The sequence below is a fragment of the Mycobacterium sp. TY814 genome, assembly GCF_030755175.1.
Taxonomy (GTDB): Bacteria; Actinomycetota; Actinomycetes; order Mycobacteriales; family Mycobacteriaceae; genus Mycobacterium.
In genome coordinates, this window is record NZ_JAUFRY010000002.1 from 1665598 (window position 1) to 1722236 (window position 56639).

The following is a 56639-nucleotide window of genomic DNA, read 5'->3' on the forward strand; positions in this document are numbered from 1 at the left end:
GGAGGCGTTGCGAAGTCCGCGCATCGTGGCGTCCAGGTCGGCGTCGTCGAGGATGATCGCCGCAGACTTGCCGCCCAGTTCGAGGGTCACCGGCCGCATCAGGCGCCCGCAGGTCTCGGCGACCAAGCGACCGGTGGCCGTCGAACCGGTGAACGCGACCTTGTCGACACCGGGGTGTGACACCAGCGCCGCGCCGACGGCCGGACCGCCCGACACGACATTGAGCACGCCGGGCGGCAGTCCGGCCTCCACCGCGGCTTCCGCGAATACCAATGCGTCCAAGGCGGTTTCGGGTGAGGCTTTGAGGACCACGGTGCAGCCCGCGGCGAGCGCGGGCGCCACCTTCATCGCGGCCAGGGCCTGCGGGTAGTTCCACGGCACGATCGCGCCCACCACCCCGACGGCCTCCCGCCGCACGATCGTGTGTCCGGTCATGCTCGGCCGCACTTCTTCGACGGGAACCTCGGTGACCAGCTGCGCGTAGTACCGCAGCAGTAGCCCCGGGAATGCACCGTTGGCGCCGCGCGACAGCCGGATGGGCATGCCGTTCTCGCGCGTCACCAGTTCACTGGTTGCCTTGGCCCGTGCTTTGAGCGCATCGGCCATCGCGTTAAGCAGGCCGGCGCGAAACTCGGGTGAGCTGGCTCGCCAATCCAGTAGCGCCCGGCGCGCGGCGGCGACGGCGGCGTCGATGTCGGATTCCCTGACGACGGCCCCGTCGCCGAGCGGTTCGCCGGTCGCGGCTTCCACCACGGTTTCGCTGTTGTCGGCGGTCTGGAACCGGCCATCCACAAAAAACTGCGCGAGCGAAGATGTCACGGGCGTGCCTCCTGTGGCTACGACGGCTCCGTTGCCTCCGGTGCGAACAGTACGCCTTCGCCGATCAAGGCCTCGACTTCATCGGGACTCATGCCGAGCAGCTGTTCGCAGATCGCCCGGGTGTCCTGGCCCGGCTGTGGCGCCGGACGTTGCAGTGCGGGCGGGATATGGCGAAACGGAGCCGGGCCGGTTTCGGCAGGCAGCACCCGTGCGATGAGCGGATGTGTCATGTCGCTGAACAGGTTTCGCTGCAGCAGCTGCGGATCCTCGAGGATGTCGGGTGGCCGGTTCATCGGCCCGGCGGCCACCCCCGCTTCCTGGAGTGACTGGGCCGCCTGCAGGGGTGTGCGGGTGCTGGTCCACCGCCTGAGCGCGGCGACCAACCCGGCCTGGTCGTCGGCCGCCTCACCCAAAAGCGATGCCAGACAATCCCATTCGTGGTCCTTGCCGATTGAGACGACGCACCATTCGTCGTCACCGAAGCACGGGCAGACCGCGTGCACGCTGGTGTCGGTGCGGATGTCGGGTAGGCCCGCGGCCAGCGCGCCTTCTGTGACGAACAAGGTGTCGAGTTGGTTCACCACGACCTCGGCCTGGGAAATATGGACGTGGGCACCTTCGCCGTCGCGGTCGCGGCGGATGAGCGCGGCCAGAGCCAGGACGGCGGCGATTCGGCCCACCACGTGGTCGGGGAAGATCGTCGTCGCGTCGTAGAACGAGTGCCGGGCACCCTCGGACCGGGCGTCATCGGAGGTCCACACCCGGGTGGCGCCCGTCGTCGCGCGCACCAGTGGGCCGTAGCCCAGCCGGGTGCTCCACGGGCCGGTGCTGCCGAACGCGCTGCTGCCGGCAAGCACGATCCGCGGATTGAGCGCGGACAGTGTGTCGTAGTCAAAGCCAAGGGAGGCAAGGGTTCCCGGCTTGAAATTGGCGAACACCGCGTCGGCCTCGTTGACCAGGCGCGCGAAGATCTCCCTGCCTTTCTCACTGCGCAGATCGATGCCCAGGGCGCGGTGATTGCGGTGGGCCCAGGCGAATGATTCGCTCATCGCGTCGCCGGCCCGCGCCTGGCGCAGGCCGTCTGGATACTGCGCCGACTCCACCTTGATGACATCGGCGCCGAGGTCGCCGAACAACCGTCCCAGTTCGCCGCCGGCGACGATGATGCCGAGATCGAGGATCCGCAGACCCGCGAGCGGATAGCCGCCGGTGGAGCCGGACGGTGGCGGCACCGGTGCGGGATCTGCCGGCCACCGCGGCGGGTCGTGCCCGACCGCTGGCGCCGGTGTCCGAAAGCCGCAGTGCTCGCCGTCGACCACGAAGTAGCCGGTCGGCACCCGGGCGTGGACGCCGGGCACGAGTTCGGCATCGGTGATGGCCCCCACCTGCTGGAAGTGTTCGGACGCCAGGATCCGCGCCGGGGTGAGCACCGCGGCGATGGGCACCCCGTGCGCCTGCCCGGCGGACACCAACTCCTTCATCGTCTTGCCGGCGAACAAGGTCTCCACCAGCAGACTGATCTGCGGCCACGCCGCGAACCGCGCGCCGATGGCTTCGTACTTGGGATCCTGGAAATCCTCCGGCTCCCCCAGCCAACGTCGCAGCCCGCGCCATTGGCGCGGCGCCATCACGCAGAGCCGGACGTAGCCGTCCTGGCACGGATAGATCGGATAGGCGTCCTGGTTCTTCGGGCGGCCGCGCCACCGGCTGCCGCTGCGCACGCCGGCGGCGGCCTGTCCGTGCGCTCCGAACGCCGGGTCCAGCGCCATGACCACCGCGTCGAAGCGCGAGAAGTCGATGAAATCACCTGTCCCACAACGCAATCGATTGTAGTAGGCGGCAAGTGCGGCCCAGGCGGCCTGCGCCGCCGCGGTCGCCGAGGCGATACCGGTCGGTGGCAGCACGGGCGTACCGACGGTGGGACCGGTGCGGGACAGCGACCCTGACATGGCGTAGAGCACCGCGTCGGTGGCCCGCCAGGACGAACGCGGTCCCGTCGCGCCGAAATCGCTGATCGCCAGCACCACGAGCTGTGGATACCTGTCGGCCAGATCGGCGCCGGATGTCCCGTAGCCGGCGGCCTGGCCGGTGTCGACGAGGATGTCCGCCGCGGCGGCCAGGTCGTGTAGTTGCCGGCGATCGCCGTCGTCGTCGGGGTCCAGAACGGTGCTGCGTTTGTTCGCGTTGTGCACGGCGAAGGGGATGCTCGCCCCGGCCAGGGTCGGCAGCGTTGTGCGCGCCGGGCTGCCGCCTGGCGGCTCCACCTTGAGTACGTCTGCCCCTAGATCGGCCAGCAGGCGGGTGACCGTGTCGGCATCACCGGCCGACAAGTCCACGACACGGACCGCGTCGAGGAGCTTGGGCATGGCATCACCGTAGCCAAACCAGTGTGCGGCGATACCGCACCTCCTCCGCCGGCTGTCCGCCGTACACCCTGCTGCGCTCTGTCCCGTCGGGTTGCCAGCCGTCGCGTTCGTAGAACCGGCGTGCCCGGTCGTTGCCGCGCAGCACCCACAGGGCCGCGGCGGTAAACCCGCGGGCCGTCAACCGTGCCCGGGCAGCGTCGATGAGCAAACGGCCGATGCCGGTGTGGAGGTGGGCCGGATCGACGTAGAGCGCCATCAGTTCACCGAGATCCGCAAGTTCGTCGTCCCGGCACAGGCCGACACTGGCAAAGCCGCATATGGTGTCCTCGCGCACGGCCACCAGCGTGGACGGTATTCGCAGGCCCACCCGCCCGAAGTCGTACCGCGACGTCCATGCTTCGGGTGTCAGGCCGTCCAGATAGTCCTGGTCGATCAGGCCCCGGTATGCCGACCGCCAGGATCGCACGTGCACCCCCGCCACCTCGGGGGCATCGGTGGGGACGGCGTCGCGTACCTCGGTCACCGTTGCAGTATCCGGCGGCCTAACGTGTCTGGCATGACAGATTCGGGATCGGTCGGGTTGAAGGTGCGCGACAAAGTGGTGGTGGTCACCGGCGGAGCGCGGGGCATCGGGCTGGCGACGGCGACGGCGCTGCACAAGCTGGGTGCCAAAGTGGCAATCGGTGACATCGACGAAGCGACGGTCAAGGAATCCGGTGCTGACCTCGGCCTCGAGGTGTACGGCAAACTCGATGTGACAGACGCGAATTCGTTCGCAGATTTCCTGGATCAGGTTGAACGTCAGCTGGGGCCGATCGACGTGCTGGTCAACAATGCCGGCATCATGCCGGTGGGCCGGATTATCGACGAGCCCGACGCCGTCACCCGCCGCATCCTCGACATCAACGTCTACGGCGTGATCCTGGGCAGCAAGCTGGCCGCCCAGCGGATGGTCCCGCGCGGGCAGGGCCATGTCATCAACATCGCCTCACTCGCCGGCGAGATGCACATCGTGGGGCTGGCCACCTATGTCGCGAGCAAGCACGCGGTGCTCGGCTTCACCGATTCCGCCAGGCTGGAGTACCGCTCGGCGGGCGTGCATTTCTCCTCCGTGCTGCCCACATTCGTCAACACCGAACTCGTTGCGGGTACCTCCGGGATGAAAGGCTTCCGCAACGCCGAGCCGGCCGAGATCGCCGCCGCCGTCGTCGGGCTGATTGCGCAGCCCAAGCCGCGGGTGCGGATCACCAAGATCGCCGGGGCCATGGTCACGTCGCAGAAATTCTGGCCGCGCCGTGCCGCCGAGGCGTTGAACCGTCTGATCGGCGGTGACCACGTCTTCACCGACCAGATCGACGTCGAAAAGCGCCGGGCCTATGAGGCACGTGCGCGCGGCGAGGAGTGAACTCGTAAGACGGAGTTCATTTGAGGACTCGACAATCGGGTAGATGAGCTCCATGAGTCCTGAGACCATGCCCGCGACCCTGCCCGATGAAGAACTGGAACTGATCCACGCCTACTGGCGGGCCGCGAACTACCTCTCGGTCGGTCAGATCTATCTGCTGGACAACCCCCTGCTTGCCGAACCGCTGGCCGCCGAGCACGTCAAACCGCGGCTGCTCGGACACTGGGGCACCACGCCCGGGCTCAACCTCGTCTATGCACACCTGAACCGGATCATCCGCAACCGCGACGCGAACGTCATCTACATCACCGGACCGGGCCACGGTGGGCCCGGACTGGTTGCCAACGCCTATCTCGAAGGCACCTACAGCGAGGTGTACACCGGCATCGAAGAAGACACGGACGGGCTGCGCAAGCTGTTCCGGCAGTTCTCCTTCCCCGGCGGCATCCCCAGCCACGTGGCTGCGCAGACTCCGGGGTCGATCCACGAGGGGGGTGAACTCGGATACGCCCTGGTGCACGCGTATGGCGCGGCGTTCGACAATCCAGATCTGGTGGTCGCATGCGTGGTGGGCGACGGCGAGGCGGAGACGGGGCCGCTGGCCGCCAGCTGGCATTCCAACAAGTTCCTCAACCCGGCCGTCGACGGCGCGGTGCTGCCGATCCTGCACCTCAACGGATACAAGATCGCCAATCCCACTGTGCTGGCCCGCATCCCGGAGGCCGAGCTCGAATCATTGATGCGCGGTTACGGCTACAGGCCGATCACAGTGTCCGGGGACGACCCGAAGAGTGTGCACCGGCAGTTGGCCGCCGCACTCGACGACGCCTTTGACGATATTGCGGCGATTCAGCGTTCCGCGCGCTCCGGCTCCGCGACCGAGCGTCCGGTGTGGCCGATGATCGTGCTGCGTACGCCCAAGGGCTGGACCGGTCCCAAGGTGGTCGACGGCCACCAGGTGGAGGGCACCTGGCGTTCCCACCAGGTCCCGCTGGCCGCCACGCACGAGAATCCCGAGCATCGGGCTCAGCTGGAAGAATGGCTGCGCAGCTACCGCCCCGAAGAGTTGTTCGACACCGACGGACGATTGCGATCTGAGCTGAAAGCCGTTGCACCGCGGGGTAATCGACGTATGAGTGCCAACCCGCACGCCAACGGCGGCGTGTTGCTGCACGACCTCGACCTGCCCGACTTTCGCGACTACGCCGTGCCTGTCGAGCACCCTGCGGCGGCGACGCACGAGGCCACCCGAGTGCTGGGCACGTTCCTGCGGGATGTGATCACCCGCAACCCCGATCGATTCCGGCTGATGGGGCCCGACGAGACCGCGTCCAACCGCTTGGACGCGGTATTCGGCGCCACCAACCGGGTGTGGGTCTCTGAGACGGAGCCCCAAGACGATCACCTCGCTCCCGACGGCCGGGTGATGGAGGTGCTGTCGGAGCATCTGTGCCAGGGCTGGCTGGAGGGCTATCTGCTAACCGGCAGGCACGGGCTGTTCAATTGCTACGAGGCGTTCGTGCACATCGTCGACTCGATGCTCAATCAACATGCGAAGTGGTTGGCTACCACGTTGGATCTGCCGTGGCGACGGCCGATCGCGTCGCTGAACTACCTGCTCAGTTCCCATGTGTGGCGCCAGGACCACAACGGCGCGTCGCACCAGGACCCCGGTTTCATCGACCTGGTCGCCAACAAGCGCGCCGAGCTGACCCGCGTGTACCTGCCGCCGGACGGCAACACCTTGCTGTCGGTGGCCGATCACTGCCTGCGGAGTCGCAACTACATCAACGTCATCGTCGCGGGCAAGCAGCCGGCGCTGTCCTACCTATCGATGGAGGATGCGGTGCTGCATTGCACCCGGGGGCTGGGGATCTGGCCGTGGGCCAGCACCGCGACCGCCGAGCCGGACGTGGTGCTGGGGTGTGCCGGCGACATTCCGACACTGGAAATCCTTGCGGCGGCGGATATTCTGCGGCGTGAATTGCCGGACCTGGCCGTGCGGGTGATCAACGTGGTCGACCTGATGCGGCTGCAACCGGATTCAGAACACCCACATGGGTTGCCCGACAACGAATATGACGCACTGTTCACCCGAGACAAGCCGGTGATCTTCGCCTATCACGGTTATCCCTGGTTGATCCACCGCCTGACCTACCGTCGCGCCGGGCACCACCACATGCACGTGCGCGGCTTCAAGGAACGCGGAACCACCACAACGCCTTTCGACATGGTGATGCTCAACGACCTGGACCGCTTCCACCTGGTGATGGACGTGATCGATCGCGTCGACGGATTGGCCAGCCGCGCTGCCGGCTTGCGCCAGCGGATGGCGGACGCGCGGCTGTCCGCGCGCAGCTACACGCGTGAGCACGGCGAGGACGACCCGCAGATCTCGGGATGGACCTGGCAGGCCATGTGAGGCGCGCGGGCTACGCGCCGCGTGATCACCCCTCGCACATGAAGGGGAACCCGCACGATGGCCGCTGAAGCGCCTCCGGCGGCGGTGCATCGGGGCCCTCGCAGACGGAGGGCGACAGCCGTGACCGTTTTGTGGACTCAGGCCGCCCGCATCGTCTTGCGGGCAGCACTGATACTCCCCATCGCCTCAGCGTGAGGTGTTGACCGGTCACTCAAAAGGGTGGCGGGTCGTCGTTGGGGTGTGGTGGTGGGTGGTTGTCGGCGTAGGCGAAGTGGTCGGCGGTGGTGGAGTCGGTGGCGGTGCGGGCGTTGTGGTTGGCGCGGCGTTCGGCGGCGACGCGGGCGGCGCGGTCTTGGGTGCGGGTGCGGCGGCGGGTGGGCATCATCGCGGTGCGTTCGGCGCAGTAGTCGGCCGGTGGGGTGGTGTGGGCTTCGGGGGCGGGCATGCCGCCCACGGCGTGGCACAGGCTGGGAAACAGCAGCGCGGAGCCGGGGGTGGTGACGTGGGTGTCTCCGCCCGGGGAGGTCAGGATCAGGGTGCCGTCGGCGAGTTGCTGCTCGGTCCAGCCCCAGAACGTTTTCATCAGATGGTGTCATCGACTGGCCGAAATACTCTTCGCTTCACGGGGTCTGTCGGACCTGTCGCCTATTGTCGGGGCCACGAGAAGGGAGAGCAATGGACGAGTACGAGTGGGGCCACGCTTCGGTGAGCTACCCCGACTGGATCGGCACAGCGCAACTAGACGAGAAGCTGACTGGGACCGTCGATGTCTACACGCTCACGGGGGTAGATCGCGATGAGTTCGCCATCATCGGGCTGGATTTCGGTGGTGGCGAGTCCGGCATGCACCAACCCCATGTCATCGCGGTTCGAAGGTCTGAGTTGGGCGACCGTCACATTTCGGAACAGTCCGAGATCCGAGCCGTCGACATTCAAATCCACAACGGTCTGGACCCGTTTGAGTTGCTTCGGCAGATAACGCACCTGCTGGACATGCGGTTTCGCGTCCGTTCCGTCAAGGACGCAACGATCACCATCACCGAGCGTCTTGACGAGCCGCCCCAGGAATAGCGGGCTTACAGATCTGTGTACATCGGCTGATCAGCGGCGTATTTTCATCACATGACCACGCCCTCCGCACCACCTCCTCCGCCTGGTCCCGGTTGGTATCCCCCGCCCGGTCCTCCGCCCTGGCCTGGGCCCAAGCGCAAGAGTGGCCTGTCGGTTCTACTCATCCCCCTGGTTCTCCTGGGCGGTGGGGCGTTGATCGTGTTCGTGTTCTTCGTTGCCGTGGTGATGGTGTTCAGCTCGGGTTCCGATCACCACTCGGCTCCACCATCTGCCGCTGCTCCATCCACCATCGCGTCACTGCCATCGCAGGCCCCACCCGGCGAGACCATCCAGCAGTGGGCGACTCGATCTCATCCGGCCATGGACAACCTGTCGGCCACCTTGATGAGCGTCGGTCAGGCCTTCACCGAGGGCCGGATGGCTGACGGTCGTGTCGGGTGTCGGCAGCTCGCCACCGATGTCAACAACCTGGCGGCAGTGCTGCCGACTCCGGACGCTGCACTGACCCGGGAACTGCAGGGCGTGGTGACCAACTACCGCCAGGCCGCTGCGATGTGCCAGAGCTTTGACGAGTTCACACCGGCGTCCTACATCCAGCAGGCCCGGCAGTACCTGAACTCCGGGAACGCCAACATGGAGGCTGCCACCACGATCCTGGCCAACCTGAATGCGCGGGCTGGCTGAAAGTCCTTGACCACTGGGCTGTTGCGCATGTAGGTCATCAGCAGGGCTGCTTGCTCCTCATTGAGGATGGCGTAGGTGCGTTCCTGTACTCCACCTGCAGTTTCAAAGGGTCGCGTTTCAAACGCGACCCCTCCAAACTCCTCGAAGTCCTCCTGGTTGTTGCGGATCAGCTCCAATACGTTCTTGTGCTGAACCTCGCAACCCTGAGCAACGATCTCTGAGGTGGTGAAGAGTCCATCCTCGGCAACGAGAACGATCTGGACCTGCGGTTTATTTTCCGCGTTTCAAACGTGGAATTGCCCGGAGCAAACTCCCCGAAGGCCGCTCACTTTAGCTCGCGGCGGTTCGGCGCTTGAGCCTGGTGCTGCACTCCTCGCACTCGAATGTGGCTGCGCTCTGCGGGACCGTCTGCACGTGCTGGCAGTTGTGGCACTTCACCTTTACGGACTCCTCAGACGCAGTGACCGCCACGGCCCTGCTGGCACGGGCGTAGCGGTATCCGCAGTGTTTGCAGACCTTGGCTTCGGCCAGGATCGTCTCGGCGCAGTCCGGGCACTTCTTGGTTCGGGCTTGGGCTGACTGAGCGCTGGTATTCATAGGGCGTTGGGGAACGTCGTCCCAGGCCTGGCCACTCCAATAGCGCTGACTGCCACTGCCCTCTGGGTCGGGATACCACCCCGGTAGGGGTTGCCTGGGGGGCAGAGTGCGCATGAACAGCTCGATGATGACGCCCAGGCCGCCGAGCAGGAGGCCCAGGAGGAAGCCCTCAGACCAGTGACGGTTCTTGGAGTTCGCGATTGCCACCCCGAGGGCTGGGCACACCAGCCACAGAAGTATCCAGACTTCGGTGCTCACCTTCTCGAAGTTAGACCTTGACGACGGGACTCCGGAAGACTCAGGCGTCCGTTGCGGCCTCATCCGGCTGGGCTGGCGGCTGCTGCTGGCCATCCCGAGAGAAGCGCCGCTGGGCGTCCATCAGCATGCGCCTGGCCTCTGCTTTTGTTAACTCACCTGCCGCAACGAGGCGGGCCACGGCGAAGAGGTCGCGGGTATCGACCAGGACGCCGTTGACTGTCTGAGCAAACACTTCGACGTCTTCTGCCTGGCCTCCCATGAGGAGCGGACGCTGGTCGGGCGGTCTATCCAAGAACTGATTGACCACGTACCAGACCGCATCGGGCGGTGACCCGTTCTGCACCTGGTAGATGCCTACAAAACGATTGATCTTCTGGAAGTCGCTGGTTTTGCCTCCGCCGACATAGCCTTTGACCTCGGCAAGCGCTCGCCAGGAAGTCTCCGGGTCTGTCACCCGGAGGTCCTCTAGTTTCGGGCGCGTACTGCCGGATTTGAGATCTTCGGCCGCACGTTCCTTGTCGACGTCAACAACATCGAAATCCAGGCGATGAAGCATGTCATGGACGGCATCCACGAGTTCCTCACCCTGGCCCGTGAGCAAGATTCTCTCCTCGCGATTGTGGCGGTCCCGCGCTTCGGTTAGTGCCAGTTCTCGGGCCTCTACCTCAGTGGTCAATTCGGCCACTCGCTGCTCCAACTCTGTCCGCGCAATCTCCACCTGCTTCTGAAGTTCAAGCTCCTCGTGAGTCATCCAGTCCTTCGATCTGGTCCAATCTGGTGGCCCAGGGAAGCGGGTGGCATCCTGCTCATGCCAGTGCAGCATCGCGGCTTCGATCCAGGCTGCGAAGTCGAAGTCGACGTCCTGAGCTAAGACGGGCAGATACCAAACTTCTTGGATGTTGGGATGGCTGTATATGGCAGCGAGCGTATTTCCGTTCGATGTCATCACCAGCGGCTCAAATCTGGTGTTCATAGAGTCGTTGCCCCACGTGCTCCGCAGCACCGTTCGTTCGCTGCTTCGCGACGCGAGGAGCGGAATGAGTGTCCGCTTGACGAGGGAACGCAGAGGGGGTGGACACGTCTCCGGGATCATCAGCTCCCCAGCGACCGCCCGAGACAGAACCGGACCGGGGCTTCCGTGGATACCCATCGAAAACGTGCTGGCCGGATCGCCGCCAAACTGCAGAACGCGAAGATGCCGCTGCCCATCACCTCCTACATTGAGGCGTGTGTTGCCGCTAGACACGACCTTCTGCCACACGATGACCACATCGCGTTCATGGGGAGGATGCCGGTTCATTGCTTCGCAGCTAAGAAATCCAACGGCTGCAGCAGCTGCCTGGGCGACCGGATGCTCTTCCGTGCAGCCCGCGACAACGGCCCGGGGACGCGCTTGCTCGTTGTATACAACCGTCACGTCCGCATATTAGAGCTGGCTCTCTCGGCTTCTTTGCGAAACGCCGAAAGGCCCCCGATGATCTCGGAGTCACGCTGGTACTGCGACCACCGGTCAGGGATCTGGCGGTAGGCGTCAAGGTGATAGGCCACCACCGGGACACCGTGCGCCTTGATGTGGTCGATGGCCTCGGAGATGCCGGGTGTGAACCACCCATGGGTATGAACCCAGACGAACAAGTCGGACTGCTCGGCCTCGGCCCTGATCGTTGATGCGGCAGTCTTGGGCTCTTGCAGCCTGATGACCTCATGGCGCAGGGCTTCCAGTGACTTCGCGTGGTGTGACTCCGAGGAGTAGGACACCCCAAAGTTCCCGAGAAAAGCTACCCGCATGGGTGTGGTTCTCCTGTGGTCAAGGAGGTTGCCGCGATCTCAGAGTCTTTACAGCGGCCTGATTTTGGGTAGGGAGTACCACCCAGATATGCGGCAAGTGTCGCAGTAGATCAGTCGCGAGTCACGTCAATTGACATGACAACTTTTCGGAGATTTCCGCCGTGAGGCAGCAGCACCGGTTGATGCGGTCTGCGGCTTCTCATCACGCAGCTGCCGAACATCAGAGAGCTGATACATCGGCTTGTCTGCCGGGCCGGTCCAGGTGAGGCTGTCAGTCCCGTCGGGTCGTCGGTACTTCACTGGGATGAGCTTGCGTCCGTGGCACCAGCTGCGAAATGTCCGTGCTGGCACCGGCTGTGAGAATGCCGGAAGCACCACGTGTAGCAGCTCATGCTGAGTGAAGGACCAGTCCCCGATGTCAGTGAGCGCCTGCGCAGTCACCTCTTGGACGTTGTGGGTTGTCTTGCAGGCCGGGCATTTCACCTCGTTGGCTTCACGATCAGCCATCAGGGCCACACCACAGGCATGAGGGTGGACCTTGCGGCAGTCCTTCTTGTGCTCCTGGTCTAACTGTGCCGGGCATGGCCCACAGAACCGGCGTGGCCGGGGCCGGTCAATGAGGTGCTCGATGTCGTCCACCAGCTCCTTGATCTCCCGGTAGGCAACCCCCGCACCCTCATCGGAGGCAATGGCGGAAACATGGACTGAGAGCCATTCTGCGGCGTCGACGGGCGTTGCCCTGTAATCCACTGGCAGCCGTCGCCATTCAGGAAGCAGAGGGCCAATGAACGCCATTTCCACCGACTTCAGGGGCACCCAGATGATTCCCCGCTGTTCGCAGAGATCCCTGACCCACTCCGACAGCACCGATTCGGCGTAGGCGAGTAGGTCGCTGGCCTTCTCGTTGAACTTCAGGGGGGCTTCGTCGGTGCGGCTGTAGCGCAGCAATTGCCCGAACTTCGCCTGGCCCGTAGCTGCCTCGTAGAGGTGTTCCAGCCAACCCGGTGAGCGCTCCCCATGGGCAAGCGTCGCCCCGGCCAGGGCGGTGAACATATCCCGCAGTTCTCGGGTGCAGATTGGGCACAAGAACATCTGCGCCCTGCGTGAGCACTTCTGGCACTCGGTCAACTGGCCCTCCTGTGGTGTCGCTTGCTCCGCCATCGCTTCTGGGCATCTCGCTGGCACTGCTTGCACTCGTTGCTTGGCGTGGTCCCCACGATGAGAAGGTCATGGCCCTGGCGGCATAGCAAGCGTCGGTCCCCGATGGGCTGACCGGCTTTGAGTCCCCTGCGCTCCTTCTCGCCGAAACCACCCCAGATGCCGAAACCTTCATCGTGGGTTAGGGCGTGGTCCAGGCATGCCTGCTGCACCGTGCAGGTGAAGCAGACCCTCTTGGCCGCACGGCAGCTGCCACCCTGCTCCGGGAACCACCACTCGGGGTTGGCGGTGCCACGGCAAGCTGCGTCCTCTGGCCATGAGCCGTCAGCGATCAATAGCCCACCCCCTGAGCCCAGGCCTTACCGTTGGGATCGAGGTAGACCTTGACGGCCTCGGTAATCGGCTCCCCGGTCTCAGCGTTGACGAAGGTGCCCCAGCGATAGGGGTCGTAGGTGACACGCACGTCGGGATGGAAGTCCTCTTCAAACAAGACTCCCCCTATGACTCCGGCGTGAACGTTCTTGCGGTGCTCCCTCAGAACACGCTGGCGACCTGATTCCCGGACTACGAACCGAGCACCGCCGATGATGACCTCACCGGCATGGGCTACGACCAGCCCTGCGTGTTCGCCGTCGGTTGCCCTTAGTGACCACCCGGCCCGATGCAGGTTGCGGTAGGCGAACACCTGCTGGCCTGACCTCACTGGTGGCCGGTGCCGATACCTGGTGAGGGTCATGCAGCCGCCTTGAGTTCAGCACGCCTGCGGCGCTGGTGGTCGCGGTCGCAGGTGCGGCAATGACGGGAAGTACGGTGCAGCCGGGTGTTCTCAGCGGTGTACTCGTGTCCCGCTGGGCAGTGGGTCTTGCGGGCGTGCAGAGCGGTCAGACCTTGTCCCCGCAGGATGTTCACACGCTGCGTCACCGCTTCCAGGTGGTCTGGCCTCACGCACAGGGTGTTGCGGCACAGGTGGTCAACAGTCAGTCCAGCCGGGATCGGACCGTGGGCGGCTTCGTAGCCGAAGCGGTGGGCCAGCATCTTCCACCGGCCCAGGGAGGATTTCATCTGCAGCAACCCGTAACCCGCTGGCCCGTTGGTCGTTCCCTCCCAGACCCAGCATCGGGACTCAAGGAGATCAGACCAGGGGCCGTTGACGTTCACGCGACTCCAAAAGAGGGCGAGTGCGGGGCTGGCTGAGCGGGTCATTGGACACCCCCGACCCCTTGTGAGCCGGGATGTTGACCCGTTGGAGGTCCCCCCTCACCCAAATCCCTTGAGTGATAAGGGTTCTTTTCTATACATACCTCTCCCAGGAGAGGAGTTATATGTGTACCACTGGGGCCTTGATGGTTAGAAAGATGCTGGTCAGAGGGGGTTTCCTGGTGTAGGGTGAGTGTTCCCAGGAGAGAAGCACATTCAGCAGGGTCGGCAAGAGAGTAGATAGCTGCCCTGCCTTTGTTGCCCAGACCCACCCACGTTCCCCGCGAGTGTTGAACCAGAATCCCCTTGGCGGTCAGGGATCGAAGAGCATCGACGGCACCCTTGTGGGAGAGGCCGGTGAGTTCGGCGACAAGGCGACCAGGGAGGGTGACCTTCCGGAACTTGCGGCGGGTGACTTCGGAGCAGGCGACGCCCAAGACATCGGCCTCCGAATTACTGAGGTCGAAGCAGGGATTGGCGATTGCGTGGGACCACAGCTCAGCCGTGAGCAGAATGTCCCTCTCCCGCTGGGGGTTAAATCCCTTGGCGATGTTCTCCACCGCTGCATTCCACGCACTCGACAAGAGGCGGTCCACGGTGGCCCACTTCTGTTTGCGGCCCCGGCGGTGGGTGAGCACCCGCCACAGTCGGTTGGCTGTCTTGCCTTCTGCGGTCTTGATGCCGTCCTGGACGAAGTTTCGGAACTCGGTCTCGGTCCAGTGGTTGGCCACTGCACTGGTGGCCGCCTGATGGAACTGCCGCCAGGCTGGCCTCATATCGTCACCGGCATCCGGAATGCCGGGTGCGTTGGCGATGATTTCCAGGGCCTCCATTGACAGCGGGCTGCGGGTTGTTATTGCTACCATGGGAATTGACTCTCCTTTGACGTGGTGGTTATAGGGATGTCGCCGAGGCCTCTGCCGCAAGCGGGGGCCTCGGTCTTTGTGTGGACTGGGAACATAGAGGGCGACAACGGGTCTCAGATGATGCCGTCGAGGAGCTGGGAGACCGTCATGCCGCCGAAGGCTTGGCCATAGCGGTGCAAGGTCGGCAGCGTCGGCATGTTCTTGCCCCGCTCCCAGCCACAGACTCGGCCTGCGTTGGCCGTTGTCTTGGCTAGTCCCAGAAGCCCGGCCATCTCAGTCTGGCTAATTCCCAGATCTTTTCGGAGTTGGCGTAGTCGCTGACCGAGTCTGGTTGTCGGTGGTCTCTCGACTCCGGAGCCGATGACTTCAAACGGCACGATGGTGAAATCGGCGGGCAAGGTCATCGGGACCACCCCCAGATCTGCAGGGCAGCAAGGAATCCGCCGACAGTGCCGCAGAGGATGAAGACGAGCCAAGGCGATACGCGCACCGTGGGCCACAGACGAATTAGCCGGTTTGTCATGCTTCCATGTCTTTCAGGTAGATGATCGCGCTCATCGAAAGTCCTCAGGTGTGCTCGCCGAAATTCCTCACCTGTGAGCAGCGGTCAGTGTAGTTGTTGACGGGTACCGGTGGTGGTTCGGCGCAGGGTTTCCGCGGCGGCGTGGTGGTCGCGTAGGCGGTAGGACTCGCCGTCGAGGTTGATGACGACCGAGCGGTGTAGCAGACGGTCGAGCATGGCGGCCGCGACGGTGGTGTCGCCGAGGATCTCTCCCCAGGCGCCCACGCCGCGGTTGGTGGTGATGACGATGCTGGTCTTCAAATACCGTTGGGAGACAACCTGAAACAACGCCGACGCGGCTTCAGCGGGCAGCGGTAAGTACCCCAGCTCATCGATCACCAGCAGCGTCGGGCCTGCGTAGAACCGCATGGTGGTGGCCCAGCGTCCTTCGATGGCCGCGCGGTGGCAGCGGGCGGCCAGATCGGCGGCGGTGGTGAAGTAGGTCCGGTAGCCGGTATGGGCTGCAGCCCTTGCCAATCCGACGGACAGGTGGGTCTTGCCGGTGCCTGGTGGCCCGATGAGCAAGATGTTGGTCGCCGATTCCAGGTAGCGGCAGGTGCCCAGCTCGTCGATGAGTTTGCGGTCGATGCCAGCGGCGGCATCCACGTTGAAGTCGGCCAGGGTGGCCGGGGTCGGCAGGCAGGCGAACCGCAATCGGCCGGCCAGGCGGCGGGCGGTGCTGGCCTCGACCTCGACGGCCAGTAGCCGCTCCAACGCGACGGTCAGCGAGAGCCCCTCGGCGGTGGCCTGATCAAGCACCGCGGGTAGGGCTTCGGCGGCCGCGGCGAGTTTGAGTTCGGCCAGATGTGAGCGCAGCTGTTGATACCGGGAGGCGGCGGCCGACGGCGACTCCTCAGTGGTGGCCGTGGTGGTCTTCGGAGTGCGTGGCGTGGAGGTCATTGAATGGTCCTGTTCTGGGCGGCCCGCTCGTAGGCGGATAGATCGATGACAGTGGAATCTGTTGATGGAGTTGATGTTTCAACGGCGGTGGTGGATGGCTGCTTGAGTGCACGCAGTTGTGCGGCAGCAGCTTTGGCGACCGGGCCGGGTGGGATGCGTTCCTTGCGGCGGTGCGGGCGTCCGGTCGCGGCGGTGGCCATGGCTGCGGTGTCCAGGGCGATGACATGTCCGCTGTCACGCACCATCACCCCAAGTCCGTCAGCGGCCATGCGGTGGCGGGCGATGACGATCCCGCTCATGGTGGCGATATCGCAGAACTCGCCGCCGACCGGATGGCTGACCACCACCTGGGCAGCGGCGAGTTCCGGGGGTACCGAGTAGCGGTTGCCGCGGTAGGACACCATCGCCTGCCGCGACGCCGTGCGGGCCTCGGCGACGATCACCGGATACGCCTGCGCCGGCACCGCGGATAGCGGTTCGGTTTTGGCCACTACCGCGACCGAGGACCGGCCATCGGCGGTGGCCCGCAGCCGGGTGTCACCACGCACCCGGGCGAAGCGATCCAGGTCGGCCTGGGCCTGTTCGGCGGTAGCCTCGTCGGCCAGGGTGCGCCACCAGCGCTGGGCGGCGGTGTGATTAACCTTCTCCACCACGCCCTTGCGGTTGCCGCGCCGGGCCGGGCAGATCGCCACCGCAACCCCGTAGTGCTTGGCCACCCCGGCGAACGACGCGGTCACCCGTCCCGAGCCCGGGTCGCAGACCGTGGCCATCCGATCGAATCGCCACACCCGCGAGACGCCGCCCAGGCCGCGGGTCACGCGGTCCAAGCCAGCGACCAGGTGCGGTTGATCCTCGCTCGACGCCAAATACCCGCGCCATTTCCCGGAATGGGCCAGCGAGCCGACCAGCAAATGCGCGGTCTTGCCCCAGCCCCACGCAGCTGGTGGATCGGGCAATTCCAGCCAGTCCCATTGGGTTTCATCCCCGGGTGCGTGCGGGATCACCGCGTTCGGCCGCTGGGTTGCCGTCCGGCAGGCTTCACAGACCGGACGCAGGTTCCGGGTGCGAATGTTGCGAGTCAGGCTCTGATACGACAGGCCGAACCCCAGGTCCTCGAGCTCGTCGTGAAGGGTGCGGGCCCACAGATGCGGGTCCTCGATCAGCCTGGCGGTGACGTAGTCGACGAACGGGTCGAACGGATCCGGGCCGGGCCGCGCCCGGACCCCGGGTTCGCCGTCGCCGGCCAAATACTTGCGGACCGTCTTACGGTCGAAGCCGGTGTGGCGGGCGATCGCCGAAATCGTCCAACCACGCTTGCGCAGGGCATGTACTTCCACATCGTCCTCCCATGTGAGCATGAGAAAGCGGGCCTCCTTCGGTGAAGCAACTGGCGTCAGACACCAGCAGCTTCGAAGGAGGCCCGCCCTTCTCGGCGGAGCCACACGGGTGGGGAATTTCGATGAGCGTCAGTGGGGAATTTCAGCGAGCGCGGTCATAGACAGGGATTGCATCCAAATCCAGTTCGGTGCCACTGATTTCGGCCTCGAAGATCGCAATGGCGGCGATGTCGTGGAAGGGGTCCAGGCACCGCCCACCAAAGCCGAAATAGGGGTCGAAGCTCCGGCACGTCGGACAGGAACGGTCGGGGTCGGGAACCATCCGCTTCGGGGCGCTCATGATGCGGCCTTGATGCGGACTGGTCGAAGCAACTCGGCCAGCTTGGTCCGCTGTTCGGGGGTCAGCGGTGGTGCGGTGGCCAACACTTTGGCCACGAACGCCTTATGAGAAGAGGGGGAATCGGGCATGACGCAGCTCCAAGACGGAAGTCAACAGGGAGTTCGCGACTTGCCAGGAGATCGTGCCTACCAGGAGGCCGGTTCGTCCTTCGGGGGTTCTCGCCCCTCGATGGCGATATCTGCATCTCGCGGAGAACGCTGCGGGCGCTGTGCTGGCCGATGCGGAAGGATTCGAGTCGGGTTAGTTGGCCGAGCGCACTTCTAATTTTACGGTCCGGTAAGGGGTTTCGTGGGCTACGGCCAAAATTTCTCTAACATTCCTCATCGTTCCAGCTCAGGAGCTATCTCCTTGGGCCTAACGCCACTCCACCGACAGCCGGTCTGGGTTGAAGACGTGCCCACCTTTGCCCACCGGGGCCACGGTGATGGTCACCAACAGGTTCACCACCGCCCGGAACCGATCCGGGCTGAGCTGCTTGACGGCTTCGACAGCTTCAGGCTCACCCAGAGGAATGTCGGCAAGGACTCGCAGCCTTTCGGCATCCTGCTGCTTGCGCTCGATAACAGCCAGCTTCTCTGCCACACGCTCCTTGCGGGCTGCCAGACGACGGCCATCAATGACGCCGTCGTCGTACTCGGCTTCGGCTTCCTCGATCTGGCCGTAGAGCGCCTGGGCCTCGGTGCGTAGGGCTTCGGCTTCGGCCTCGTCGTGGATCTCAGCCTTGAGCAGATCAGCAGCGTCAGGCTTTGCCAGCCTTCCGCCGACGATGTCATAGACCAACGGGACGACGTGCTCGGCGCGGATGGACACACCACGGCAGCGCCTGCATGTGTAGGTGATCGCGTGAGCCCGTGGGCCACCAGCCTGTTTCTGCATCACCCAGTTGCCTGCGAGGTAACCACCGCAGTCGGGCTTCCCGCACTGCAGGACACCGGTCAGCGGGTGCTGGCGCACCGTTTTCTTGCCCGGTGCTCGTCCCGGTGCATTCAACAGAGACTGCGTGGCCTTCCACGTTCCCTCGTCCACGAGACCCGGCCAGGTGCCCTTGCCCACGATCTGGCCCTGATGAGACCGCAGCCCGCAGTTCCTCGGTGAGCGCAGGAACAAGGAGACGGTGGACGCCGACCACGGCTTGCCGGTGAGCCCGTGCTTGCCTGCTGCGTTCCATGTGCGGGCCACATCAGAGATAGAGCCACCGGCCAGCACACTGGCGTAGGCCTCCCTGACCATCGGGGCAGTGACTGGGTGGGGCTGGCGTTGGTCGTCGTAGCCGAAGGCCCTGACCCACTGAGGTCGGCCAGCCTCAGCCTTCTGCTGGGCGGCACGGACCTGGCGGGCACGCTTGTGCTCGATCTCGTGCGCCGCCACCGACCCCTTGAGCCGGGCCACCAGTCGCCCTTGGGCGGTGCTCAGATCGACATCCCCGGAAGCCGTCGCCAGAGCGAGGTGACGTTCATCGGCCAGGGCCATGAAGCCTTCTAGCTCGATAGGTCGGCGGTGGAGGCGGTCGAGATCCCAGCACACCACCGCGACGATGCGGCCTTCTCTGATGTCGGTGAGCATCCGCTCATAGGCGGGACGCTTCTTGCCCGACGACGCCGAGATGTCGTTGTCGATGTACTCCACCGGCTCCCAGCCCTTGGCTTCGCAGAGGGCTAGGCAGTCCTCGCGCTGGCGGCTGACACCTAGCTCCTGCCCTGTGTGGTCGCTGGATATGCGCAGGTAGATGGCGGCTTTTGGGGTGCTCATGTCTTAAATGTACTTGAGATAATCGTTGCTGTGTGCGGCAGTAGCACTTGAGGTTGCCGGCATGGGTGGGCCCGCCCTGGGCGTAGGGGATGGTATCCAGATCGCAGCCGGTGGCCGGTACCTCGCAGCCGGGCCAGCGGCACGTCAGATCCCGGGCCCGCACGAAATCGGCCAACCCCGCAGACGGGGTGTAGTGGGGTTCGGGGGCGGCGTAGCCGGGATGGATCAACGGCACCTGTTTGGCGGACAGCGCCAACTCGGCCAGCAGTTCAGGGGTGATGAGGTCCTGCCCGCCCAGTAGGTAGGCGGGGCTGTCGGCGTGCCCGTTGAGGGTGGCTTGTTCGGCGATCACCTGAATCACCACCGGGCCGGACGGCTTGCTGGCGGCGGCGGTGCAATCGGGACGGCCGCATTCACAGCCCAGCCGGGTCGCCGCAGCGGCCAGCGCCCCCAACGCATCAGCGCGGCGCTGGGCGGTGGTGCGCGGATCATGCGGGCACACCGTGGCCGCCAACACCGTCAGCCGCGCCTCCACGGCCCGGGCGTCGGTGCTGCGCAACCGGCCCTCGATCGGGCAGATCCCGTCGGCCGGCGGACCGATCCACACCTCCCGATCAGCCTGCGCTTCTTTGCGGCGGCGCAGCGCATCCACATCGGCGCGGGCCACGATCGCATCGACCTTCTTAGCCAGCCGCCCCCGGCTCAACGACGGCCAGCGCGTCACCCGCGCGGCGATCGCGGCGTCCACCGCCGCCAGCACCTGCGGGTCCTCGATCAGATCGGTACGGAACACAATCGTCGAGAACGCCTCCAGATCGATATCCCCGGCACACAACACCGCGCCCACCTGCGGTAGCCGCTCACGCATCGCCCGGGCATAGCGCACCTTTGTCTCCGCACGGCCCTGACTGATCTTCAACCCCGCGGCCACCTCCCCAGCCACCGCCTTCATCGTGTCGATCGCCCAGTCCTCCCGCTCCCCACCCCGGGCCAACCGGTAGGCGAACAACTCCCCAATCGCCACCAACTCCGCGGCCGTGGCCTGATTGACCAGTCGCGCCGCCGCGCACACCCGCGTCACCCACCCACGCGATTCCGCGGTCTTGCCCAGCAGGCCCTCGCGGTGTTCGAACATCTGGCCCATCAGCGCATCGAAACGCGCCATCCGCTCGGCCGCGGTCAGCTCGCTGAACGGTTTCCCCTCCCACGACGAAGCGGGCATCGGTTCGAACATGTGTGCGATACTACTCGGGCCCGCCGACAACTCCCCGTACCGGACTCACGCCAGGTCAGAGCCGGTCTTTCACCGCCGCCGACAACCTCGAGCCGTCCGCGGGGCTCGCATATCGACGGATTACTGCGGCCGGGACTGGACGGTTGGTGGCATGGTTCGGTCGCGACGGACAAACCAGGCCGGGCAAGTGACCGCGACGTACCCGACGAAGCCGGTCATCGCACCCGCATGCTCGACGAAGCCGGTCATCCCACCCGCCTGCTCGACGAAGCCGGTCATCGCACCCACGTGCTCAACTAACTGGACCGTTTCCATCTGTGCAGGCAGATGCAAGACTTTGCCGCGTGACGTCCGAGAAGTCTCCCCTGGTCCTGCTGCACGGCATTCTCATGTCGGGCAACGGTTGGCAGGACGTCGTGCCACTGCTGTCCGATCAGCACCGCGTGCACTCGTTCACCACGGCCGGGCATCGCGGCGGGTCACCGGCTCCGCCGCGTCCGGCTACCGTCAGCGATTTGGTTGACGACGCGGAGCGCTACCTCGACGCGCACGGCCTCGAGCGTCCGCATGTTGTGGGTCTCTCGCTGGGCGGCTGGATGGCCATCGAGTTGGCCCGGCGCGGCCGCGCGGCAACCGTGTGTGCGTTCGCCCCGGCCGGATTTTGGTTCTCCGGGGACAGCGCTCAGGCCCACGTGCTCAAGCAGATTCACAAGTTCGTGGCGATTGGGCGGGTCGCGCGTCCACTACGTCCGATGGTCGCTGTCGCAATGAAGTCGGCGACCGTGCGCCGACTCGGCTTGCGGGACGCCGCCTGCCACGCAGACCGGATCACCACGGCCCAAAGCGTCTCGGCCATCGATGACATGATCGGCTGCACAGTCGACGTCGACGACTTTCTGGGTTCCGGTGAACAGATCGCACCGTTGGATCCGCTGCCATGCCCGGTGACCATCGCATGGTCGGGGAACGACGCGATCGTTCCGGTACCGCTGTGCGACCCGATCGCCCGTCGGCGGGTGCCACAGGCTTCATTCACGACCCTGCCGGGCGTCGGGCACGTTCCCATGGTGGATGACCCCGCCTTGGTGGCCCGGACCATCTTGACGGTGACCGGCGCGAGATGAGGCGGGCGTGCTGTGTCCTCCTGCTGCTATCGACTGACTAGCGTGACCTGACGCCCGGTTACTCTGGCCAGATGCCGAAAGTCTTGTCCGTCAACGTGGCTCAGGCTCGCCCGAACCCCGATCCGCGCGCACGATCGAAGGTGACCGGCATCTACAAGGTCCCCACCGACGAGACCGTCCTGGTGCAGGCGCCGGGCAAAACGGGCAGCGGCCTGGCCGGCGACGCCATCGGCAACCCGAAGTTCCACGGCGGCGACGACCAGGCCGTCTACGCCTACGCGCGCGAGGACCTCGATAACTGGGAAGGCCAGCTGAAGCGCACCCTCACCAACGGAATGTTCGGTGAGAACCTGACTACCGCCGGCATCGATGTCACCGAGGCCCTCATCGGGGAACGCTGGCGCGTCGGCAACGACGGTCCGGTCCTGGAAGTCTCCGCGCCTCGCACGCCATGCCGGACCTTCGCGGCGATGCTCGAGCAGCGCGGCTGGATCAAGACCTTCACCCAGGCCGCCATTCCTGGCGCCTATCTGCGGGTGATCACACCCGGTACCGTTCGCGCCGGCGATGACATCACCGTCGCGCACCGCCCTGATCATGACGTCACTATCGGGCTGGTCTTCCGGGCACGCCTATTGCAACCCGAGTTGCTGATCAGGCTCGCAGTCGCCGATGCGCTCTCAGCGGAAATCAAAGCCGAGGTCGCGCAGCGGACCCGCAGGTAGACTCGCGGCAATGTCCGATCACAGCCCAGCACTCCCGCAAAGCGAGCGGTTCCGCCTTTACGCCGACATCGCTGTGGTCGTCGCCGTCCTGGTGCTGACAAACGTGGTCGCGCACTTCACCACGGCGTGGGCGAGCATCGCGACGGTCCCCCTGGCCGCCATCGGCCTGGTGCTCCTGGTCCGGTGGCGCGGTCTGGACTGGGCCGAACTCGGCCTCGGCCGCGAGCATTGGAGATCCGGGGTGGGCTACGCCGTGGCCGCCGTGGCGCTGGTGGTGTCCGTCATCGCGGTGGGTGTGGCGCTGCCGATCACCCGGCCGATGTTCCTCAACAACCACTACGCGACCATCTCCGGCGCACTCGTCGCCTCGATGGTCATCATTCCGCTGCAGACGGTCATCCCGGAGGAGCTGGTTTTCCGTGGGGTGCTGCACGGCGCGCTGCACCGGGCATGGGGTTTCCGCGGGGTCGCCCTGGCCGGATCGCTGCTGTTCGGAATGTGGCACATCGCGACGTCTCTGGGCCTGACCAGCAACAACGTCGGCTTCACCCGCCTATTCGGCGGTGGCGTCTTCGGCATGCTTGCCGGAGTGACGATGGCTGTGCTGGCCACCGGTGCCGCCGGATTCGTCTTCAGCTGGCTACGGCGTCGCAGCGGCAGCCTGATTGCTCCCATTGCGCTGCACTGGTCGCTGAACGGCGTCGGCGCCCTGGCCGCCGCCTTGGTCTGGCACCTGTCGACCTAGACCGCCAAACCGTCGACCTAGACCAACAACACTGCGGCGCCGGCGATCTCGCCCGTGCTCAGGTCGGTCAGCGCACGATCAGCGTCGGCCAGCGAGTACTCCGGTGTGGTGACCTCGATGTGGTGGCGGCCGGCGAAGTCCAGGAAAGCGCGTGCGTCGGCCCTGGTGTTCGAGGTGACCGATCTGATCTGCCGCTCCTGGAACAGATGCCGCTGGTAATTGAGCGTCGGAATATCACTGAGATGAATGCCCGCCACCGAGAGCGTGCCGCCCCGGTCGAGGGCCTCCATTGCCGGCAGCACCAGATCGCCGACCGGAGCGAACAGGATGGCCGCGTCCAGCGGCACCGGCGGCGGATCGGCCGCGCCCTGGGCGGATGCCGCTCCCAACTCCAGTGCCAGGTCGCGCGCCCGGGCTCCGCGGGTCATCACATGCACTTCCGCCCCTTGGGCCAACGCGACCTGGGCGGTGATGTGGGCGCTGCCGCCGAAGCCATACAGCCCCAACCGGCCCCCGGCCGGCAGCTCGGCCCGCAACAGCGACCGGTACCCGATGATCCCTGCGCACAACAGCGGCGCCAGTTCGGAGTCGCTGTAACCACTCGGCAGAGGGTGCGCGAAAGCGGCGGGGACCGTCGCGAATTCGGCGTATCCCCCGTCGGCGTCCCAACCGGTGTAGCGGGACTCCGGGCACAGGTTTTCGTCGCCCCGGCGGCAGTACTTGCACACTCCGCAGGTGTGCCGCAGCCAGGCGATTCCCACCCGGTCCCCGACGTGGAACTCGTCACCGGCATCGGAGCCGACCTCGACGACCTCCCCCACCACCTCGTGGCCGGGAGTGACCCTGTTCCGGTGCACGGGAAGATCGCCTTCGGTGACGTGCAGATCGGTGCGGCAGACCCCGCATGCGGATACGGCAACCAATAACTCCGACGGAGCGGGACGCGGGACCTCGGTAGTGACGCGTTCCAGCGGCTTGCTCTGCATCGGTCCAGGTTGACGCACCCGCCACGCGGTCATGCTGGTGCTGGTCGGGCTGGCGGCCATTACGTCATCATGCCGCGCCGGCCCGGTCTCCTACAGGGTGCGGGTGCGCGACGTGACGAATTTGTAGATCAGCAGCAGGAGCACTGCGCCGACCAGCGCTCCGAGGAACGAGTGGTTGATAGGCGGAGTGATGGTGAATTTGTGTGGCGGGAAGACCACGCTGCCCAGCGTGCCGCCGACATAGGCACCGACGATGCCGAGCAGTGCCGTGGCGATCCAGCCCATCGGCTGCCTGCCCGGCACGACGAGTCGCGCAATCAGTCCGACGATCAGTCCGAGAACGATCATTCCGATGATGTGCAGGACCATGACCAGCTCCTTCGGGTATTAACTTGTCGAGGGGACCCCGTCGTAGTACCCGGTGTGTATGCCGTCAATCGTGCAGAATCGGCGAATCTCCCCGCACAGCGCGGTAATTCAGCGCCGCTGCACCATGCCTACGAGCCACAGCAAAATCACCGAACCCAGGATGGCGGTGAAGAAGGTGAACCACCAGCCACCTGACGCGGTGTCGAAGGCGAAGCTCAGCAGGAACCCGCCGATCAGCGCGCCGACAATGCCGATCACGATGTTCATCAGGATGCCCGACCCGGCGCCCTTGACGATCTTGCCGGCAATCCAGCCCGCCAGCGCGCCGATGATGATGTAGCCGATCCATCCGACGCTGGTCAGCGTGGTGGAGCGGGCGAGAAATTCGGTCGCTGCCATGACGTTCATCAAGGTTCCTCTCCGATGGCAGGTCCAGCTCAGTCACTGGACCGTGCTATCGGTATACGCCTTCTGCGTAACGAATGGAGGAACGTTTCGGCCTAAGTTTCAGGCCGGTTGGGTGCTCCGCGGTTGCGTCGACGCCGGGCTCTGCGCGGCCGGTGCCTGAGCGGGCGCCGGTGCCGGAGCGGGCGCGGGGGCCGGGGCGCCGGGCTCGGCGGGTGCCGGTGCCGGGGCGCCCGGAACCGCTTCCGGAGGGGGAGCCGCGGGAGGAGTCCAGGGCCGGATCGACTCAGCCAGCGCCTTGGCCGCGTTCTTGTCCACGGGGTTGTTCGAGGTGCCCAGCCACACCACGAACCAGCGCTGCGGAGGGCCTGCGGTAGGCGTCGCGCCGGCCGGGGTGCCGACCACGCCGGTCCAGATCTGGCCGTTCGGCTTGGTGGTGTCGCTGAATTTCACTTCGTAGTACGACGCGCTGCCGGACACACCGTTGGCGTTGAGCGGAACGGTCTCCTGGTTGACCCGGGTACCGGGATACGGCATGAAGAACTCACCCATGTCCGATCCCAGCCGGACCGCGGCTTTCGGGTTGGTGGCCTCGGCGCTGGCGTAGAGCTTCTGGTCGAGCCGGCCCAGCACGATGCGGGTGTCATTGGCCACCGGCTGCGGCTGTCCGGGCATGGGCGCCTCGCCGGCCGCCTTACTCAGCAGGGCCGATCCGTAGTCCAGGTGGGAGGCGTCGGATTCCACCCACCCTGGCGGGACGATGAAGCTGAATCCGCCGACGGCGTTGGTCACCCGTCCGGCTTCCACAGCATTCGGGTCAGGCGGCGGCGGGGCGTTGGGGTCGGCCGGCGGCGGCACCGCGTTGGGATCGGCAGGCTGGGCGGTTGGGGTGGGGCTGGCTCCGGGCGCGGGCGAGGCACCCGGTGCGGGCGTGGCCGACGGGCTGGGGGTGGCCGCCGGAGCCCCGGCGGCCGGTGCCGGGGATGCGGGAGCGGGCGACGCAGGCGGCGCGACGGTGGGAGTCGGTGTAGGCGCCGGCTCTGGGTCGGCGCTGGAAGTTGCCGGCATCGCAATGGTGACGGCGGTCGCCGCGGCGATGGCCAGCGACGCCAGTAATCCCTTGCGGCGTGACGGGTTCGGGTCCACCTGGTGCATGGCGACGAACCTACCCTCTCGCCGGCCCGAAGCAAGGAAGGCCCAGCCGGTGTCTCGCATCTGAGGTCACGGCGCTATCTGTCGTCCAGCGCCGGGTACAGCGAAACCTCGGCCGCTTTGACGCTAAACCACGCGCGCCGGCCGGGCGTGAGCTGCAGTTCCGCCGCCGCGTCCGCGGTGATACTGGCGGCCAGCCCCGGCGCTCCGTCGGCCTGATCAGCCGCGCGCACCAGCACCGTCGGGCCGCGCGTGTCCAGCTCGCCCACTGTCACCTCCACGGTGTTGCGCGGGCTGCCGTGCGGCGGGTCCGAGTAGACGGCCACGCTCGCCGGGGCGAACACCGCGACCGCGTGCCGGCCCGGGGCCAGGGGCACATCGCCGGTACCGTGCCAGCGCAACCCGGACTGGGTGTGCAGCGTGCCGTCGGCTGCGATGGTGCCGCCGACCAGGTTGACGCCGGCGATCCGGGCACCGAAATGGCTCCTCGGCGCCGCCAGCACCTGGGCCACCGGCCCGGCCTCGGCGACTTTGCCGGACTCGAGCACCAGCACCCGGTCGGCCAGCGCGAACACATCGAGCAGGTCGTGAGTGATCAGGATGACCGCGCAGCCGGTGCGGCGGACCACGTCGCGCAGCACCGCCCGAATTGCCGTCGCCGCTGCCACATCCAGTCCGGTCAGCGGCTCGTCGAGTAGCAACAACTCCGGTTCGGCGGCCAGCGCCCGCGCGATCGCCACGCGCTGGGCCTGGCCCCCGGACAGCTGGCGCGGTCGGCGGTCGGCAAGATCTGCGGCATCGACCTCCCGCAGCCAGCGCAGCGCCGTCTCCCGGGCCCGGCGGGACGGAAGCATGCCGCCGCGACTGCGCGGTCCGAAGGCCACGTTGGCGACCACGCGCAGGTGCGGGAACAGCAACGGATCCTGCAGCAGCAGCCCCACCCGCCGGTCGTGGGTGGGCACCTGTACCCCGTGCGCGGTATCGGTCAACACCCGATCCCCCAGCCGCACCACACCGGAGTCCGGCCGCATCAGCCCGGCGATGACGTGCAGCGCCGTCGACTTACCCGCGCCGTTGGGGCCCAGCATGGCCAACACCTCGCCGGCGGCCACCGAGAATTCCACGTCCAGGCCCCGATCGGACACCACCGCACGCAGTCGCAGATCGCTCATCGCCGGCTACTACCTCGCGTCGGTCCCGGTCAGCCGGCGCGCGCCCAGGCCGAGCACCACCACAGCCGCGACCGCCACCAGCAGGAGCGACAGTGCCACAGCCGCGTCCGGGTCGGCCACGCGCTGCAGGTAGATCTCCAGCGGCAGCGTGCGCGTAACGCCCTGCAGGGAGCCGGCAAAAGTCAGTGTCGCGCCGAACTCCCCCAGCGACCGCGCGAACGCCAGCACCGCTCCGGAGGCCAGACCGGGCGCCAGCAGCGGCAGGGTGACCCGCCACCAGATCGCGGTGGGCCGCGCTCCGAGCGTCGCCGCCACGACTTCGTAGTCGGCTCCGGCGCTGCGGGCCGCGCCTTCCAGCGAGATCACCAGAAACGGCAGCGAGACGAACGTCTGCGCCAACACGACGGCCGTGGTCGTGAACGCAATGCTGATGCCTGCCGCTTCGAGGTAGCGCCCCACCAGGCCGAGCCGGCCGAAGGCGTACAGCAGGGCGATGCCACCCACGACCGGAGGCAGCACCAGCGGCAGCAGGATCACCGGTCGCAGCGCACGCACCGGACGCAACGGGCTGCGCGCCAGCACCAGCGCCATCGGAACACCTACTAGCACGCACAGCAGGGTGCTGGCCGCGGCGGTCTTCAGGCTCAGCAGCAGCGCCGTCGTCGAGGAATCACTACTGATCAATGCCCAGAAGTGGGTCCAGTCGACGTTGACCGCAACCGCCAGCAGCGGGAGGCCGACAAAGAGCGTGCCGGCCGCGGCCGGCAGGTAGACCCAGCGCGGCAGGTGGGATGGCGTGGACATCGCTACTCAGGGCTTGGCGAAGCCGGCCCGGTCCAGCACCCCTCTCCCGGCCGGGCCCGTCACCGCAGCCTGGAACTTCTCGGCCAGCGTCGTTTGCGGTGCCTTCTTGAGCACCGCGATCGGATAGACATTCACCGCCCGCGCGGCCTCGGGAAACGCGACCGTTGTGACTTTACTTCCGGCGTTCTTCGCGTCGGTGACGTAAACCAGAGCCGCATCGGCCTGACCGGTGATCACTTTGTCCAGTGCATCGGTGACACTGGGTTCCTCGCTGACGGGGTGCAGCTGCACGCCCGTGGTGTCCTCGATGCGGTGGGTAGCCGAGCCGCAGGGCACCGGTCGCTGACACACCACCACGCTCAGCCCGGGACGGGTGAGGTCGGCAAAGGAGCCGATGTTCTTCGGGTTGCCCGGCGCCGTGACGACGACCAGGGTGTTGGCTGCGAAGTTCGTCGCTGCAGCGGCCAGCATGCCCGCCTGCGCCACTCTGTCCATCTGCGCGGTGTCCGCGGAGGCGAACACGTCGGCGCCGGCGCCCTGGATCAACTGGGTCGCCAGCTCCGAGGAACCCGCAAAGTTGAAGGTCACGGTCACACCCGGGTTGTCCGACTGGAACTGCTCGCCGATCGAGGTGAAGACCTGTTTAAGCGAAGCGGCGGCGAACACCACGACCGACCGGGACTGCTGAGACTGCCGAGACCCGGAATCGCACGCCGTCAGGCTGCAGACCAGCAGCATCGTCACAAATCCGGCCAGCACCTGAATGCGACGCATCGGTCAAACCTAGCGCCGCGATGAAGCGGTCGAATAGTTATGCAATTGATCAGCGCGTCGCCTCGGCGCGTGGTTTCGTCGAATAGCTACTGTCCAGTAACATGGACCGCGCTGACGCCATAGCACGAGGAGGTCGTGGCAGTGGAGGTTGTGGTCACCGGTGGAGACACCGATCTGGGACGGGCAGTAGCCGAAAGTTTCCGTGACGACGGACACAAGGTCACTCTGGTGGGTGCCCGCGGTGGCGACCTGGAGGTCGTGGCCAAGGAACTGGACGTCGACGCGATCGTCTGCGACACGACCGACCCGGCCAGCCTCCAGGAGGCCCGGTCGCTGTTCCCCCACCACCTCGACACCATCGTCAACATCCCGGCTCCTACCTGGGACGCCGGTGACCCGCGCACCTACTCGCTGTCCGACACGGCCACCGCGTGGCGGCGGACGCTGGACGCAACCCTGCTCTCGGCGGTGCTGACGGTGCAGTGCGTGGGCGACCACCTGCGTTCCGGGGGGCACATCATCACCGTGCTGACCGAGAACCCGCCCGCGGGAAGTGTCGACGCCTCGATCAAGGCTGCCGTGTCCAGCTGGGTGAGCGGGCAGGCTGAGGTCTACGGCACCCGCGGGATCACGGTGAACGCCGTCGCCACTGGCCGTAGCGTCCAGGCCGGCTACGACGGTCTTTCGCGTACGCCCGCACCGGTCGCGGCGGAGATTGCCCGACTTTCGCTGTTTTTGACCACTCCGGCGGCCCGCCACATCACGGGGCAGACGCTGCACGTCAGTCACGGCGCACTCGCCCACTTCGCCTGAACCGGGTCTGCGGCCGGAAGCTACGGTAGTCACCGTGGCTATACGGCTTGGATTCCAGATTCCCAATTTCTCTTACGGAACCGGTGTCGAAAACCTGTTCCCCACCGTCATCGCGCAAGCCCGGGAAGCCGAATCGGCCGGCTACGACTCGCTTTTCGTGATGGACCACTTCTACCAACTGCCGATGCTTGGCACCCCGGATCAACCGATGCTCGAGGCGTATACGGCGCTGGGGGCGCTGGCCACCGCTACCGAGCGCATGCAACTCGGCACGCTGGTGACCGGAAACACCTACCGCAACCCGACCCTGCTGGCCAAGGTGATCACCACTCTCGACGTGGTCAGCGCCGGCCGCGCGGTGCTGGGGATCGGGGCCGGCTGGTTCGAACTCGAACACCGGCAGCTGGGCTTCGAATTCGGAACCTTCACCGACCGCTTCAACCGTCTCGAGGAAGCGATGCAGATCATCGACCCGATGATCAAGGGAGAGCGCCCGACGTTCTCCGGCCGGTGGTACTCCGCCGAGTCGGCGATGGCCGAACCCCGTTACCGCGAACGGATTCCGGTGCTGATCGGCGGTGGTGGCGAGAAGAAGACGTTCGGCATCGCGGCGCGTTACGCCGACCACCTCAACATCGTCGCGGCGTTCGCGGAACTGCCCCGCAAAATGGACGCCGTGAAGGCGCGCTGCGCGGAAGTGGGTCGAGACCCGGCCACCCTGGAAACCAGCATGATGCTGACGGTGATGGTCGACGAAAATGCCAAACCCGAACACCTTCCCGAGAATCTGACGGCCCGCATGGCGATCGGCAGCCCGGCTCAGATCGCCGAACAGGTTGAGGCCAAAGTGCTGGCCGCCGGCCTGGACGGCGCCATCATCAACATCCCGGGCGGTCACATCCCGGGTGCCATCACCAGCGTTGCGGAGGCGCTGCGCCCGCTGCTGGGCGGATAGGGAAAGCGAGGCCACTTAAGGCAATTCGCTGAGTGTGGCTAATTACACAGGCTCGCGGTTGGGTTTGTGCGGGTGGGTTGACTAGGCTTTGGGTAATAGCTAACTGCAGTCGTCCGCTCGAGGAGATCCGTCAGGAGCAGCGAGAACATGAGCCCGCAACAAGAACCCACAGTTGAACCGCGTCAGCGACACCGTGTCGTCATTATCGGATCGGGGTTCGGCGGACTCACGGCGGCAAAGAAGCTCAAGCGCGCTGACGTCGACATCAAGTTGATCGCGCGCACTACGCACCACCTGTTCCAGCCTTTGCTGTACCAAGTCGCCACCGGCATCATCTCCGAGGGTGAGATTGCGCCGACCACCCGCGTCATCCTGCGCAAGCAGCGCAATGTGCAGGTGCTGCTGGGCAACGTCACCCACATTGACCTGGCTCGCAAAGTCGTCATCTCGGAGTTGCTCGGACACACCTACGAGACGCCCTACGACAGCTTGATCGTGGCGGCCGGCGCCGGCCAGTCTTATTTCGGCAACGACCAATTCGCCGAATTCGCACCCGGCATGAAGACGATCGACGACGCGCTGGAGTTGCGCGGCCGAATTCTGAGTGCTTTCGAGCAGGCCGAACGGTCCAGCGACCCGGAGCGGCGCGCCAAGCTGCTCACCTTCACCGTCGTCGGCGCCGGTCCCACCGGCGTCGAAATGGCCGGGCAGATCGCCGAATTGGCGGAGCACACCCTGAAAGGCGCGTTCCGGCATATCGATTCGACGAGAGCGCGAGTGATCCTGCTTGATGCCGCGCCGGCCGTGCTGCCTCCCTTCGGAGAGAAGCTGGGCGAGCGGGCCGCCGCGCGGTTGGAGAAGCTGGGCGTCGAGATCCAGTTGGGCGCGATGGTCACCGACGTGGACCGCAACGGCATCACGGTCAAGGACGCCGATGGCACCGAGCGGCGCATCGAATCGGCTTGCAAGGTGTGGTCGGCCGGGGTGTCCGCCAGCAGGCTGGGCCGCGACCTCGCAGAGCAGTCCGACGTCGAACTCGACCGGGCCGGCCGGGTTCAGGTGCTGCCCGACCTGTCGATACCCGGGCACCCCAACGTCTTCGTCGTCGGCGACATGGCCGCGGTCGAGGGTGTTCCCGGCGTGGCGCAGGGAGCCATTCAGGGCGGCAAGTACGTCGCCAACAACATCAAGGCCGAGCTGGCGGGGGCCGACCCGTCCGAGCGGGAGCCGTTCGAGTACTTCGACAAGGGCTCGATGGCCACGGTGTCGCGGTTCTCCGCGGTCGCCAAGATCGGCCCGCTCGAGTTCAGCGGGTTCATCGCCTGGCTGATGTGGCTGGTGCTGCACCTTGTCTACCTGGTCGGGTTCAAGACCAAGGTCGCCACGCTGCTGTCGTGGACGGTGACGTTCCTGAGCACCCGGCGGGGTCAGCTGACGATCACCGATCAGCAGGCCTTCGCACGAACGCGGCTGGAACAACTCGCGGAGGCTGCCGCCGAGGCGCGCAGTTCCGGGGCCGTGACGCGAAAGGCCAGCTAGCCGGTCAGCCGATCGGCCTGCCAGGTGGTCAGCGTTCCGCCGCCGGCCGGCGTCAACATCCTGACGTCGGCTCCTACGGCGAATTGTGTTGTGAGACAGCGAAGCTCGCTGAAAGTCGCACGCGACGCGGTTTCAGACCTCAAGGTTCTGCAGGCGCACCTGACCCCGCGCCACGAGTCGGTCGTCCTCGTCGGTGATGGTGACCAGCCACAGCTGCTGGCGACGGCCGCGGTGGATCGGTTCGGCCTTGCCGTAGACCATGCCCGACTTGATGGCGCGCAGAAAGTCGGTGTTGTTGTTGACCCCCACCACATTGCCGCCGCCGTTGGCGGCCAGCCAGGTGTAGGCGGCCACGCTGGCCATGCTTTCGACCACGGAGCAGTAGACGCCGCCGTGGACCAGGCCCATCGGCTGCAGCAACTTCGGCTTGACCTCAAGTTGCGCGCGGGCGCTGTCAGGGGTCAGTTCGGTGAATTGCAGACCCAGTTCATTGTCGAACGCTGCAACGAATTCCTGCTCGGGCGCTGATGACACGCTTTGTGTCTACACCATTGGTGCAACGGTCCCTGAAGACAGGCGAGCCCCGTACACATGGCACGGGGCTCGCCGATCGAGGAGGCGCGGGGTCGCTGCAGCCCTCAGGACTCTCCGCTGCCGTCTTCGCTCGACCGGGTTCAGCATAGGCAAGGCTGCCCTAATTTCGCAAGCGTCGGTTGCGTAGTGTGGTGAATCGACGGCCCGATGGGTACGACACTCGGTAGTAAGCCGGAGTACGCTGGTTCTAACGCTCAGGAGATGAACTATGGCCAAGCTGACGCGGCTGGGGGATTTAGAACGCGCGGTGATGGACCACCTCTGGTCCACGCCGGAACCTCAGACTGTTCGCCAGGTGCACGAGGCGTTGTCGGCGCAGCGCGACCTGGCCTACACGACCGTCATGACCGTGCTGCAACGGTTGGCGAAGAAGAACCTGGTGTCCCAGATCCGGGATGACAGGGCCCATCGATATGCGCCGGTGCACGGGCGCGACGAACTGGTGGCCGGGTTGATGGTCGACGCGCTTGCCCAGGCCGAGGACTCCGGCAGTCGTCAGGCGGCGCTGGTGCACTTCGTCGAGCGGGTGGGTGCGGACGAGGCCGATGCGCTGCGCCGGGCGCTCGCCGAACTCGAAGCAAACCAACGCAATTCGCTATCCGCTGGACCTCCGGCCGACGACTGAGGGAGAATTACAGCGTGTCTGCGCTGGCCTTCACCATCCTTGCGGTGCTGCTGGCTGGGCCGACACCGGCAGTCCTGTCCCGCGCGAAGTGGCCGCTGCGGGCTCCCCGGGCCGCCATGGTGCTCTGGCAGGCGATCGCGCTCGCGGCGGTGCTGTCCACTTTCAGCGCCGGTATCGCCATCGCCAGCCGGTTGCTGATGCCCGGCCCGGACGGGCGGCCGACCGCCGGCATCGTCGATGCCGAGAGTCGCCTGGGCTGGCCGCTGTGGGCTGCCTACGTGACCGTCTTCGCACTGACCGTGCTGGTAGGGGCGCGCCTGATGGTGGCCGTGGTGCGGGTGGCCATCGCCACCCGGCGGCGCCGCGCGCACCATCGGATGGTTGTCGACCTGGTTGGCGTCAGCCATGATTCCGCCCTGTGCCAGCCCTGCGCCAGGGCCCGTGACCTGCGGGTCCTAGACGTCAAGCAACCCCTCGCCTACTGCCTGCCCGGGGTGCGCAGCCGGGTCGTGGTCAGTGAAGGCGCACTGGAAACACTCGCCGACACCGAAGTCGCTGCCATCCTCTCCCACGAGCGGGCTCACCTACGGGCCCGCCACGACCTGGTGTTGGAAGCGTTCACGGCCGTGCATGCCGCGTTCCCACGCCTGGTGCGCAGCGCGAACGCGCTGGGAGCCGTGCAATTGCTCGTAGAGCTGCTGGCCGATGATGCCGCGGTGCGCACGGTGGGTCGCACTCCCCTGGCCCGCGCCCTGGTGGCCTGTGCTTCCGGTCGCGCACCCTCGGGTGCACTGGCGGCGGGAGGACCCAGCACCGTATTGCGGGTCCGGCGGCTCTCCGGCCGGGGCAACAGCCCGCTGCTGTCGGCAGGCGCCTACCTGACCGCCGCGGCAGTGCTGGTGGTGCCCACGATCGCACTGGCCGTACCGTGGCTCACGGAGCTGCACCGGTTGGTCGCCTCGTAGGCACCGAGCCGAGCGTCGTGGAACGCTGGCGCGGCCGCTGTGCGACAGTATTTCCCAGGTTTCCTAGGTTTTCCCGGTTCTCCCACTGCTGGGCCCGACTGAGAGGCAGGACATGAGTTCGTCGGATTCGAAGACCGCGACCGCACAGATCGGTGTGACGGGGCTGGCCGTGATGGGATCGAACCTGGCCCGCAACTTCGCCCGGCATGGCTACACCGTGGCGCTGCACAACCGGTCGGTGGCCAAGACGGACGCGCTGCTGGACGAGCACGGCTCCGACGGCAACTTCGTACGTAGTGAGACGATCCCGGAATTCCTTGCCGCACTGGAAAAGCCGCGCAGGGTCATCATCATGGTCAAGGCCGGCGACCCCACCGACGCCGTCATCAATGAGCTCGCCGACGCCATGGAAGAGGGCGACATCATCATCGACGGCGGCAACGCGTTGTACACCGACACCATTCGCCGGGAGAAGGCCATTCGTGAGCGTGGTCTGCACTTCGTCGGCGCCGGCATCTCCGGTGGCGAGGAAGGCGCGCTGAACGGGCCGTCGATCATGCCCGGCGGACCCGCCGAGTCCTACGAGTCGCTCGGCCCGCTGCTCGAGGAGATCTCCGCGCACGTCGACGGCGTGCCCTGCTGCACGCACATCGGCCCCGACGGTGCGGGCCACTTCGTCAAGATGGTGCACAACGGCATCGAGTACTCCGACATGCAGCTGATCGGCGAGGCGTATCAACTGCTGCGCGACGGTCTGGGCAAGTCGGCGGGCGAGATCGCCGACGTTTTCGACGAATGGAACTCCGGTGATCTGGATAGCTTCCTCGTCGAGATCACCGCGCAGGTGCTGCGTCAGACGGACGCCAGGACCGGTAAGCCACTGGTCGACGTCATCGTCGACGAGGCCGAACAGAAGGGCACCGGCCGCTGGACGGTGAAGTCGGCGCTCGACCTCGGCGTGCCGGTGACGGGCATCGCCGAGGCAGTGTTCGCACGCGCGCTCTCGGGTTCGGTGGCCCAACGCAAGGCGACGACGGGCCTGGCCTCCGGTGAACTGGGTGACAAGCCGAGCGATGCAGCACAGTTCACCGAGGACGTCCGGCAGGCGCTCTACGCGTCGAAGATCATCGCCTACGCGCAGGGTTTCAACCAGATTCAGGCCGGCAGTGCCGAATACGACTGGGATATCACGCCGGGTGACCTGGCGACCATCTGGCGCGGCGGCTGCATCATCCGGGCGAAGTTCCTCAACCGCATCAAGGAGGCATTCGACGAGGACCCCGACCTGCCGTCCCTGATCGTCGCCCCCTACTTTCGCAGCGCAATCGAAGCTGCCATCGACAGCTGGCGGCGGGTGGTGGTGACCGCGACCCAGTTGGGTATCCCCATTCCGGGATTCTCCTCGGCGCTGTCCTATTACGACGGATTGCGCACCGAACGGCTTCCCGCCGCGCTGACCCAGGGCCTGCGCGACTTCTTCGGTGCGCACACTTACGGGCGCATCGATGAGGAGTCCGGCAAGAAGTTCCACACCCTGTGGAGCGGCGACCGAAGTGAAGTTCCTGCCTAGCGAGAGACGATGAAGTTTCTGGACGGGCACCGCCCGGCATTCGATCTGACCTACAACGATGTGTTCATCGTGCCGAGCCGGTCCGATATCGCGTCGAGGTTCGACGTCGACCTGTCCACCGTCGACGGCTCCGGCACCACGATCCCGGTCGTCGTCGCCAACATGACCGCGGTGGCGGGAAAGCGTATGGCCGAGACGGTGGCCCGCCGCGGCGGGATCGTGATCGTCCCGCAGGATCTACCCATCCCGGCGGTGCGGCAGACGGTGGAATTCGTCAAGAGTCGCGACCTGGTGCTCGACACTCCCGTGACGCTGGCGCCCGACGACTCGGTGTCCGACGCGATCGCGCTGATCCACAAGCGCGCCCACGGTGTCGCGGTGGTGGCCTTCGAGGGCCGGCCCATCGGGTTGGTCCGGGAATCGGCTTGCGTCGGCGTCGACCGATTCACCCGGGTGCGCGACATCGCCGTGACGGATTTCGTCACGGCGCCGGCCGGCACCGACCCGCGCAAGATCTTCGATCTGCTCGAACACGCGCCGATCGCTGTGGCGGTGCTGACCCACACCGACGGCACCCTGGCCGGGGTGCTGACGCGCACCTCCGCCGTCCGCACCGGCATCTACAGTCCCGCGCTCGACAGCAGCGGCCGACTCCGGGTCGGCGCCGCGGTCGGCATCAACGGCGAGGTCGCATCCAAGGCTCAGGCGCTGGTCGAGTCGGGGGTCGACGTCCTGGTCATCGATACCGCGCACGGACACCAGGTCAAGACGCTGGAGGCGATCAAGATGGTCGCGGCGCTGAATCTGGGTGTGCCACTGGTGGCCGGAAATGTTGTGTCGGCGCAGGGGACCCGGGATCTGCTCGAGGCGGGTGCCGACATCGTCAAGGTGGGCGTCGGGCCCGGTGCGATGTGCACCACCCGGATGATGACCGGCGTGGGTCGCCCGCAATTCTCTGCGGTGGTCGAATGCGCCTCAGCGGCAAGGGAATTGGGTGGCCACGTATGGGCGGACGGCGGAATCCGGCACCCGCGCGATGTGGCCCTGGCGCTGGCCGCCGGAGCTTCGAATGTGATGATCGGGTCGTGGTTCGCCGGCACCTACGAATCGCCGGGCGACCTGATGCGTGACCGAGACAACCAGCCGTACAAGGAGAGCTACGGCATGGCGTCCAAGCGGGCCGTGGTCGCCCGCTCCGGTGCGGAAAGTCAGTTCGACCGGGCGCGCAAGGCGCTGTTCGAAGAGGGCATCTCCACGTCCCGGATGGGGCTGGACCCCGACCGCGGCGGCGTCGAGGACCTGATCGACCACATCACTTCCGGCGTGCGCAGCACATGCACCTATGTGGGCGCCGCGAACCTGGAGGAATTGCACGAGCGGGCGGTGGTCGGAGTGCAGTCCGCCGCCGGCTTCGCTGAAGGGCATCCGTTGCCCACCGGCTGGTGAAGGGCTGATGAACCATTCCGGCACCGTGCTGAGCGTGCTGGCCATTCTGGCACTGACGTTCGGCACCGCGGTCTTCGTCGCTTCTGAGTTCTCGCTGACCGCGCTGGACCGCAGCACCGTGGAAGCCAACGCGCGCAGCGGGGGCGGCCGGGACCGGTTGATCCGACGGGCCCACCGCAGGTTGTCGTTCCAGCTCTCGGGCGCACAGTTGGGCATTTCCATCACGACGCTGGCCACCGGTTATCTGACCGAGCCGCTGGTCGCCGCGCTGCCTCATCCGTGGCTGGACGCGATCGGCGTCTCGGACAAACTGGCCGACACCATCACCACCGTGCTGGCGCTGGTGGTCGTGACGTCGGTGTCGATGGTGTTCGGCGAACTGGTGCCCAAATACCTGGGCGTCGCGCGTCCGTTGCCGACCGCTCGCGCCGTCGTGTTGCCGCAATGGCTGTTCTCGGTGCTGTTCACTCCGGCGATCCGGATGACCAACGGGGCGGCGAACTGGCTGGTGCGGCGGCTGGGTATCGAACCGGCCGAGGAGCTGCGCTCGGCGCGCACGCCCCAGGAACTGGTCTCGCTGGTACGGACCTCGGCACGGCGCGGCTCGCTGGACGACATGACCGCGTCGCTGATGCACCGCTCATTGCAGTTCGGCACCCGAACCGCCGAGGAGCTGATGACCCCGCGGTCCAAGATCGTCGCCCTGCAGACCGACGACACCGTCGTCGATCTGGTTGCCGCGGTCGCCGCCACCGGTTTCTCCCGTTTCCCGGTCGTGCAGGGTGACCTGGACGAGACCGTCGGCATCGTGCACGTCAAGCAGGCCTTCCAGGTGCCCGCGGCGCAACGGGCGCGCACCCTGCTGCGGACGGTGGCCAAACCGGTCGCCGTGGTGCCCTCCACGCTGGACGGCGACGCGGTGATGGCCCAGATCCGCGCCAACTCGTTGCAGACCGCGATGGTTGTCGACGAGTACGGCGGCACCGCGGGCATGGTGACGGTCGAGGACCTGATCGAGGAGATCGTCGGTGACGTGCGCGATGAGCACGACGACGCGACGCCGGACGTGGTGGCCTACGGCAGCGGGTGGCGGGTGTCGGGTCTGCTGCGCATCGACGAAGTGCAGACCGCGATCGGCTACCGGGCTCCGGAAGGCCCGTATGAGACGATCGGCGGCCTGGTGCTGCGCGAGCTCGGGCACATGCCGGTGGCCGGCGAGACGGTCGAGATTCCCGCCCTGAACCGGGACGGGCTGCCCGATGAAACGATGCGCTGGCAGGCCAAGGTGGTCCGGCTGGACGGTCGTCGGCTGGACCTGCTGGAACTCAAGGAACTGCCCCGGTCGAATGGGGACGAGCGATGAACTCGATCGTGGCGGTGCTGCTGGCGATCCTGCTGATCGCGCTCAACGCCTTTTTCGTCGGCGCGGAATTCGCCATGATCTCCGCCCGCCGGGACCGGTTGGAGGCACTGGCCGAGCAGGGCAGGGCGAGTGCGGTCACCGTCATCCGCGCCGGCGAGCAGCTGCCCGCGATGCTGGCCGGCGCTCAACTCGGCGTCACGGTGGCTTCGCTGCTGCTCGGGCGGATCGCCGAACCTGCGGTCGCCTCGTTATTGCGGTCGGCGTTCGAGCTGACCGGCGTGCATCCCGCCCTGGTGCACACGCTGGCTTTCATTCTGGCGTTGGGCCTGGTGGTGACGCTGCACGTGCTGCTGGGCGAGATGGTGCCCAAGAACATCGCACTGGCCGGTCCGGAACGCACCGCGATGTTGCTGGTCCCGGCTTACCTGCCCTACGTGCGCGCCGCGCGGCCGGTCATCGTCTTCTACAACAAATGCGCGAACGGGATCCTGCGGCTGCTGGGCGTGCAACCCAAAGAGGAACTCGACATCACGGTGTCGACCGCGGAGTTGTCGGAGCTCATTGCCGAGTCGCTGTCGGAAGGTCTGCTCGACAAGGAGGAGCACGTCCGGTTGACCCGCGCACTGCGGGTACGTACCCGGGTGGTCGGAGACGTCGCGGTTCCACTGGCGCGAGTGCACGCGGTCCCGGTGGCCGCGGCCGGCACCGGACCCACCATCGGCGCCGTCGAGCAGGCTCTGGCTCAAACGGGCTACTCCCGTTTTCCGGTGGTCGACGCTGCCGGCAACTACATCGGCTATCTGCACATCAAGGATGTGCTTGCCCTGGGTGACAATCCGCACACGGTGATCGGCCAGGCGCTGGTGCGTCCGCTGCCGACGATTCCGCAGGCGCTGGGGTTGCCGGAGGCGCTGTCGCGGATGCGCCGCAGCAACAGCCACCTCGCGCTGGTGACAGCCGATGACGGTGAAGTGGTCGCGCTGGTGGCGCTGGAGGATCTGGTGGAGGACCTCGTCGGCAGCATGCGCGACCGCGCGCCCCGGGAGTGATCGACAAGCCCGTATGATCTGAGCGGCCGCGGGTACCAGACAAGTGCTGCAGGGAACGAAATCCCCTGTGTCCGCGTTGCCAGAAAGCGATTCACATGGCCCGCCGCGTTGCTGCGGGCGAAGCAGTCAGCGCGCCGTGACCTGGCATTGAGGGTCGGCCGGGCTAGGCTCGTCGAGCTACCCATCGGTAGTCTGAGGGTAGCTAGTCGGCCGGTTTGGACGTGGTTCGGCGAGGTTGGTGAGGGGCCGGTAAGGCCATTACGGAGGAGAACAATGACCGATCGGGTGACCGAAGGCAACTTGCGCGTGGCTCGGGTGCTCTATGACTTCGTGAACAACGAGGCGCTGCCCGGCACCGGTATCGACCCGGACAGCTTCTGGGCGGGTGTCGACAAAGTCGTCACCGACCTCACCCCCCGCAACCAGGAACTGCTGGCGACTCGCGACGAGCTGCAGGCCCAGATCGACAGGTGGCACAAGCAGCGGGTGATCGCGCCGGTCGACCAGGACGCCTACCGGCAGTTCCTCACCGAGATCGGCTACCTGCAGCCGGAACCGGACGACTTCACCATCACCACCTCCGGCGTCGACGACGAGATCACCACCACGGCCGGTCCGCAGCTGGTGGTGCCGGTGCTCAACGCGCGCTTCGCGCTCAACGCGGCCAATGCGCGGTGGGGCTCGCTGTATGACGCGCTGTACGGCACCGATGTCATCCCGGAGGACGACGGAGCCGAGAAGGGCTCGGGCTACAACAAGGTGCGCGGCGACAAGGTCATCGCCTACGCCCGCAAGTTCCTCGACGGCGCCGTGCCGCTGGCCTCGGGCTCCTGGACCGACGCCACGGGCCTGAGCATCGAGGACGGCCAGCTGCAGGTTGCGCTGGGATCCGACTCGACCGGCCTGGCCGCCCCCGAGAAGTTCGTCGGTTACTCCGGCGAGCTGGGCTCACCGAGCTGGTCGGTGCTGTTGGTCAACAACGGCCTGCACATCGAGATCCTGATCGACCCGCAGTCGCCGATCGGCCAGACCGACGCCGCAGGCATCAAGGACGTGATCCTGGAGTCTGCGATCACCACGATCATGGACTTCGAGGACTCGGTGACCGCCGTCGACGCCGATGACAAGGTGCTCGGCTACCGCAACTGGCTCGGCCTGAACCGCGGCGACCTGTCTGAAGAGGTCAGCAAGGACGGCAAGACCTTCACCCGCGTGCTCAACCCGGACCGGACCTACGCCACGCCCGACGGCGGGGAGCTGACACTGCCCGGTCGCAGCCTGCTGTTCGTGCGCAACGTGGGTCATCTGATGACCAACGACGCCATCGTCGACGCCGACGGGAACGAGGTTCCGGAGGGCATCCAGGACGCGCTGTTCACCGGGCTGATCGCCATCCACGGTCTGCGCACCGGTGACGACAACGGACCGCTGCAGAACAGCCGCACGGGTTCGGTGTACATCGTGAAGCCGAAGATGCACGGTCCCGAAGAAGTGGCGTTCACCTGCGAGCTGTTCAGCCGCGTCGAGGACGTGCTCGGATTGCCGCAGGCCACCCTCAAGGTCGGTATCATGGACGAGGAGCGGCGGACCACCGTCAACCTCAAGGCCTGCATCAAGGCCGCCGCCGACCGCGTCGTCTTCATCAACACCGGATTCCTGGACCGCACCGGCGACGAGATCCACACCTCGATGGAAGCCGGCCCGATGATCCGCAAGGGCGCGATGAAGAACAGCACCTGGATCAAGGCCTACGAGGACGCCAACGTCGACACCGGTCTGGCCGCCGGCTTCAAGGGCAAGGCTCAGATCGGCAAGGGCATGTGGGCCATGACCGAGTTGATGGCCGACATGGTCGAGCAGAAGATCGGTCAGCCCAAGGCCGGCGCCACCACCGCCTGGGTGCCTTCGCCCACCGCGGCCACGCTGCACGCGATGCACTACCACCAGGTGGACGTCTCGGCAGTCCAGGACGAACTCGCGGGCAAGAAGCGGACCACCCTGGACGAGTTGCTGACCATTCCGCTGGCCAAGGAGCTGGCCTGGGCGCCGGAGGAGATTCGCGAGGAGGTCGACAACAACTGTCAGTCGATCCTGGGCTACGTGGTGCGCTGGGTGGAACAGGGCGTCGGTTGTTCGAAGGTGCCCGACATCCATAACGTCGCGCTGATGGAAGACCGCGCCACCCTGCGCATCTCGAGTCAGCTGCTGGCCAACTGGCTGCGCCACGGGGTGATCACCAGCGAGGACGTGCGGGCCAGCCTGGAGCGGATGGCGCCGCTCGTCGACAAGCAGAACGAGGGCGACCGGGCCTACCGGCCGATGGCGCCGAACTTCGACGACAGCATCGCCTTCCTGGCTGCCCAGGAACTGATCCTGTCCGGTGGCCAGCAGCCCAACGGCTACACCGAGCCGATCCTGCACCGGCGTCGTCGGGAGTTCAAGGCTCGCGCGGGTGCGTGATGTGCCCCTGACGGGCGGCAACCTGCACACGATTCCAGGGAAAGGACGCAGACACCGGCATGGGTAGGCACAGCAAGCCCGACTCCGGGGATTCCCTACCCGATCGCGAGCCCGAGCGGTTCGACGAACCGGAGCAGTTCAACGAACCCGAGCGGTTTGACCAGCCCGGTCAGTATGACGAGCCCGGTCCCTTCGCGGAGGGACGCCCGTCCGACGAGCCACCTGCCACCGAACCGCCCGCCGGCACCTGGGGTGTGGGCCGATTCGAGGACGAATACGCGGAACCCGCTGCCGACGACTACCCCGAATTCGGGTACCGCCCGGGCGGCGCCGAACCGCCGGCTGCGCAGGAACCGGCGGCCGAGGAGCCGCCGGCGGCAACTCCCCCGCCGCCGCTGTTCCGGGCCAGCCACCGCGGTCTGCGGGATTGGCAGGGCGGGCACCGCAGTGCCGGCGGCCGGCGCGGTGTCAGCATCGGTGTGATCGTCGCGCTGGTCACCGTCGTCGTCGTGGTTGCCGGGGTGATCCTGTGGCAGTTCTTCGGAGACGCGTTGTCGCACCGTTCGCACACGGCCGCCGCGAACTGCGTAGGAGGCAAAGATGCCGTCGCCGTCCTGGCCGACCCCTCGATCGCCGACCAGGTGAAAGAGCTCGCCGACGGCTACAACAAGCAAGCGGGACCCATCGGCGATCGCTGCGTCGACGTCACGGTCAAATCGGCCAACTCCGACGCCGTCATCAGCGGCTTCATCGGCAAGTGGCCGGCTGAGCTGGGTAGCCAGCCCGGCCTGTGGATTCCCGGTAGCTCCGTCTCGGCGGCCCGGCTGTCCGGTGCGGCGGGGCAGAAGATCATCAGCGACAGTCGCTCGCTGGTGACCTCGCCGGTGCTGCTGGCGATCCGGCCCGAGTTCAGCCAGCCCCTGTCCAAACAGAACTGGGCGGCTCTGCCTGGTCTGCAATCGAACCCGACGTCCATGGGCAACTGGGGATCGCTGCGGCTGGCCCTGCCGGTCGGCGGCAACGGTGACGCGTCGTTCCTGGCCGGAGAAGCCATCGCCGCGGCGTCGGCACCTCCCGGCGCGCCGCCGACATCCGGTAGCGCCGCTGTGCGCACGCTGGTGGGTGGGCAACCCAAACTGCCCGACGATTCCCTCAACGAGGCGATGAACGCCCTACTCAAGCCGGGTACCAAGGCCGAGGAGGTGGCGGCCGCTCCGGTGCATGCCGTCATCACCACCGAGCAGCAGTTGTTCGCGCGCGGCCAATCGCTGCAGGATGCCAAGAGCAAGTTGGGATCCTGGACTCCGCCCGGGGCGGTCCCGGTGGCCGACTATCCGACCGTGTTGCTCAGCGGCTCCTGGCTGAAGCAGGAACAGACCACTGCCGCCAGCGCCTTCGCGCGGTACATGCACACCCCCGAGCAACTCGCGAAGCTGGCCAAGGCCGGTTTCCGGGTCAACGGTGTCGCACCGCCGAGCAGCCCGGTGACCAGTTTCGCGGCGCTGCCCTCCACCCTTTCGGTGGGAGACGACGCCCTGCGCGCCACCCTGGCCGACACCATGGCGACCCCGTCGACCGGGGTCGCCGCCACGATCATGCTCGACCAGTCGCTGCCGAACGACGACGGCGGCGGCAAGACCCGGCTGGCGAATGTGATCGCCGCGCTCGACAGCCGGATCAAGGCGCTGCCGCCCAGCACGGTCATCGGATTGTGGACGTTCGACGGGCATGAAGGACGCGCCGAAGTGCCGGCCGGGCCGCTGGCCGATCAGGTCAACGGTCAGCCCCGCTCGACGGCGCTGGCGGCCGCGCTGGACAAACAGTATTCGTCCGGCGGCGGAGCCGTGTCGTTCACCACGCTGCGCATGATCTACCAGGAGATGTTGGCCAATTACCGTGCAGGCCAACAGAATTCGATTCTGGTGATCACCGCGGGCCCGCACACCGACCAGAGCCTCGACGGTCCCGGATTGCAGGATTTCATCAAGAACAGCGCAGACCCGGCCAGGCCCGTCGCCGTCAACGTGATCGACTTCGGTGCGGATCCGGACCGCGCCACCTGGGAGGCGGTCGCCCGGCTCAGCGGCGGCAACTACCAGAACCTGCCGACCTCGGCCGGACCGGACCTGGGCACTGCCGTCAACAACTTCTTGAGCTGAGGCGACCCGGATGGACTTCACCCCGGATCCTGCCCTGTACCCCTTCACGTCGCGCTGGTTCGACAGCTCGCGCGGCCGGGTCCACTACATCGACGAGGGAGCCGGGCCGCCCATCCTGTTCTGCCATGGCAACCCCACCTGGAGTTTCCTCTATCGCGACATCATCGTGGCGCTACGCGATCGATTCCGTTGCATCGCACCGGATTACCTCGGCTTCGGCCTGTCCGAGCGGCCGCCGGGCTTCGGATACAAAGTCGACGAGCACGCCGGGGTCGTCGGTGAATTCGTCGACCACCTGGGGCTCGACGGATTTGTGACCGTGGGGCAGGACTGGGGAGGTCCGGTCAGCATGGCCGTGGCGGTCGAGCGTGCCGACCGGATCCACGGAGTCGTGTTGGGCAACACCTGGTTCTGGCCGACGGATGTGCTGACCACGAAGATCTTCAGCCGGGTGATGTCCAGCCCGCCCATGCAGTGGGCGATCCTGCACCGCAATTTCTTTGTCGAACAGATGATTCCGGTGGGAACCTCGCGGCGGCTCAGCCCGTCGGTGATGCAGCACTACCGGGCGGTGCAACCCGACGCCGCGGCGCGCAGAGGCGTCGCGGAGATGCCGAAGCAGATCCTGGCCGCCCATCCCCTCTTGGAGCGACTCGGCCGGGAAGTGCCGGCCAAGCTCGGCGCCAAACCGGCCCTGTTCGTGTGGGGCATGAAGGATTTCGCGTTCCGGCCCGGACCGTCACTGCCGCATATGCGCGCGGCGTTCCCCGACCATGTGCTGGTCGAGTTGCCGGCCGCGAAGCACTTCATCCAGGAGGATGCGCCCGAGGAGATAGCCGCGGCCATCGCGGACCGCTTCGGCTGACGCTTATCTAGGCGAAGGCCTCGACAGGCGGGCACGAGCAGACCAGATTGCGGTCGCCGTAAGCGCCGTCGATGCGACGTACCGGCGGCCAGACCTTCGGCCGGAACGCCTTGCCCAACGGGTATGCGGCTTCTTCGCGTGTGTAAGGATGGTTCCACTCGGATGCCACCAGGCACTCGGCGGTGTGCGGGGCGCCGCGCAGCGGATTGTCGTCCACCGGCCACTGTCCGGACCCGACGCGGTCGATCTCGGCGCGGATGCCGATCATCGCCTCGCAGAACGCGTCCACCTCGGCCAGGCTCTCGCTCTCGGTCGGTTCTACCATCAGCGTCCCGGCCACCGGGAAGCTCATGGTGGGCGCGTGGAAGCCGTAGTCTGCCAACCGCTTTGCCACATCGTCGACCGTCACGCCGGTTGCCTTGGTGATGCCACGCAGGTCCAGGATGCACTCGTGGGCGACCATGCCGTTCTCGCCGGTGTAAAGCACCGGGAAGTACTCGTCGAGGCGCCGTGCGATGTAGTTCGCCGACGCGATCGCGGTCAGCGAGGCTGCCCGCAGCCCGTCTCCGCCCATCATCCTGATGTACGCCCAGCTGATCGGCAGGATCGACGCCGACCCGTAGGGTGCGGCGGACACCGGGTGTCCCGGCGGCAACTCGGGTGCGTGCGGGTGGCCGGGCAGGAACTCCGCCAGGTGCGCACGCACCGCCACCGGGCCGACGCCGGGACCGCCGCCGCCGTGCGGGATGCAGAACGTTTTGTGCAGGTTCAGATGGCTGACGTCGCCGCCGAATTTGCCCGGCCGGGCCAGGCCGACCAGCGCGTTGAGGTTGGCCCCGTCGACGTACACCTGGCCGCCGGCGTCGTGCACGGCCGCGCAGATGTCGGCGATGTCGTGCTCGTAGACACCGTGGGTGGAGGGGTAGGTGATCATCAGCGCCGACAGCCGGTCCGCGTGTTCGCTGACCTTGGCGCGCAGATCGTCGAGATCGACGTCGCCGTTCTCGTGGCAGCCCACGACCACCACCCGCATGCCCGCCAACGCGGCCGAGGCCGCGTTGGTGCCGTGCGCGCTGGAGGGGATGAGGCAGATGTCGCGGTGCGGTTCGCCGCGGCTGGCGTGGTAATCGTGAATGGCCAGCAGCCCCGCGTACTCTCCCTGCGAGCCCGCGTTGGGCTGCAGCGAGACGGCGTCATAACCGGTGATGGCGACCAGCCAGTTCTCCAGGTCGGCGATCAACCGGCGCATGCCCGGGGCGTCGGAGGCGGGCGCGAACGGGTGCAGGCGGCCGAACTCCGGCCAGGTGATCGACTCCATCTCTGCGGCCGCGTTGAGCTTCATCGTGCAGGAACCGAGCGGAATCATGCTGCGGTCCAGGGCGATGTCCTTGTCCGCCAGGGTGCGTAGATAACGCATCATCGAGGTCTCGGTGCGGTACCGGTGAAACGCCGGGTGCGTGAGGAATTCCGATGTGCGCGTGGCGATTTCGGATCGATGGGGCTGGCCGGCCGACACCCCGAACGCGTCCAGCACCGCGGCGACATGGGCGTCGGTGGTGGCTTCGTCGCACGCCACCGACACGTGGTCGGCGTCCACGCGCCACAGGTTGATCCCGCCGGCTTTGGCCGCAGCCACCACCTCGTCGGCGCTGCCGGGGACGTGCGCCAGCACGGTGTCGAAGAAGGTGTCGTGCACCAGCGCCTCGCCCAGGGCGCCGGCGATGGTCTCGGCCTGGGAGTGCACCCGGCGCGCGATAGCGGTCAGGCCGTCGGCACCGTGATAGCTCGCGTACATGGCGGCCATCACCGCCAGCAGCACCTGCGCGGTACAGATGTTGCTGGTGGCTTTGTCCCGGCGGATGTGTTGTTCACGGGTCTGCAGTGCCAGCCGGTATGCGTCGCTGCCGTCCGCGTCCTTCGAGACCCCGACGAGGCGCCCCGGCAACTGCCGGGCGTGCTTGGTGTGCACCGCCAGGTAGCCGGCGTGCGGGCCGCCGAATCCCATTGGCACGCCGAACCGTTGGGTGGTGCCGAAGGCGACGTCGGCGCCGATTTCACCGGGCGGCGTCAGCAATGTCAGGGCGAGCAGGTCGGCGCCGATCGCCACCAACGCCCCGCGGTCGTGCGCTTCGCGCACCAGCGCGCTCCAGTCGGTGATCCGTCCGCTGGCCCCCGGCAGCTGGGTGATGACGCCGAAGAAGTCACCGTCGGGCAGGCCCGCACGGAGGTCGGCGGTGACGATCTCGATCCCGAGCGGCTTGGCCCGGGTGGCCAGGATCGTCGCGGTCTGGGCGAACACGTCGGAGTCGACCGCCAGCCGGTTCGCCGGACCGCGGCAGGCACGATGCATCAGCGTCATGGCCTCGGCGGCCGCGGTGCCCTCGTCGAGCATCGACGCGTTGGCGATCTCCAGGCCGGTCAGGTCGGTGACCATCGTCTGGAAATTCAGCAGCGCTTCCAGCCGGCCCTGGCTGATCTCGGGTTGGTACGGCGTATAGGCGGTGTACCAGGCCGGGTTCTCCATGATGTTGCGCAGCAATACCGGCGGGGTGAGGGTGTCGTAGTAGCCCTGCCCGATCATCGACACCGCGACGGTGTTGCTGTCCGCCAGCGCCCGCAGTTCGGCCAGCGCCTCGGCCTCGCTGGCGGCCGGCGGCAGTGCGTCCAGGCCCGGGGCGAGTCCGGTGTCGGTCAGCTGGTCCAAGATGCCGCTGGGCACCGCTTTGGCGGCCAGTTCGTCCAGCGAGTCGACGCCGATGACGTCAAGCATTTTCCGGACGGCCGAGCTGTCCAGGCCGATGTGGCGGTCTGCGAACGTGAAATGGTCGGACACGCGAACTCTCCTGACGTAGGGCACCACTGAAGACGGGGCCCTCTCCCTCTGTCTTCACCCGTATGGCGGGCGCCTGAGAGATTCGGCGCGTGCGGCGCCTTTCCCCATCGGCGGGCTCTGCTTGATGACCGGTGCCCGGTCGAGCCGCTTTCCAGAGGCATCGTTAGCTCGGGCGGTCCGGGTGCCTGAGAGGTTGACGGAGAGGTATTGCTCCTTCGGCGTCTGTAGCTGGCGGCCACAGAACTCTCCCGCGCGAGTGCGATGCGGGGTCCAGTTTACGCCCTATGGGGCAGCTAGCCGATCTTGCGGTCGCGGTGTTTGCGACGGGAGGCCAGTTCGTCCTCGGGTGCGGCGATCGACTCGCCGCCGTCGGCCCGCTCACCGGGGAAGTCGGCGATGACGCCGGTCAGCTCGCGCATCGCGCCGGAGACGGCGATGCCGAACACACCCTGGCCGCCCTGCAGCAGGTCGACGACCTCCTCCGCCGAGGTGCACTCGTACACGCTGGTGCCGTCGGAGAACAGGGTGATGTTGGCCAGGTCCTGCACGCCGCGCTGGCGCAGGTGATCGACGGCAACGCGGATGTTGTGCAGCGAGATCCCGGTGTCCAGCAGCCGCTTGACGATCTTGAGTACCAGGATGTCCTTGAACGAGTAGAGGCGCTGACTGCCCGATCCGGCTGCGCTGCGGATGGAGGGCACCACCAACGAGGTACGGGCCCAGTAATCGAGCTGGCGGTACGTGATCCCGGCGATCTGACATGCGCTCGGTCCGCGGTAACCGACCAGCTCGTCGGGCACCGAATCGTCCGGGAATAGTCCGGGCTGCACGGGTTCGGCCGGTTTGACGTTGCCTTTCGGCGCGGTGGCCGGGTGGTCAGCAAGATCCAGCTGTCCTTGACGTGGCTGCTCGCTCACGGTGCGTCCTCTCGCCGATCGCGCTGTTGTCACTAGCTGCGGCACTGGCTGCCCCAACAGCCACGTTATCTCAGGTGCGAGTGTTAGAGAGCATACGCTGTTCGGTGGCTGCTGTGCTGTGGTCGATCATCAACTCGTCAACAAAGTATGGCTGCCACTCGGATGAGTCGGTGATATCTGCCAGGCGTGTCGACAATCCGTTGTGTGATATGAGACGCATCCGTGATATCCGGGGGGTATCCGGCGGACACGGGCGACTACCGGTCAGGTGGCCTTGAAGTCGTCCGGGGAGACGCTGTCGAGAAACTCCTTGAATTTCTCCACCTCGTCCTCGCGGACCGCGCTGCTGGCCTCTTCGTCGCCCTCGTCCGGAATCAACAGACCGGCCTGCGCGAGCACGTCCTCCTCGACGTAGATCGGCACACCCACCCGCAGGGCGATAGCCACCGAGTCGGACGGCCGCGCCGACACCTTGATGTCGCGATCGAAGATCAGGTCGGCGTAGAAGGTGCCTTCCTGCAGATCGACGATGCGCACCTCCTTGAGCGAATGCCCAAGCGCGGCAATCAGATCCCTGATCAGATCATGAGTCAGCGGCCGGGGCGGCTCCACGCCCTGCTGTTCGAGCGCGATGGCCGCAGCCTCCGACTGGCCGATCCAGATCGGCAGGTAGCGGTCACCGTTTGCCTCGCGCAGCAACAGCACCGGCTGGTTCTGGGGCTGCTCGACGCGAATGCCGACAACACGAACTTCACCCATCTGTGTCTGCCCTCCGCACGCGCTGCAGTGACTCAATTCGCCGAATACCAGCTGTCGAACGAAGTCTAGTCCTCAGCGGTGCAGTACGTCGCGAACGGCGGACTTGATCAGTGAGGTGTGCAACGTGATAGCGAGTGCGGCGACCTCTCGTGCCAAGTCGTCGGCACGGTCGCGGGCACCGGCCTTGTCGGCTTTGACCAGCGGACCGGCGATCTGGGCGATCAGGTCCGACTGCCGGTCGGCCGCAGAACGGAACGCCCGCAGATGCCTGGGCTCGACGCCGTAATCGGCCAGCGCCCGTGCACATTGGAGAATCACCACGGCGTGTTCGTCGAAGAAACCGGCCGGCCCGGTGGTGATCACGCCGGCTTTCAACAGGGCGGTCAGCAGCTCGCCGTCGACCCCCGAGCGTTCCAGCAGGTCTTCGCGACTGAGCCGGACACGGGTGGGCGCCACCGCATCGGCGGCGGCCGCCTCGGATCCGGCGCCGTCGGCCACCGACACCAATCGCGGTACTCCGTAGGGAGATCCGACTGTCGGCAGTTCTCCGTCGGGCAGGGCGTCCAGCTGAGCCCGGATCACCTTCAACGGCAGATAGTGGTCCCGCTGTGCGGTGAGGATGAAGCGCAGTCGCGCACAGTCGTAGGCGGTGAACCTCCGATAACCCGACGCCGCACGCTGTGGCGTCACCAGCCCTTCGGCCTCCAGGAAACGAATCTTGGAGATTGTGACGTCGGGGAAGTCCGGTCGCAGCAGGTCCAGGACCGCCCCGATCGACATCCCGGCGAGCGCAGGGCTATCGGGCGCGGTCACTGGCCTCCGGATCCCCCGTCGTCGTCACCCTTGGGGCCGGTCAGAAACACCAGGCGGAACTTGCCGATCTGAACCTCGTCACCGTTGGCCAGCACGGCGGAGTCCACCGGCTCGCGATTGACGTAGGTGCCGTTCAGGCTGCCCACATCGACGACGTTGAACTCGCCGCCTTCCAAACGGAATTCGGCGTGCCGGCGGCTCACGGTCACGTCGTCGAGGAAGATGTCGCTGTCGGGATGCCGGCCCGCCGAGGTGATGGCCTGGTCCAGCAGGAAGCGCGACCCGGCGTTGGGCCCGCGTTTGACGACCAGCAACGCCGAGCCCGCGGGGAGTCCCTCCACCCCGGACACCGAACTCTCGGTACCCGACTGAGTGGGCGCGTCCAGTTCGTTGAGGAAGTCGGCGCGGAAGACCGAGGTCGTCTCCACCGTGACTTCGTCACTCTGGTCGTTATCCATGTCCGTCACCCGCTGCTCCTCACTGGCCGCTGTGGCGTTCTCTGACCGGGCCGTTCGGCCGGTCGCCCACTCGGATCTACCGCTTGTACTGCGCTGCTGTCCACTGCTTGAAATAACTGATGTCTCGACCGTACCGCGCACGGGTCGGCCGTGTGCCGACCCCTGCAGGATCCTAAGCCCGACATCCCGGCTTCTCCTAGACCTGCCGAATCCCCCGACTCGTCCAGGATCCTGCCTCGCAACGCATTCGGACCTTAGCAACTCTCATTCGGTGAGAGTGCCGCGGTACGCCTCAGCGTCGAGCAGCCCGGCGATCGCCTCGTCCAGTCCGGCGACGCCGGCGCTGTCCACCTGGAGTTCCAGCAACCAGCCTTCGCCGTAGGGGTCGGAGTTCAGCAGCTGCGGCGTGCTTTCAAGATCCCCGTTGACCGCGGACACCTTGCCCGCGATCGGCGCGTACAGATCCGACACCGATTTCGTCGACTCCACCTCGCCGAAGGAATCGCCGGCACTGAGCTCGGCCCCCACGTCGGGCAACTGTACGAAGACGACGTCACCCAGCGCCGACTGGGCGAAATCGGTGATCCCGACCCGGACGGTGTCTTCCGCGCTGCGGCGAACCCACTCGTGTTCGGTGGTGTAGTGCAGATCGGACGGGATATCGGTCACGGTGATCCTGTTCTGGTCGGGGGTGGTTCACTTGCCGGGCTGAGCGTATTGGTGCTGTTTTGGTTGCCGCAAGGTGGTCACTTCGACGCGGTCGGACTGCTGTACCGACATGCGTCCGCCCACTCGTTTCACGCTGTCCTCTGCCCCACCCGGAATATTCATCGCGGCGGCCAGCGTGGGCGGATCAGCAATCGCCAGAATCGAATACGGAGGGGAGAACGACTTGCTGTCGATGGTAAGGGCACCCGCCGAGCCGGTGACCCAGGTGTCCACGCCGACTCGCACGGACTGGCGGGTGTCGTTGATCTCGATCGCCTCGGCGCCGGCTGCCCGCAGCTCGTTGATCACGTCGAGCATCACTTCTGGCGCCACCCCCGGACCGGGATCGTCGATCTTCATCGTCACGCCGGGACCGGTGGCCCCGACCGCACCGGCCAGGATCGACAGAGCGGCCAACCTGGCCTGTGCGCTTTCGATCGCGGCCTGATCGGTGTTTCCGGAGGCCTGCAACGCATTAAGGGTGTTCTGCAGGTCGGCCACTTCGGTGCTCAGCGTCGCCTCGCGCTGCCGCAGCGAGTCGAGCAGCACCAACAGGTCTGCGGGACGAGCGGTTTCCAGCGAGTCGCCGGATTCGTTCTGACGCACCTGCGTGACGATCGCGATGCCCAGGACCAGGCAGAGCAGCACCGCCAGAGTGCCGAACACGAGTCGGGACCTACCGGCGGTCAGCGTCGCCCGCAGACCGGTCCGGCGCACAATCTCGCGCCGGGGGCGGTCGGCCGGAAGTTCGTGACGTCCGCGGTGTGCCGACTTGTCGGGTTTCTCGGGTTTCTCTTCGGGTTTTTCTTCAGGACCGGGCGGACCGGGTTCCATCTCAGCCACTCCGTCACGCCCCGAACAGCCGGCGGCGCAGCGCGGCCGCATTGCCGAAGATCCGGATTCCCAGCACCACGATGATTGCCGTCGACAGCTGGGTGCCGACGCCCAGTTGGTCGCCGACGTAGACGATCAATGCGGCGACCAGCACATTGAACACGAACGAGACGACGAAGACCTTGGGGTCGAAGATGCGTTCCAGGTAGGCGCGCAGCCCGCCGAATACCGCGTCCAGCGCGGCGACCACCGCAATCGGCAGATACGGCTGGATGACCTCGGGCACGCTGGGATGGAACACCAATCCCAGCACGATGCCGATCACGAGCGCGGCGATACCGATCACTTGGGCCCAATCTCTCTGGCGAACTTGACGTCCCGGATCGCTCCGGCGGGCAGCGCCAGACTCTCGCCGAGGTTCACGTTGACGCCTACCCCGTAGGAGGCCTCCAGCAGCCTAAGCCGACGCAGTCCGGGGCTGCGATCGAAGGTGTCCCGCATCGCCTTCGACGGCCCGACCGCCAGGATGGTGTACGGACTTGAGGTCGGGTTGTTGTCGACCAGAATCGCTCCCCCGGCCTGCCGGATGGTCACGTTCGGCCCGATCCGGGCTCCGTCGACCGAGATGGCCTCGGCGCCACTGGCCCACAACGAATTCACGACGAGTTGCAGGTCACGGTCGAGGATGATCTGCTGACTGCCGCTCACCCGCTGCTTGGACGCATCGGACAAATTGGGGCCGGCGCCGGGGTCGGTCACCGTCAGCGTCAAGCCCGGGCCGCTCACCGGCGTGCTGGCCGCCGCCAGGCTGAGCGCGTCCAGACTGTTCAGCAGTCGTTGGCCCTCGGCGTCGTCGGCCAGAGCGAGGCGCTGCACCTGATCCACCTTCGCCGCCAGCGCGCTGCGCTGCTGGGCCAACCGGGTGGCGGTCGCCTGCGTCAGACGCACGTTGGTGGCCAACAGTTGCTGCGCAGAGCGCACCCCGGGTGCGACCGAGCGGGCCTGGGCCACCGCCGCCGCGAACACGGCTGCCACCAGGGTCGCGGCCAGCGCCTGCCACAGCCAGCTGAACGCCCGGTCACGCCCGGTCTCGGGTTCGGCGCGGCGATCCCGCTCGGCGGCTGCCGCGGCGTATCCGGGGTCGAGATGTTCGGACAGCAGCGCGCGCAACAACGACGGCACCGGGATGCGCTGGGGACGGGCCGCGTCGTGCGTGCTGTAGCCGGCGTTGGGGTCATAGCCGCCCAGCAGCCGGTCCGGCTCAGCCATGCCTGACCTTCGGCATCCGGCGCATCACCAGCACCATCTGCAGGATGTAGAGCACGAACGCCCACAAGTACATGTACAGGCCCCAGATGAGAAACGCCCAGCCGCAGGCCAGCACGACGCGGCTCCACAGCGCGTCCCACTGTCCCAGCAGGACCAGCGGGAAGCCGGACATCAGCGCGAACGTCGCGGCCTTGCCCACATAGGTGACCGGCAGCGCCGAGAGCCCGCGGCTCCACAACAGCGGCAGCGTTCCGGCCAGCGCCGCGTCGCGGGCCAGCAGCATCAGCACGAACCACCACGGGGCGATGCCGCTGATCGCGAACACGATCGGCACGGTCACCATGTAGAGCCGGTCGACGGCGGGGTCCAGCAGCATGCCCAGCCGCGACTGCTGGTTGAGCAGGCGGGCGATCTTGCCGTCCGCCCAGTCCGAGACCCCGCTGAACATCAGGATCGCCACCGCCCAGCTCAGCGTGTGCGTGACCAGCATGAGGTAGACGAAGACCGGGATGAGGCCAAGGCGGACGACGCTCAGCACATTGGGCACCGTCAGTACCCGGTTCTGCACGAGCACTGGCTCCATGTGCCGTGACATTAGCCCGCTGACGATGCGGTCCGCACGGCGGACCGAGAAGGAAGCGGGCAATCAGACCCGGCCCGCTGACGATGCGGTCCGCACGGCGGACGGGACTCAGCGGAAGACGCCGGGCAGGCTCAGCGTGGACAGCGTGTCGTCGGACAGTGGGTTGTCGTTGACCATGTAGGTCCACGTGGACGTTGGGCGGGCGAGCTTGGACAGATCCAGGCCCGGCTCGTCCTCGAGAATGTTCGCCGTCTCGAACGTCTGCTGGGCTGCCTCGATGGCGTCGGCGGCCAGCGACGCGAACGCGTCCACCGCCATCCGGTGGAACTCGTCGAGCGGGTTCTGCCGGCCCAGCGCGCGCAGGTGGATGCTCTCGCGGATGTCGGCCAGATACGCCAGGTGATCGGCCCAGCCACGGTCGAGGTGATACAGCATGATCAGCCGGCAGATCTTCTCCAGGCGTTCCTCGGAGATCTCCTCGCGCAGCTCCTTGTACCGCTTGGGCGCCAGCTCCTCCAGCTCTTCGCGCGCAGTTGGCGTGCGCAGCAAAGTGTTTCGCCGGTCGACGATGATGGCGCGTTGCTGGGCGATGAGCTGGTTGTAGCGCCAGGTGTTCGCGTGCACGTCGAGCAGGCGGCCCTCGGCGACGCGCTGCGCATGATCGAGCAGCGCGTTGGTCTTGGGACTCAGGATGCGACCGTCCTCGTCGGTCTCGGTGGGCAGCTTGTTGCTGTCGAGATTGGCCGCCACCACGTCGTCTTCCCAACTCGAGAAGAACACCGACGAGCCCGGGTCCCCCTGGCGACCGGCCCGGCCGCGCAGCTGATTGTCCAGGCGCTCGGTGTGGTGCCGTCCGGTGCCGACCACGTGCAGTCCGCCCAGCTCGGCGACGCGGTCGTGGTCGGACTCGTCGGACCCGCCCAGGCGGATGTCGGTGCCCCGACCGGCCATCTGGGTGGATACCGTGACCGAGCCGTAGGTACCGGCCTCGGCGATCACCTGAGCCTCTTCGGCGTCGTTCTTGGCGTTCAGCAGCACCGCCGGCACACCGCGTTTGGTCAGCCGCTCGTAGAGGTCCTCGGATTCGGCCACGTCGCGGGTCCCGACCAGGACCGGCTGCCCCGTCTCGTGCACCTCGGCGATGTGCTCGACGATCGCGTCGTTCTTGGCGGCGGCGGTGATGTAGACCCGGTCCGACTCGTCCTCGCGGATATTCGGGGTGTTCGGCGGTATCGGCGACACCCCGAGTTTGTAGAACTGGCGCAGCTGCTCACCGGCAGCCAGCGCGGTGCCGGTCATGCCGCAGACCGTGGTGTAGCGGTTGATCAGGGCCTGCACCGTGATGGTGTCGAGGACCTCGCCCGTCTCGGTGGTCTCGATGCCTTCCTTGGCCTCGACGGCCGCCTGCAGCCCGTCCGGCCAGCGCTGCAGCTGGGCGATGCGGCCGCGGGAGGAATTGATCAGGTGCACCGCGTCGTCGCGCACGATGTAGTGGACGTCGCGCTGCAGCAGCACGTGCGCGTGCAGGGCGACGTTGATCTCGGTGAGCGTGGTGCCGACATGTTCCTCGGAGTACAGGTCGATGCCGCCGAGGGCCTTCTCGAGCTTGCGGGCGCCCATCTCGGTCAAGTGCACATTGCGGCTGTCGGCGTCGGTGGCGAAGTAGTCGTCGGCGTTCTTGTGGTGGACGAGCTGACCGACGAGCTTGATGATCTCGAGCCGCGGCGTCTCCCGGTGGGTGGTGCCGGCGAGCACCAGCGGCACCAGCGCCTCGTCCACCAGCACCGAGTCGGCCTCGTCGATCAACGCGACGTCGGGGTTGGGCGACACCAGGTCGTCGACGTCGGTGACCAGCTGGTCGCGCAGCACGTCGAAGCCGATCTCGTTGATCGACGCGTAGGTGACGTTGCAGCCGTAGGCCGTTCTGCGTTCCTCGCTGGTCGACTCGGCGGTGATCCAGCCGACTGTCAGTCCCATCGCCTCGATCAGGGGT

57 protein-coding genes, 3 pseudogenes and 1 riboswitch (2 of these 61 only partly in view) are annotated in these 56639 nt (G+C 66.6%); of the genes and pseudogenes, 19 read left to right on the plus strand and 41 right to left on the minus strand.

The window, feature by feature from the left end:
• The 3 genes in view from QXH22_RS21000 to QXH22_RS21010 are tightly spaced (at most 17 nt apart) and all read right to left on the minus strand, a layout consistent with a single transcriptional unit that may run on beyond the window.
• Positions 1-819, minus strand: partial view of an aldehyde dehydrogenase gene (locus QXH22_RS21000; protein WP_306276842.1) — the 5' portion only. 615 nt of this gene lie to the left of the window's left edge; only the first 819 of its 1434 coding nucleotides appear in the window; it begins with the start codon at positions 817-819; its stop codon lies beyond the left edge, outside the window.
• A gap of 17 nt (positions 820-836) precedes the next feature.
• Entirely contained in the window at positions 837-3185 is a 2349-nt protein-coding gene (locus tag QXH22_RS21005; RefSeq protein WP_306276843.1) for a CoA transferase, read from the minus strand.
• A 4-nt stretch (positions 3186-3189) separates the two neighbouring features.
• A complete protein-coding gene (locus tag QXH22_RS21010) occupies positions 3190-3708 on the minus strand; it encodes a GNAT family N-acetyltransferase (protein WP_306276844.1) in 519 nt (172 codons plus the stop codon).
• A gap of 33 nt (positions 3709-3741) precedes the next feature.
• Here QXH22_RS21010 and QXH22_RS21015 point away from each other — a divergent pair, with 33 nt between their 5' ends.
• Complete coding sequence (locus tag QXH22_RS21015; protein WP_306240446.1) at positions 3742-4590, plus strand: SDR family oxidoreductase; 849 nt, start codon at positions 3742-3744, stop codon at positions 4588-4590.
• A gap of 43 nt (positions 4591-4633) precedes the next feature.
• Positions 4634-7012: a phosphoketolase gene (locus tag QXH22_RS21020; RefSeq protein WP_306240447.1), complete on the plus strand. Its 2379-nt coding sequence runs from the start codon at positions 4634-4636 to the stop codon at positions 7010-7012.
• Between the two features lie 211 nt (positions 7013-7223).
• On the opposite strand, the pseudogene QXH22_RS21025 reads toward QXH22_RS21020, so the two are convergent.
• A pseudogene (locus tag QXH22_RS21025) lies at positions 7224-7604 on the minus strand (hypothetical protein); the annotation flags it as partial.
• An 83-nt stretch (positions 7605-7687) separates the two neighbouring features.
• On the opposite strand from QXH22_RS21025, the gene QXH22_RS21030 reads away from it, so the two are divergent.
• Entirely contained in the window at positions 7688-8083 is a 396-nt protein-coding gene (locus QXH22_RS21030; protein ID WP_306276845.1) for a hypothetical protein, read from the plus strand.
• Positions 8084-8134: 51 nt separating this feature from the next.
• On the plus strand, positions 8135-8767 hold the full coding sequence (locus tag QXH22_RS21035) for a hypothetical protein (RefSeq protein WP_306276846.1): 633 nt from the start codon (positions 8135-8137) through the stop codon (positions 8765-8767).
• Here the strand turns inward: QXH22_RS21035 and QXH22_RS30555 are convergent.
• The 18 genes and pseudogenes from QXH22_RS30555 to QXH22_RS21120 form a co-directional block, all read right to left on the minus strand.
• Entirely contained in the window at positions 8671-9024 is a 354-nt protein-coding gene (locus QXH22_RS30555; RefSeq protein WP_371934288.1) for a Rha family transcriptional regulator, read from the minus strand. The genes QXH22_RS21035 and QXH22_RS30555 overlap by 97 nt on opposite strands.
• Before the next feature lie 73 nt (positions 9025-9097).
• Positions 9098-9622: a DUF2510 domain-containing protein gene (locus tag QXH22_RS21040; protein ID WP_306276847.1), complete on the minus strand. Its 525-nt coding sequence runs from the start codon at positions 9620-9622 to the stop codon at positions 9098-9100.
• A gap of 40 nt (positions 9623-9662) precedes the next feature.
• Positions 9663-11039, minus strand: a complete 1377-nt coding sequence (locus QXH22_RS21045) for a hypothetical protein (protein ID WP_306276848.1) — start codon at positions 11037-11039, stop codon at positions 9663-9665.
• Complete coding sequence (locus tag QXH22_RS21050) at positions 11036-11410, minus strand: hypothetical protein (protein WP_306276849.1); 375 nt, start codon at positions 11408-11410, stop codon at positions 11036-11038. The genes QXH22_RS21045 and QXH22_RS21050 overlap by 4 nt, the downstream gene beginning before the upstream one ends.
• A 126-nt stretch (positions 11411-11536) precedes the next feature.
• Entirely contained in the window at positions 11537-12463 is a 927-nt protein-coding gene (locus tag QXH22_RS21055) for a hypothetical protein (RefSeq protein ID WP_306276850.1), read from the minus strand.
• Between the two features lie 71 nt (positions 12464-12534).
• A complete protein-coding gene (locus QXH22_RS30560; protein ID WP_371934272.1) occupies positions 12535-12903 on the minus strand; it encodes a WhiB family transcriptional regulator in 369 nt (122 codons plus the stop codon).
• Positions 12900-13304 carry a hypothetical protein gene (locus QXH22_RS21065; protein ID WP_306276851.1) on the minus strand — a complete coding sequence of 135 codons (405 nt, stop codon included), beginning with the start codon at positions 13302-13304 and terminating at the stop codon, positions 12900-12902. Before QXH22_RS21065 ends, QXH22_RS30560 begins: the two co-directional genes overlap by 4 nt.
• Entirely contained in the window at positions 13301-13630 is a 330-nt protein-coding gene (locus QXH22_RS21070) for an HNH endonuclease signature motif containing protein (protein WP_306276852.1), read from the minus strand. Before QXH22_RS21070 ends, QXH22_RS21065 begins: the two co-directional genes overlap by 4 nt.
• Before the next feature lie 137 nt (positions 13631-13767).
• Entirely contained in the window at positions 13768-14598 is an 831-nt protein-coding gene (locus tag QXH22_RS21075) for a hypothetical protein (RefSeq protein ID WP_306276853.1), read from the minus strand.
• A 146-nt stretch (positions 14599-14744) separates the two neighbouring features.
• Complete coding sequence (locus tag QXH22_RS21080) at positions 14745-15035, minus strand: helix-turn-helix domain-containing protein (RefSeq protein ID WP_306276854.1); 291 nt, start codon at positions 15033-15035, stop codon at positions 14745-14747.
• A 203-nt stretch (positions 15036-15238) separates the two neighbouring features.
• The gene (gene istB, locus QXH22_RS21085; protein ID WP_306276370.1) at positions 15239-16093 is read right to left on the minus strand and encodes an IS21-like element helper ATPase IstB; all 855 of its coding nucleotides are present in this window, start codon (positions 16091-16093) and stop codon (positions 15239-15241) included.
• Entirely contained in the window at positions 16090-17451 is a 1362-nt protein-coding gene (locus QXH22_RS21090; protein ID WP_306276369.1) for an IS21 family transposase, read from the minus strand. Before QXH22_RS21090 ends, istB begins: the two co-directional genes overlap by 4 nt.
• Positions 17452-17572: 121 nt before the next feature.
• Complete coding sequence (locus tag QXH22_RS21095) at positions 17573-17770, minus strand: hypothetical protein (protein ID WP_306276855.1); 198 nt, start codon at positions 17768-17770, stop codon at positions 17573-17575.
• Positions 17767-17853: pseudogene (locus tag QXH22_RS21100) on the minus strand (hypothetical protein); the annotation flags it as partial. The pseudogene QXH22_RS21100 and the gene QXH22_RS21095, both read right to left, overlap by 4 nt.
• Before the next feature lie 331 nt (positions 17854-18184).
• Positions 18185-19198 (minus strand): recombinase family protein, encoded by a 1014-nt coding sequence (locus QXH22_RS21105; RefSeq protein WP_306276945.1) that lies wholly within the window; start codon positions 19196-19198, stop codon positions 18185-18187.
• Positions 19184-19504 (minus strand): annotated as a pseudogene (locus tag QXH22_RS21110) (recombinase family protein); the annotation flags it as partial. The pseudogene QXH22_RS21110 and the gene QXH22_RS21105, both read right to left, overlap by 15 nt.
• The gene (locus QXH22_RS21115) at positions 19398-20723 is read right to left on the minus strand and encodes an HNH endonuclease signature motif containing protein (protein WP_306276946.1); all 1326 of its coding nucleotides are present in this window, start codon (positions 20721-20723) and stop codon (positions 19398-19400) included. The gene QXH22_RS21115 and the pseudogene QXH22_RS21110, both read right to left, overlap by 107 nt.
• A gap of 210 nt (positions 20724-20933) precedes the next feature.
• The gene (locus QXH22_RS21120) at positions 20934-21128 is read right to left on the minus strand and encodes a hypothetical protein (protein ID WP_306240450.1); all 195 of its coding nucleotides are present in this window, start codon (positions 21126-21128) and stop codon (positions 20934-20936) included.
• A 29-nt stretch (positions 21129-21157) separates the two neighbouring features.
• On the opposite strand from QXH22_RS21120, the gene QXH22_RS21125 reads away from it, so the two are divergent.
• The 3 genes from QXH22_RS21125 (at position 21158) to QXH22_RS21135 (ending at position 23407) form a co-directional block, all read left to right on the plus strand.
• Positions 21158-21937: an alpha/beta fold hydrolase gene (locus tag QXH22_RS21125; protein ID WP_306276857.1), complete on the plus strand. Its 780-nt coding sequence runs from the start codon at positions 21158-21160 to the stop codon at positions 21935-21937.
• A gap of 71 nt (positions 21938-22008) precedes the next feature.
• Positions 22009-22662 (plus strand): MOSC domain-containing protein, encoded by a 654-nt coding sequence (locus QXH22_RS21130; RefSeq protein ID WP_306276858.1) that lies wholly within the window; start codon positions 22009-22011, stop codon positions 22660-22662.
• Between the two features lie 10 nt (positions 22663-22672).
• Entirely contained in the window at positions 22673-23407 is a 735-nt protein-coding gene (locus tag QXH22_RS21135) for a CPBP family intramembrane glutamic endopeptidase (protein WP_306276859.1), read from the plus strand.
• Positions 23408-23424: 17 nt separating this feature from the next.
• Here QXH22_RS21135 and QXH22_RS21140 read toward each other — a convergent pair whose 3' ends face one another.
• The 7 genes from QXH22_RS21140 to modA form a co-directional block, all read right to left on the minus strand.
• Entirely contained in the window at positions 23425-24453 is a 1029-nt protein-coding gene (locus tag QXH22_RS21140) for a zinc-binding alcohol dehydrogenase family protein (RefSeq protein ID WP_306276860.1), read from the minus strand.
• A gap of 30 nt (positions 24454-24483) precedes the next feature.
• On the minus strand, positions 24484-24762 hold the full coding sequence (locus QXH22_RS21145) for a GlsB/YeaQ/YmgE family stress response membrane protein (RefSeq protein WP_306240455.1): 279 nt from the start codon (positions 24760-24762) through the stop codon (positions 24484-24486).
• 108 nt (positions 24763-24870) lie between these two features.
• Positions 24871-25170, minus strand: a complete 300-nt coding sequence (locus tag QXH22_RS21150; protein ID WP_306240456.1) for a GlsB/YeaQ/YmgE family stress response membrane protein — start codon at positions 25168-25170, stop codon at positions 24871-24873.
• A 99-nt stretch (positions 25171-25269) separates the two neighbouring features.
• Positions 25270-26322, minus strand: a complete 1053-nt coding sequence (locus QXH22_RS21155) for an alanine and proline-rich secreted protein Apa (RefSeq protein ID WP_306276861.1) — start codon at positions 26320-26322, stop codon at positions 25270-25272.
• Positions 26323-26396: 74 nt separating this feature from the next.
• Positions 26397-27491, minus strand: coding sequence for a sulfate/molybdate ABC transporter ATP-binding protein (locus QXH22_RS21160; protein WP_306276862.1), 1095 nt, complete (start codon positions 27489-27491; stop codon positions 26397-26399).
• 9 nt (positions 27492-27500) lie between these two features.
• The gene (locus QXH22_RS21165; RefSeq protein ID WP_306276863.1) at positions 27501-28295 is read right to left on the minus strand and encodes an ABC transporter permease; all 795 of its coding nucleotides are present in this window, start codon (positions 28293-28295) and stop codon (positions 27501-27503) included.
• A 6-nt stretch (positions 28296-28301) separates the two neighbouring features.
• A complete protein-coding gene (gene modA / locus QXH22_RS21170; protein ID WP_306240460.1) occupies positions 28302-29069 on the minus strand; it encodes a molybdate ABC transporter substrate-binding protein in 768 nt (255 codons plus the stop codon).
• A 135-nt stretch (positions 29070-29204) separates the two neighbouring features.
• On the opposite strand from modA, the gene QXH22_RS21175 reads away from it, so the two are divergent.
• The 3 genes from QXH22_RS21175 (at position 29205) to QXH22_RS21185 (ending at position 32376) form a co-directional block, all read left to right on the plus strand.
• Positions 29205-29882 carry an SDR family oxidoreductase gene (locus tag QXH22_RS21175; protein ID WP_306276864.1) on the plus strand — a complete coding sequence of 226 codons (678 nt, stop codon included), beginning with the start codon at positions 29205-29207 and terminating at the stop codon, positions 29880-29882.
• A 34-nt stretch (positions 29883-29916) separates the two neighbouring features.
• On the plus strand, positions 29917-30837 hold the full coding sequence (locus QXH22_RS21180; RefSeq protein WP_306276865.1) for an LLM class F420-dependent oxidoreductase: 921 nt from the start codon (positions 29917-29919) through the stop codon (positions 30835-30837).
• Positions 30838-30984: 147 nt separating this feature from the next.
• A complete protein-coding gene (locus QXH22_RS21185) occupies positions 30985-32376 on the plus strand; it encodes an NAD(P)/FAD-dependent oxidoreductase (protein ID WP_306240463.1) in 1392 nt (463 codons plus the stop codon).
• A 132-nt stretch (positions 32377-32508) separates the two neighbouring features.
• Here QXH22_RS21185 and QXH22_RS21190 read toward each other — a convergent pair whose 3' ends face one another.
• Entirely contained in the window at positions 32509-32910 is a 402-nt protein-coding gene (locus QXH22_RS21190; RefSeq protein ID WP_306276866.1) for a PaaI family thioesterase, read from the minus strand.
• A 268-nt stretch (positions 32911-33178) separates the two neighbouring features.
• Here QXH22_RS21190 and QXH22_RS21195 point away from each other — a divergent pair, with 268 nt between their 5' ends.
• The 9 genes from QXH22_RS21195 to QXH22_RS21235 all read left to right on the plus strand — a co-directional run bounded on the left by QXH22_RS21195 (position 33179) and on the right by QXH22_RS21235 (position 45472).
• The gene (locus tag QXH22_RS21195) at positions 33179-33595 is read left to right on the plus strand and encodes a BlaI/MecI/CopY family transcriptional regulator (protein WP_306240465.1); all 417 of its coding nucleotides are present in this window, start codon (positions 33179-33181) and stop codon (positions 33593-33595) included.
• A gap of 14 nt (positions 33596-33609) precedes the next feature.
• Positions 33610-34560 carry a M56 family metallopeptidase gene (locus QXH22_RS21200; RefSeq protein ID WP_306240466.1) on the plus strand — a complete coding sequence of 317 codons (951 nt, stop codon included), beginning with the start codon at positions 33610-33612 and terminating at the stop codon, positions 34558-34560.
• Between the two features lie 112 nt (positions 34561-34672).
• Positions 34673-36130, plus strand: a complete 1458-nt coding sequence (gene gndA, locus QXH22_RS21205) for an NADP-dependent phosphogluconate dehydrogenase (protein WP_306240467.1) — start codon at positions 34673-34675, stop codon at positions 36128-36130.
• 9 nt (positions 36131-36139) lie between these two features.
• On the plus strand, positions 36140-37576 hold the full coding sequence (locus QXH22_RS21210) for a GuaB1 family IMP dehydrogenase-related protein (RefSeq protein ID WP_306276867.1): 1437 nt from the start codon (positions 36140-36142) through the stop codon (positions 37574-37576).
• Between the two features lie 7 nt (positions 37577-37583).
• Positions 37584-38939 (plus strand): hemolysin family protein, encoded by a 1356-nt coding sequence (locus tag QXH22_RS21215; protein WP_306276868.1) that lies wholly within the window; start codon positions 37584-37586, stop codon positions 38937-38939.
• Complete coding sequence (locus QXH22_RS21220) at positions 38936-39988, plus strand: hemolysin family protein (RefSeq protein WP_306240470.1); 1053 nt, start codon at positions 38936-38938, stop codon at positions 39986-39988. The genes QXH22_RS21215 and QXH22_RS21220 overlap by 4 nt, the downstream gene beginning before the upstream one ends.
• Positions 39989-40261: 273 nt before the next feature.
• The gene (locus tag QXH22_RS21225) at positions 40262-42448 is read left to right on the plus strand and encodes a malate synthase G (RefSeq protein ID WP_306240471.1); all 2187 of its coding nucleotides are present in this window, start codon (positions 40262-40264) and stop codon (positions 42446-42448) included.
• 59 nt (positions 42449-42507) lie between these two features.
• The gene (locus QXH22_RS21230) at positions 42508-44607 is read left to right on the plus strand and encodes a substrate-binding domain-containing protein (protein WP_306276869.1); all 2100 of its coding nucleotides are present in this window, start codon (positions 42508-42510) and stop codon (positions 44605-44607) included.
• 10 nt (positions 44608-44617) lie between these two features.
• Positions 44618-45472 (plus strand): haloalkane dehalogenase, encoded by an 855-nt coding sequence (locus QXH22_RS21235; protein WP_306240474.1) that lies wholly within the window; start codon positions 44618-44620, stop codon positions 45470-45472.
• Between the two features lie 7 nt (positions 45473-45479).
• Here the strand turns inward: QXH22_RS21235 and gcvP are convergent, their stop codons facing one another.
• The 11 genes from gcvP to secA2 all read right to left on the minus strand — a co-directional run.
• Positions 45480-48305 carry an aminomethyl-transferring glycine dehydrogenase gene (gene gcvP, locus QXH22_RS21240; RefSeq protein ID WP_306240475.1) on the minus strand — a complete coding sequence of 942 codons (2826 nt, stop codon included), beginning with the start codon at positions 48303-48305 and terminating at the stop codon, positions 45480-45482.
• Between the two features lie 163 nt (positions 48306-48468).
• Positions 48469-48566: riboswitch (glycine riboswitch) on the minus strand.
• A 32-nt stretch (positions 48567-48598) separates the two neighbouring features.
• Entirely contained in the window at positions 48599-49222 is a 624-nt protein-coding gene (locus QXH22_RS21245) for a MerR family transcriptional regulator (RefSeq protein ID WP_306240476.1), read from the minus strand.
• Between the two features lie 264 nt (positions 49223-49486).
• On the minus strand, positions 49487-49981 hold the full coding sequence (locus QXH22_RS21250) for a bifunctional nuclease family protein (RefSeq protein ID WP_306240477.1): 495 nt from the start codon (positions 49979-49981) through the stop codon (positions 49487-49489).
• 72 nt (positions 49982-50053) lie between these two features.
• Positions 50054-50794 (minus strand): MerR family transcriptional regulator, encoded by a 741-nt coding sequence (locus QXH22_RS21255; protein WP_306240478.1) that lies wholly within the window; start codon positions 50792-50794, stop codon positions 50054-50056.
• Complete coding sequence (garA, locus tag QXH22_RS21260; protein ID WP_306244192.1) at positions 50791-51252, minus strand: glycogen accumulation regulator GarA; 462 nt, start codon at positions 51250-51252, stop codon at positions 50791-50793. Before garA ends, QXH22_RS21255 begins: the two co-directional genes overlap by 4 nt.
• 264 nt (positions 51253-51516) lie before the next feature.
• Positions 51517-51921: a glycine cleavage system protein GcvH gene (gene gcvH, locus QXH22_RS21265; RefSeq protein WP_306240479.1), complete on the minus strand. Its 405-nt coding sequence runs from the start codon at positions 51919-51921 to the stop codon at positions 51517-51519.
• Positions 51922-51948: 27 nt separating this feature from the next.
• On the minus strand, positions 51949-52794 hold the full coding sequence (locus QXH22_RS21270; RefSeq protein ID WP_306276870.1) for a DUF881 domain-containing protein: 846 nt from the start codon (positions 52792-52794) through the stop codon (positions 51949-51951).
• Between the two features lie 13 nt (positions 52795-52807).
• Positions 52808-53140 carry a small basic family protein gene (locus QXH22_RS21275; protein WP_055579108.1) on the minus strand — a complete coding sequence of 111 codons (333 nt, stop codon included), beginning with the start codon at positions 53138-53140 and terminating at the stop codon, positions 52808-52810.
• On the minus strand, positions 53137-54063 hold the full coding sequence (locus QXH22_RS21280; protein WP_306276871.1) for a DUF881 domain-containing protein: 927 nt from the start codon (positions 54061-54063) through the stop codon (positions 53137-53139). The genes QXH22_RS21275 and QXH22_RS21280 overlap by 4 nt, the downstream gene beginning before the upstream one ends.
• A complete protein-coding gene (locus QXH22_RS21285) occupies positions 54056-54646 on the minus strand; it encodes a CDP-alcohol phosphatidyltransferase family protein (protein WP_306240482.1) in 591 nt (196 codons plus the stop codon). Before QXH22_RS21285 ends, QXH22_RS21280 begins: the two co-directional genes overlap by 8 nt.
• 108 nt (positions 54647-54754) lie before the next feature.
• On the minus strand, positions 54755-56639 hold the 3' portion of the coding sequence (gene secA2 / locus QXH22_RS21290; RefSeq protein WP_306240483.1) for an accessory Sec system translocase SecA2. Its footprint extends 452 nt past the window's final position; 1885 of the gene's 2337 nt are visible here — the last part of the coding sequence; its start codon lies off the right edge, out of view; its stop codon occupies positions 54755-54757.

Bases quoted from the DNA above. Each gene is read 5' to 3' on its own strand.
- QXH22_RS21005 (WP_306276843.1), bottom strand. From the start codon at position 3,185: ATGCCCAAGCTCCTCGACGCGGTCCGTGTCGTGGACTTGTCGGCCGGT.
- QXH22_RS21015 (WP_306240446.1), top strand. From the start codon at position 3,742: ATGACAGATTCGGGATCGGTCGGGTTGAAGGTGCGCGACAAAGTGGTG.
- QXH22_RS21020 (WP_306240447.1), top strand. From the start codon at position 4,634: ATGAGCTCCATGAGTCCTGAGACCATGCCCGCGACCCTGCCCGATGAA.
- QXH22_RS21030 (WP_306276845.1), top strand. From the start codon at position 7,688: ATGGACGAGTACGAGTGGGGCCACGCTTCGGTGAGCTACCCCGACTGG.
- QXH22_RS21035 (WP_306276846.1), top strand. From the start codon at position 8,135: ATGACCACGCCCTCCGCACCACCTCCTCCGCCTGGTCCCGGTTGGTAT.
- QXH22_RS21050 (WP_306276849.1), bottom strand. From the start codon at position 11,410: ATGCGGGTAGCTTTTCTCGGGAACTTTGGGGTGTCCTACTCCTCGGAG.
- QXH22_RS21055 (WP_306276850.1), bottom strand. From the start codon at position 12,463: ATGTTCACCGCCCTGGCCGGGGCGACGCTTGCCCATGGGGAGCGCTCA.
- QXH22_RS21065 (WP_306276851.1), bottom strand. From the start codon at position 13,304: ATGACCCTCACCAGGTATCGGCACCGGCCACCAGTGAGGTCAGGCCAG.
- QXH22_RS21070 (WP_306276852.1), bottom strand. From the start codon at position 13,630: ATGAAATCCTCCCTGGGCCGGTGGAAGATGCTGGCCCACCGCTTCGGC.
- QXH22_RS21075 (WP_306276853.1), bottom strand. From the start codon at position 14,598: ATGGAGGCCCTGGAAATCATCGCCAACGCACCCGGCATTCCGGATGCC.
- QXH22_RS21080 (WP_306276854.1), bottom strand. From the start codon at position 15,035: ATGACCTTGCCCGCCGATTTCACCATCGTGCCGTTTGAAGTCATCGGC.
- istB (WP_306276370.1), bottom strand. From the start codon at position 16,093: ATGACCTCCACGCCACGCACTCCGAAGACCACCACGGCCACCACTGAG.
- QXH22_RS21090 (WP_306276369.1), bottom strand. From the start codon at position 17,451: ATGCTCACATGGGAGGACGATGTGGAAGTACATGCCCTGCGCAAGCGT.
- QXH22_RS21095 (WP_306276855.1), bottom strand. From the start codon at position 17,770: ATGAGCGCCCCGAAGCGGATGGTTCCCGACCCCGACCGTTCCTGTCCG.
- QXH22_RS21115 (WP_306276946.1), bottom strand. From the start codon at position 20,723: ATGGGCCAGATGTTCGAACACCGCGAGGGCCTGCTGGGCAAGACCGCG.
- QXH22_RS21120 (WP_306240450.1), bottom strand. From the start codon at position 21,128: ATGGAAACGGTCCAGTTAGTTGAGCACGTGGGTGCGATGACCGGCTTC.
- QXH22_RS21130 (WP_306276858.1), top strand. From the start codon at position 22,009: ATGCCGAAAGTCTTGTCCGTCAACGTGGCTCAGGCTCGCCCGAACCCC.
- QXH22_RS21135 (WP_306276859.1), top strand. From the start codon at position 22,673: ATGTCCGATCACAGCCCAGCACTCCCGCAAAGCGAGCGGTTCCGCCTT.
- QXH22_RS21140 (WP_306276860.1), bottom strand. From the start codon at position 24,453: ATGGCCGCCAGCCCGACCAGCACCAGCATGACCGCGTGGCGGGTGCGT.
- QXH22_RS21145 (WP_306240455.1), bottom strand. From the start codon at position 24,762: ATGGTCCTGCACATCATCGGAATGATCGTTCTCGGACTGATCGTCGGA.
- QXH22_RS21150 (WP_306240456.1), bottom strand. From the start codon at position 25,170: ATGAACGTCATGGCAGCGACCGAATTTCTCGCCCGCTCCACCACGCTG.
- QXH22_RS21155 (WP_306276861.1), bottom strand. From the start codon at position 26,322: ATGCACCAGGTGGACCCGAACCCGTCACGCCGCAAGGGATTACTGGCG.
- QXH22_RS21160 (WP_306276862.1), bottom strand. From the start codon at position 27,491: ATGAGCGATCTGCGACTGCGTGCGGTGGTGTCCGATCGGGGCCTGGAC.
- QXH22_RS21165 (WP_306276863.1), bottom strand. From the start codon at position 28,295: ATGTCCACGCCATCCCACCTGCCGCGCTGGGTCTACCTGCCGGCCGCG.
- modA (WP_306240460.1), bottom strand. From the start codon at position 29,069: ATGCGTCGCATTCAGGTGCTGGCCGGATTTGTGACGATGCTGCTGGTC.
- QXH22_RS21185 (WP_306240463.1), top strand. From the start codon at position 30,985: ATGAGCCCGCAACAAGAACCCACAGTTGAACCGCGTCAGCGACACCGT.
- QXH22_RS21195 (WP_306240465.1), top strand. From the start codon at position 33,179: ATGGCCAAGCTGACGCGGCTGGGGGATTTAGAACGCGCGGTGATGGAC.
- gndA (WP_306240467.1), top strand. From the start codon at position 34,673: ATGAGTTCGTCGGATTCGAAGACCGCGACCGCACAGATCGGTGTGACG.
- QXH22_RS21210 (WP_306276867.1), top strand. From the start codon at position 36,140: ATGAAGTTTCTGGACGGGCACCGCCCGGCATTCGATCTGACCTACAAC.
- QXH22_RS21215 (WP_306276868.1), top strand. From the start codon at position 37,584: ATGAACCATTCCGGCACCGTGCTGAGCGTGCTGGCCATTCTGGCACTG.
- QXH22_RS21220 (WP_306240470.1), top strand. From the start codon at position 38,936: ATGAACTCGATCGTGGCGGTGCTGCTGGCGATCCTGCTGATCGCGCTC.
- QXH22_RS21225 (WP_306240471.1), top strand. From the start codon at position 40,262: ATGACCGATCGGGTGACCGAAGGCAACTTGCGCGTGGCTCGGGTGCTC.
- QXH22_RS21230 (WP_306276869.1), top strand. From the start codon at position 42,508: ATGGGTAGGCACAGCAAGCCCGACTCCGGGGATTCCCTACCCGATCGC.
- QXH22_RS21235 (WP_306240474.1), top strand. From the start codon at position 44,618: ATGGACTTCACCCCGGATCCTGCCCTGTACCCCTTCACGTCGCGCTGG.
- QXH22_RS21250 (WP_306240477.1), bottom strand. From the start codon at position 49,981: ATGGGTGAAGTTCGTGTTGTCGGCATTCGCGTCGAGCAGCCCCAGAAC.
- garA (WP_306244192.1), bottom strand. From the start codon at position 51,252: ATGGATAACGACCAGAGTGACGAAGTCACGGTGGAGACGACCTCGGTC.
- QXH22_RS21270 (WP_306276870.1), bottom strand. From the start codon at position 52,794: ATGGAACCCGGTCCGCCCGGTCCTGAAGAAAAACCCGAAGAGAAACCC.
- QXH22_RS21280 (WP_306276871.1), bottom strand. From the start codon at position 54,063: ATGGCTGAGCCGGACCGGCTGCTGGGCGGCTATGACCCCAACGCCGGC.
- QXH22_RS21285 (WP_306240482.1), bottom strand. From the start codon at position 54,646: ATGGAGCCAGTGCTCGTGCAGAACCGGGTACTGACGGTGCCCAATGTG.